Source organism: Gilliamella sp. ESL0405 (assembly GCF_019469205.1).
Taxonomy (GTDB): Bacteria; Pseudomonadota; Gammaproteobacteria; order Enterobacterales; family Orbaceae; genus Gilliamella.
In genome coordinates this window covers 1,038,085-1,095,755 of record NZ_CP048265.1, presented here as the reverse complement: position 1 = coordinate 1,095,755, position 57,671 = coordinate 1,038,085, and the positions used below count along the sequence as shown (strand labels likewise).

The following is a 57,671-nucleotide window of genomic DNA, read 5'->3' as shown; positions in this document are numbered from 1 at the left end:
GGCGACGAAAGTAAATGGCAATACCCACCTTTTGAACCGACCATAGATCAAAATGGCGTACTTTACGGGCGCGGCGCTTCGGATATGAAAAGCGGCGTTGCCGCCATGGTGTGTGCCGCTGAAGCGTTTGTTAAAAAGTACCCTAACCATAGTGGCTGTGTTGCTTTTTTACTGACTTCTGATGAAGAGGCCGATGCCACCGACGGAACCACTAAAGTTGTGGATTTATTAATGAAACGACACGAACGAGTGGATTATTGTATCGTTGGCGAGCCGTCAAGTGATAGTGTGCTGGGTGATCAAATCAAAAATGGTCGTCGAGGCTCATTAACAGCCAATTTAGTGGTACACGGTATTCAAGGCCACGTTGCCTATCCTCACCTTGCTGATAACCCGGTACACCGTTTTGCACCAGCTTTACATGAACTTGTTACCACAGTTTGGGATAACGGCAATCAATATTTTCCGCAAACTACCATGCAAGTAGCTAATATCAATGGTGGAACAGGTGCAGAAAATGTTGTTCCCGGTGAGTTGTCTGTACAATTTAATTTTCGTTATAGTAGTGAACTGACTGATGACATCATCAAATCTCGTGTTGAGCAAATTTTACAAAAACACCATTTGAACTATACCTTAACTTGGCGACTATCGGGTCACCCATTTTTAACACCACAAGGTGAATTAACTAACGCTGCGGCGAAAGCAATTAAACAATTTACTCAAATTGACACACAATTATCGACCAGTGGTGGCACATCGGACGGCCGTTTTATTGCCAAAATGGGATGTCAGGTTATCGAATTAGGCGTGCTTAATAAAACCATTCATAAAGTCAATGAAAATGCTAATTGTCAGGATATCATTACTTTAACTGCTATCTATCAAAACATACTTGAACAGTTATTATTGACCTAACAGCTATTTAATTTCAGCGTTTTTAAACTGATCATAAAGCGGTAGTTTATCACTCCGCTTGATATCAAGCACATGACCTTTGCAAAAGGAGATAACATGGAATGGCTAAAAGATTATTGGTGGATTATTTTAATCATCTTAATTGGTATCTTTATTAACACCATTAAAGCGTTAAACAAACTTAGCTATAAACACTATCTTGAAAAAAAGAAAGGGATAAAACCTATCCCTTATCAAGATGATGATGACGATGATTGGCCGTCAAACAATAAACCGCATAAAAATTAATACGTTTAGCGAAAATCTTCCTTATTGCTTGAAAACAGCGCCGGATGACGATAACGATCGACCCACATTGCTGTCGAACCACAAACAGCAATTGGCATAATAATTAAATTTAACAATGGCACCATGGTAAAAAGGCTGACTAAACTGCCAAAGATTAAATTATCTGCACGGTCTTGTCGAAGTAGTTGTCGCATTCGGTCAAAGGTGATCTTATGATTATCAAATGCATAATCAGCATATTGGATATTAACTTGCCATGCGGTAAATAAAAACCAGATCACCGGCGTTACCGATTGCCCAAAAACCGGAATAAAATAGCTAAGTAGAATTGGAATTGCCCACAGTAAATAATAACCTAATTTTTGCAGTTCACGACGAAAAATCCTAGGTAGATCTTTGATTAAACTTAACCACGAGGTATCGGGGGATGTAATACCGGTTAATTGCGCTTCAACTTGCTCAGCAAGCAAACCATTAAATGGCGCAGCAATCAGGTTGGCTACGGTACTGAAAAAGTAACAAAAGAGTATCACCAGCATTATAATCACAATAAAACCGATAATGTAGCCGAGCCAATGCAGCCAGCTAGGTACGAAAGATAATCCCCAATCCACAAAGCCGGTAATCGAGGTGAAAAACCAATAAAATAGCGCTGACATAATCACAATATTTGCAATCAGCGGTAAAAAAACATAGCGCTTAATACCGGGACTAAACGCCAAAGACCAACCTTGCATAAAATAATCAAACCCCGATTTTCTATGTAATTGAGGTTGATTAAAATGTCGATTGTCATTTTTATCTTCTAGTTTGTTTGAATTCACATTCAGTTCCTTTAATTTAAATTTAGTGCCGAAAATAGTTATATTAAAACGATCAGTGATAACACTGTGGTCATTTAATTCACGTTTAAATAGTTTAAGATAATGATTTAAGGCACTGTTTAACTTCTTGCTTAATCGCCTTCATTAAGTCATTTCGGCCGGTTAAGTGATACTGTTTTATCACTTGTTGCTCACTTTGAGGATTTTGCAGTAACGTTTTTAAAATGGTTAATTTTACTAAGGGTAATTGTTGCTCATGGTGCTGACATAATCGGCAAAGTGCAGCATAAGTTGCTTGAAAAGGACGATGATAGCAGCAAAATCCATAAAGTTCATCTATATCTTGTATTGATAAATGTTGGTTATCATCGATGTTTAACATTGTATCAAAAGGTAAATCGATAATATTTTTAAGCCAAAACGCATTGCGGGCAAGTTTTCGCTGTAATTTGTCAGTTAATGCCTGCCCTTGTTCGGTCAAAGGTCGCAATGCCATAACAGAGTAACTACCACTACTGGCTTGTTTATGGCTCGCAATATGGACTGGCGTAAAACCACAAGCTAGCCAAAACCGATAATTTTCTTCACTGTAGGCAAAGCTTACAGATAAAAAATCATGATGCTGATTGATTGCTTTTGCCATAATCGTTTCGATTAATTGCCTGGCAATATGTTGTCGACGATAATCACTGGCAACCACGATACGATTAATCCTTAAAGAGTGTAACTGACCGGCTTGTTTTTCACCGGCATGAGCAACTAAGGATTGCGCCACTAAATTACCTTTAGGTCGACGGCTACCTTGCCATACTTGTTCGATCAGCTCATCGGGCAAATTACCCTCATCAATGGTGACAGCGGCGGCAATGGTTTTATCAGCCATAGTAGCTTGAAATACGCTTAAGTTTTGCGCATCAAACAGGCGCCTTAAATCGATTAATGTGGTTTGATAATGCGCCATTTTTAACAAATAAAAGATCGACCTTAATAGGCTAATATTCGATCTATTTACCTTTGAGTAACTCACTGATTGTGAATAGCTAGGTGAAGAATCTGCTTGGCTCAAGCCACCGTTTAGTAATAGACGATCGGTAAATTGCTCAACCACATCCCCAGCTTGCCAGCGAATTGGCGTGTTAAGCGCAAAAATTTGATAGGATTTATCGTGTAAAAGTTTTAGTAAAAAACCCTGACCGGTACCTTCATAGCCTTCAACGGTGGTGGTTAATAATACCCGACGATTTTGCGCTAATGCTAAATTTAGTAATTTGTCGAGCATCGGTAATGGGATCATGGCAGCTTCGTCAATAATCAAGTAATCGGCTACCAGTTCGGTAGCGTTTTCAATTAAGTCATCGGGCGCATCAAACCGGATATCGGGCTTAGCAAATTCAAAAAAAGTGGCCAGCGCACCCTTGTTTGGAGCAGTTACTTGACAAGGTTGATGATGGCTAAATAGACCGGCTAAAGCGGATTTGCCACGCCCTCTTTTAGCAAGCAAAACATTAATGCGTTTATCACTCTCTAAAAGCTGTGTGAGTACTTTTTGCTGCTCAGACACGTCAATTGCGAGCGTATCTATTGGTGGAAAATCTTGACTGAGAAAGCCGGCAAACTCAGCTAACGTTTGTTGCAAATGCGCAACAAAGTTAGGCACACCAATAGGTAAGCAACTTTCATTCCACCGTAAACTGTCCTGATCTTGCCAATCATTAAAATTCTGCGGTAACAGTAATATTAATACACTGCCTTTCACCAGTGTACCAACCAACATAGCAAAAGCATCAAGATTAAATGCTTCGGTGGCATCAAAAATGGCATGCAAATATTGTTGACCGAGCAAAGCTTTGGTTTTAGTTGGCTCAACAATATTCGGGAGATAATCGGGCAAGCCGGACTGCGCAGTAACTGTTATCCAATCGCCTTGATGCTTATCGATTGTGTTACTTAATTGGTTAATTAGTTGCTTTGCCTCACCATGTAACACCCATAGCTTTCTGGTGCTATTAGGATTCATAGCTTAACTTTTTCCAATCAGCAAGGATAATATGCCGGCGGCAATCAAAGGACCAACAGGAATACCTTTAAAGAAGGCAACGCCAATTAGCGTACCAATAATTAAGCCATTGATTATAGTTGGCTGAGCACCAATTAACGAAATGCCACGGGTGCCAAGCCATGAAACCAATATACCCACTAAAATCGCCAGCAAAGATTGCCATGTGGTAAATGATTTAACAATGTCACTAATCTTTAATGATCCGTCGGCTAAAGGTACCATCATTGCCGCGGTTAAAATAACAATGCCAATGGTTAAACCATATTTATTCAGAAATGGGAAATAGCTGATAAGGGGTGTAAGTTTGAAAAGTAACAACAGTAAAACGGCAAACGTCACTGTGTTATTATGGGTTAAATAACACAGCGCTGCTAATCCCAATAGTAGAAAAAAAGAGATATCAAACTGAGCAAACATTACAATGGAACACCAATACGCTTAGCGACTTCTTCGTAAGCTTCAATGACGCCACCCAATCCTTGACGAAAACGGTCTTTATCCATTTTTTTCAAAGTCTCTTTTTCCCATAAACGACATCCGTCAGGTGAAAACTCATCGCCTAAGGTAATTTCGCCGTCAAATAAGCCAAACTCTAATTTGTAATCAACTAAAATTAATCCGGCTTTATCGAATAATTCAGTTAATATGGTATTGATTTTAAAGCTTAGCGCTTGCATTTCATCAAGCTGTTCATCACTGGCTAAGCCGAATGTTTTGCAGTGCGAGCGGTTAACCATTGGATCATGTAACGCATCGTTCTTCAAAAATAATTCAAATGTTGGCGGATTGAGTACTCTGCCCTCTTCAATACCTAAGCGCTTAACTAACGACCCTGCCGCACGATTGCGTACCACGCACTCAACGGGCAACATTTCAAGTTTTTTTACGATAACTTCATTATCTGATAGTAAAGCTTCAACTTGGGTTGGAATACCCGCTTCACGCAATTTCGTCATAATAAAGTAGTTAAATTTATTGTTTACCATACCTTTACGTTCTAATTGTTCAATTCGTAGTCCATCGAATGCAGATGTATCATTTCTAAACTCAAGAATTAAGAGTTCAGGATTGTCAGTGGTATAGACCGTTTTTGCTTTACCACGATAAAGCTCAACCAACTTTTTCATCTTTATAACCTTATATCAAATTGCCAATAAATAATTAAGGAGCTAATCGCTCCTTAAATTCAAAACTATAGTGTTGCTATGATTAGCACTCATTAGACAGATAACTTGAAATAGCAACATTGCCTGCTCCTTTAAGCTTTAACGAAAAACCCGTCCGATAAGACTCAACCGGGTTATTTATCAGAAATTAGTTTTTAAGATCTTCTTTCAATTCTTGGCTTAGTGATGATCTTTCTGTTTGCTCTGCACCTGAATTTTCATCATTATCTGTTTTGCGTGGTACCACACGTAAAGATTCAGGGGCAACTTCATCCATAATATCATTGAATAAGCCCACTACATAACGTTGAACTTCAATTGGTTGGGATAAGATATCTTCATTTCCACGTGTTAACGAAGTTAAACGTAACGTAATTGTTTCTGTTTGACCGAGCACTTCTCTGTTAAAAACAAAGGAAGCTTCAATGGATTGATCTTCATCAGCCCGAACAATAAACGCTTTGTCAGTCGTAATTGATTTATTATCACTGTGTTTAATTGGGATGTTTTTATTTGTTAAAACATTACCAATTCGCCCCCAAACATTATCACTCAATGGCGTATTAAAAGTGACTGCGCCATTACTGTAGTCAGCAAATGCATCGGCAATAGTAGGAATCGGTAAAACTGGCGGTCTAATATCTAGTTTTTTGCCCAATGCACCTTGCACCTCGTTATTATCAACGTAATAATCATTCGTTTCAGCAGGAACACTGACACCTTGCGGAATGATTAACGGTTTTAGTGCCGGTGATTGAAGATAATCTTCATTACCGTCGACTTCACGTTTGTAATTTTGATCACTACCACAGCCAACAAGAAATACAGAAACTATTGTTGTTAAAATAGCGATTTTTTTTATGGCATTACTTTTAGATAAAGTTTTATTAAACATAGATATCTGCTTATTAATTAAAGGTTATACATAAATTACAGTAAATTGGCTTCTTTTAACGCTTTTTCAACCACAGGAATTGAAGCTTCGCTCAGCGATACCAATGGTAAACGGATTGTTGCATTTTCCATTAAACCTAATTTTGCACAAGCCCATTTTACTGGCGTTGGGTTTGGTTCAATAAATAAATTACTATGCAAAGCTAATAGTGTATCATTCAACATTCGTGCTTCTTTAATTTTGTTTTGCGCAGCAAGTTCACAAACAGTTGCGACCTGTTTTGCTGCCACATTAGCGGTAACAGAAATGACACCATCGCCACCTAAAATCATAAAATCTAAAAAGGTTGAATCATCACCGCTGAGCAGTTTGAAATCATCGCCGACTAATTTTCTGGTTTTATAAACTCGAGATAAGTCACCTGTTGCATCTTTTAGTGCCACGATATTTTTAATTTTGGCTAATCGCCCTACCGTTTCAGGTTTGATATCGCTGCTGGTTCTGCCCGGTACATTATAAAGAATTTGGGGTAGCGCTGTGCTTTCGGCTATCGCTTTGAAATGTTGATACATGCCTTCTTGAGTAGGCTTATTGTAGTATGGCGCAACGGTCAAACATCCCACTACGCCAATATTTTCAACCCGGCGGGTTAATTCAATGGCTTCTTTAGTTGCATTAGCGCCAGTGCCGGCAATGATGTCAATGCGACCATCAGCGTACTCAATAGTGCGTTTGATGACATCAATATGTTCATGATGATCAAGCGTTGCTGATTCGCCAGTGGTACCAACTGAAACAATAGCACAAGTGCCGCTTGCAATATGATATTCTACCAATTTTTTTAAGCTTACATGGTCGACATTTCCTTTAGTATCCATTGGGGTGACAAGTGCGACCAGACTTCCTGTAAACATAAAGCGACCTCTCATATTATGTGTTTATAAAACAACTTAAAAGAATAAAAAAACTGCGAATAAGTATGCGATATTTCTTATTTAAATTCAACTTTTGTTATGCAGGATTATCAATATCGATAAAAATATTTTCTAAGTTATAGTTTCGCGCTAACCATTCACCTAGCGTTTTAATACCATATCGCTCAGTAGCATGATGTCCACAGGCATAAAAATTGATACCGTATTCACGTGCAATGTGAATAGTTCGTTCAGAGACTTCGCCAGTAAAAAAAGCATCAAATCCTTGCAAGGCAGCGGTTTCAATAAAATCTTGTCCGCCGCCGCTACACCAAGCTACACGTTGAATCACCTCAGGGGCATTATCACCACAAAACAGAACGGAGGATTGATTGTTGTGTAAGATTTTTTCAAGTAAATTTTTGAATTCTAATGCAGTCATCGCTTCAGATAAGCTACCTTTAAACAGCAGATCGGTTATATCTTCACGCTTATCCATTTCGATATTTAATCGCTGGGCTAATTGTGCATTATTTCCTAGGATTGGGTGACCGTCTAATGGTAAATGATAACCAAACAAGTTAATGTCATTCGAGAGTAGCGTTTTGAGTCGTTGATATTTTATGCCGGTAATGGTTTGCGGTTCACTTTTCCAAAAATAGCCATGATGAACTAATACCGCATCGGCTTGCAATTCAACCGCCTTATCTAACAAGCGTTGACAAGCTGTAACCCCAGTCACAATTTTTTTAATTTCACTTCGGCCTTGCACTTGTAATCCATTGGGGGCATAGTCACGATAGCGTAATACTTGCAGTTCAGTATCAATAATGTGTTGAAGTTCGAAATTATGCACAATACTCCTCGCTATTTTTATACTAAAACATAGGGTAAATCTGAAACTTTTTGACAAACAGCTAACCGTTAAAATTAGCTTTAAAATGTTGAGTCCTTTTAATTGACGCCAATTATAGACGCTTTCTGAAAATATCTCACGTGATATTATGTTGAAGTGATAATTAACCTAATTCTCATTTATCCACTACGATTGGCAGCCCATTATCATTTTGCTGATTCAAGATAAATCTTGATGTAAAATAATGCCTCGTTAACCCATTGACTTTAACCAATCACAACAAAAAGATTCTACCTGTTACTTTAAACAAATTAGGATAAAAGCACTTTTTACATTGATCAATTGCTGATTGACTTGTTTTCCAGTTAAATCTTGTGAAAAATTGACGCAGGGCGCAACAAACTAAAAAACTTGGTGTAATTTACTGATTAAAATTTAGTTAAAACACACTGCGAAACAGTTTATTCAAACCGATTATTATGCTAAATTTGCACTTTTTTGGAGTTGAAGGACATATAGTATGCCACTATTAGTTGTAATAAGTATCGTTATTGCATTATTTTTTGCCATTCATGCTGTTAAAAACGGTCAAGATCGTATATGGCTCTATATTCTATTTCTTTTCCCGATACTAGGCAGTGTCGTCTATTTTTTTGCAATCTATCTTTCCGATATTCGCGCTACCCACGTTGGTTACCAATTTGAATCCAAATTGCGCAAAGCACTTGATCCACAGCGTTCACTACGTGAAGCACAAAAAAATTATGATTTATCACCCACTGTCGATGCAAAATTAAGCTTAGCTAAAGCACTAGTTGATAGCAATCGTGCTAGCGAGGCATTACCTTTTTATGAAGAAGCATTAACCGGTATTTATCAAACTGCGCCGGACATCTTGTTGCAATACGCTAATGCACTTTACGAAGATAAACAATTTAATAAAGCAAAACAACAGCTTGATTATCTGAGAGAAAAGAATCCAAATTACAATTCTGAGGAAGGTCATTTACTTTACACTAAAATTTTGGTTGCGTTAGATGATAAACAGCAGGCAAATCAAGAATTTGATGCGCTTATTAGTTACTACCCAAGTTTAGAAGCGATTTCCTATTATTTACAAACATTAATCAATTGGAACGAAATTGATCAGGCTAGAGCAGTATTACAAACCATTGAACAACGTTTAAAACATATGCCTAAACACTCGAAACGAATTAATTCACAATGGATTAAAGAGATAGAACAATCAAAGCAAAAACTATCACGTTTAAACTAAAGTATATAATTGAAGTGATCACTGATTTATAGCGAAAATGCTAAGGTCACTCAGGTAAAACTAGGCGAATAACGTAAAAACTGGCATAATAACTCTCATTTCAGATAGATAAGACGAATATTGTGCCTAACACTAAACTCTGTGAACGTTTTCGTGGATTCTATCCGGTGGTTATTGATATAGAAACCTCCGGATTTGATCCAAAACTCAATGCTATTTTAGAGATCGCAGCCATTACGCTGAAAATGACGGATGACGGCTGGCTGGAGCCTGATCAAACATTGCAATTTAATGTTAATCCTTTTGCCGATGCGATTTTAGAGCCTACTGCATTAGCTTTTAATGGCATTGATCCTGACAACCCTTTACGTGGCGCAGTTGATGAGAAAGTTGCACTTGAAGCTATCTTTAAAATGGTGCGCAGCGGAATCAAAGCCAATGACTGTACCCGAGCGGTGATTGTGGCACATAATGCACATTTTGATCACAGTTTTTTGATGACTGCAGCTGAAAGAGCTGGCATTAAACGCAACCCTTTTCACCCGTTTGCCACCTTTGATACCGCATCACTTTGTGGTTTAGTATTTGGGCAAACAGTTCTGGCTAAAGCATGTGAAACGGCAAATATTCCGTTCGATCATAAACAAGCCCATTCAGCGCTTTATGATACAGAAAAAACAGCTATCTTATTTTGTGAAATGGTCAATCGGTTTAAACGACTAGGCGGCTGGCCACTGATGCCAAATGAACAGCTTCATAGTTAACACTAATAATAGTTAACACCAATAATAGTTAACACCAATAATAAAGGGAGTGAATACTCCCTTTTTAATGAATAATCAAATGATTATGCAGATTTATGTTTTTCCGCGGTTTGTTTAATTAGCGATTGTAATTCACCGGTTTGATACATCTCTAACATAATATCACAACCACCGACTAACTCACCTTCTACCCATAATTGAGGGAAAGTTGGCCAATTGGCAAATGCCGGCAATTGCGCACGAATATCCGGATTTTGCAAAATATCAACATAAGCAAATGGCACGCCACATTGCGATAAAACTTGCACAGCTTGCGCCGAAAAACCACAACTAGGCAATTTTGGCGATCCTTTCATATAAAGAATAATTGGATTGTCGGCAATTTGTTTTTTAATTTTATCCAGCGTTGTCATTTCAGTTGTCATAAAAATGGATTCCTTTTAATGATATTTCAAAAATTTGCTCTATTTTAACGTAGATTTTAAATCAGTCCTATTCTCATCAATTCCATTTGCTAGATGTATAACCTAAACTCTGGTCGATTGTTGAAAAACAAATCACAAAATATAAACATTTAAAACGAGATAACTTACTAAAAATCAATCAATAATAATTTTTTCAAAGATAATTTAGCAACGATATAGCCAACTAAAAGGCTTTGCCTATTTTTGTGATAAATAGTTTTAAACAACAAATAACCAGTAGTAATATTCAGCCATTTCAACTGTTTTTTCAAAATAATTTATAGGGTTAAATTGAGTGATGTTAATAATTAATCAGTTAATTTTGCTCAGTGGCCTTACTCTTTTACTCCTTTGAACAATATAGTATGCTACTCATAATCATTGCAACTGACATATACAATCGTGCAAACAATTCTCTTAACTTTACGTAAAGTTTTTTACAGCAGTAATCTCATTTTCAGTATTCGTATGTTAATTAGCTTAACAGGCTCAACGTTAGTGCCATGGTATTTAGGCTATGTGTCATTAGTCATACCTTTAACGCTGGGTGTTGTTGCTGCTGGATTATCAGAAATTGATACCCGACTATTAAGCCGCTGTATCAATATTGTTTTAACCCTAGTTTGCTTTGCCATTGCCACTTTTTCAGTCGAACTGTTATTCGATTTTCCGTTGTTATTTATTATTGGATTAGTTTGCTCTACCTTTATCTTTATTATGCTTGGCTCTTTAGGGCAAAGATATGGTGTTATTGCCTTTGGCTCGTTGCTCATCGCCGCTTATACCATGCTGGGGCATAATTTATTTAATGATAATTATACCTTACCCTGTTTTCTACTCTTAGGAGCACTTTGGTACAATGTCGTTGCACTAATTGAATCGATTATTCAACCAATCCGAACCACTCAGCAAACATTGACCGATTGTTTTATCAAGTTAGCACAATATTTGGATGCCAAAGCCGCAATGTTTGACCCTGATGAAACAGACAGATTTTCTAAACAGACGCTGGAATTAACAGAAAGTAATAATCAATTAATTGCGGTTTTTAATCAAGCCAAACGCTCACTATTTAATCGGTTAAAAAGCTATCGTGGTCAATCCTATATAAGAAAGATGCTTAGTTACTATTTCGTTGCGCAAGATATTCATGAAAGAGCTAGCTCTTCTCATGGTGATTATCAAGCATTGAGTAAGCAATTTAAGCATAGTGATATTTTATTTCGTTTTGCTCGAATCTTGAATTTACAAGCTAAAGCGTGCGCAAAATTAGCCTTATCGATTAAATTAAATCAAACTTATCAACACGACCCATTATTTGCCCGCTATTTTGCATATCTTGAGGAGGCAATTAATCAATATCAAGCTAATAATCATAGCCATAGCTTACTAATTAAATCATTGCAAAATCTACTACAAAATTTACAGTCTATTGATCTACTGTTAGCCAATATCGATACCGAACAACACCTTTCCAAAGAGCAGGAAAACAATCAACTCGTAGATGAAGAGTTAACCAGCTTTTATGATTTTTTTGCCAAAATTAAACATAACTTAACCATTAAATCGGCGCTGTTTCGGCATGCTATACGAATGAGTGTGGTACTTTTTGTTGGCTATATGGTGATCGCTTTTTCGCATCTGTCGCACGGTTATTGGATTATTTTAACCAGCCTTTTTGTCTGCCAACCTAACTATTCAACCACTAAATATCGATTGAAATTGCGGGTACTTGGAACAATTTTAGGGATTATAGTTGGTATTCCGTTAACTTATTTATTTCCAACTGTTGAAGCGCAACTGATATTAATAATTCTAACCGGTTGGTTATTTTTTCTCTTTAAAAATTCGCAATATGCTTATGCAACTGCTTTTATAACTCTATTGGTATTTTTTAGCTTTAGCTTAATTGGTGAAAGTAGTATCGAGGTTGCAGTTTCAAGAATTATCGCAACCCTAATTGGTTGTTTTATAGCTTGGTTTGCGGTCAGTTTTATTTGGCCAGACTGGAAATTTCGCAATTTATCGAAATTAGTTGATCGTGTTTGCCATGATGACAGTCATTATTTAGCCTTAATCGGCCACCAATATCTAACAGGTAAAAGTAATGATCCACAATATCGTGTGGCTCGCCGTGCTGCGCATGATAGCAATGCCGATCTGTCGTCATTGATTAGTTTGATGACCAAAGAGCCACATATGAATCCAGCGGTAATCGATAGCGGATTTCGGTTGTTGACACTCAACCATACACTGATCAGCTATCTTTCCACTTTAGGTGCACATCGCGATAAACAGGTTTCCGAACAAACCTTGGAATTGTTTGATGATCTGACGGTTTATATCATCAATATGCTCACTGTAAAGCAATTAGACACCGAATACCAACCGATTAAGCAATCGGTGGCTAATTATATTGAGTCTATTTCAAACAATGATGATCAAATCAATAATGATCTGCTGGTTATACAACAATTAGCATTAATTTTGGATATTTTGCCAGAAATTGTTTCCCTGATAGGGGAATTGGATATTAAATCAGTTTAATCAAAACTGATTTAATATCGTTAGTTACATTTGTTATTTTAATTTTTTTAGCAAACTTAGTGTGCCTTTCTATTACATTTTTATTGTAATTCTTTCAAATACCAATGTACTTTGGTTAAATTTTAACTGGATAATGTCTTGAAAGTCCCATTTAATGGCGATTATCACATTTAAAATCTATTCTTTCCTCGTAAGGGACAATAAAATCGAGGCCTTCACAACCAAATGAAAACCACTCAAAACCAAATACTACTGGTGGTAAATCTTTGAATAATTGTCCTGCCCATTGGAATTTTTCATTTTTATAATCATGGTAATTATTCAACCCAACTAATGACATACCTTCACCTTGGTACATGCGCCTTTTAAAAAGCGTGTTACCTAATTTATCAACAACTACAAGTTCTCTTTCAAAAATTTTATAAATATCCCTTTGTTTTGGCTCTTTTTCATCTACATAATCCTGAACATAAAAAGTCAAATTATTCGCATTGGCCATGTAACTTTTTAGATACTTTGGGACATTTCCATAATTTCTATTTGATAATTTATCTGGTCCTGTATCCGGATAATTTGCATTTGGAATTAACCGCCAATCAAGTGGTGTAAGTCGTTCTAGTGCAAAAGGATTATCTTTTGTTATAGAAACCAATAAATCATAATCTGAACGAAACCTTGGCAATAATTCTTGCGGTAATTCGAATCCAATTCGATAATCTCTCGTATCATAAGGAGGCGAACGATCGGATCTATAAGAATCTAATATCGCCGTTGCTTCCATAGATAAAATTGGATAGGAGTATAGTTGATTGTCTGTGTAATCATAAATCCAGAAATACGCATCTTCTCCAATCCCTGCCATTTTCATAAACAATTTACGTTCTTTGTCGGTTAATGTATATTTTTTTTGAGTTAGATTGGCAGGCAATATTTCTTTGTCAGCATCGAGCGGTAAAGTTTCTGATAACGATACGTGAAAAAATACCCTACCAGGGTCGATATCTTCGATTATCAGCATATGATATATATCGACATCTTTTATGACCTTTAAATTCGATCTGGAAGTTTCAGATTTATTCGACTTGGTGTTGGTGCTGCAATTGCTGAGTAATAACAATGCGATAAAACTCATCAGTAATAAATATAACTGCTTTTTCATTTTATTTCCTATGCACTTTTTTATAAGACAACGTTAGGCTACTGGTTGTCTGGTTCACTGTTTTAGCACACTTTGTGTACCTTCCTATTACCTTTATTGTTATTGTAATTCTTTCAAATACCAATGTACTTTGGTTAAATTACAACCAGACAATGTCTTGAACGTTCCATTTAATGGCGATTATCACCTTTGGTGTTATTCCGTCATTGTAAGGGAAATAAAATCGAAGTCTTCACAGCTAAATACGAACTATTCAAAGCAAAATACCACTAAAGGTAAATCTTTGAATAGTTGCTCTCTCCAATGGTATTTTTAATTTAATTTTCTTTACTCTGTGCTTTTAACCATGCAATTTCTTGCGCCCAAATATCCGGGTCGATAGTTTCGAGAATCAGCGGGATTTCATCAATTCTTGGATCTTGCATAATATATTTAAAAGCCGTTTCACCAATGTTTCCTTTTCCTAAACTATTATGGCGGTCAACATGGCTGGCAAGTTCACTTTTGGCATCGTTTAAATGCATGCCTCGTAAATATTTAAAACCAACAATTTTTTCAAATTCGGCGAAGGTTTCTTGACAAGCTTTTTCAGTACGTAAATCATAACCAGCTGCAAAGGCGTGACAGGTATCGATACAGACACCGACGCGACTTTTATCTTCTACCTGATCAATAATTTGAGCCAAATGTTCAAATTTATAACCTAAATTAGAGCCTTGACCTGCGGTATTTTCTATCACTGCAACGACATTGCTAGTTTTATCTAAAGTCATGTTAATGGATTGAGCAATACGGCTGAGGCATTCATCAACTGATATCTGCTTTAAGTGGCTACCCGGATGAAAATTAAGCAAGGTTAATCCGAGTTGCTCACAGCGCTGCATTTCATCTAAAAAGGCGGTGCGTGATTTTTCAAGTTGTTCACTATCCGGATGACCTAAATTAATAAGGTAACTATCATGTGGCAATATTTGTTTGCTGGTGAAACCATATTTTTCACAGCGCTTTTTAAAGCTATCAATCATGCTGGTTTCGAGCGGCTTAGCATGCCATTGACGTTGATTTTTGGTAAATAGCGCAAATGCAGTCGCGCCGATTTGATAAGCATTAATTGGGGCGTTATCGACCCCACCAGAAGCGCTGACATGCGCACCGACATATTTCATATTTGTGAATCCTGATAATGGTGTTAAAAAAAAGGGAACTTATAATTAGTTTGAACCACTATTACGTTGCAACTGATCACGCAAATTAGGCGGTACACCTTTTATGACTAATGAGTCGGTTTGCGGATCCCATTTAACACGTTCACCCAATAGGTCGGAATCAAAGCTTAATGTTAATCCCCCACCACTTCCTGAAAATTTTTTAAGTTGTCGCAATGCACTACGATCAACCGGAAACGTTTCTTCCAAATCGTAATCACTGTTTTTAACAAATTCCATAAAATTGTTATCGCCATTAGTTGGTAATTCATTAGCAAGATTTTTAAGCTCAATTTCTTCACCGGCTTGCAACTGAGCTTGGCAATAATTGTAAACATTTTCACGTGCGTGAACTTTGTCTTGTTTATCAAATTGCATTTCCTGACAATAATCATCAACCGCTTTCACCAGCGTTTTATTTTGTGCTTTAGCATCTAACCCTTCGCTGGCACCTAAATAATCCATAAAAAAGTCAGATACTTTACGCCCAACTCGCCCTTTTAAGAAGGTTAAATAACGTTTAGAGTCAGCTTCCGTTTCCCATTCTGTTATATCGATTCGAGCGATAATGTCAGCATGATCAATATCTAAGTATTGAGTTTCAGTAATATCTAATTGTTCATTAACCAACATGCTAAAGCAACTATTGAGCACAGCAATAATTAAATAATCGACAGCAAGATAACGATAATGACAAAAGACCACCGTTCCGCCTTCAGCAAATGGGTATTTGGCAAGTTCATTACGTAACTGCTTAGTCGATTCTTGGCTAAAATTTAAAAAATCTTGATTCCCTAAGCGGAGTTCTTTAAGAGATTGTTCAAATAAACTTTCGCTATTAAATAGACCATAAGCTTTGCTTTTGTTGTTGTAAATACGATTGATATCTTCGATGAGATTGACCACCGCTTGCTGATTGCTCAGCAATGAATCACGTAATTGTAATTCAATTTCAGTATCACTTTTTCTGATTAATTTATGTAAAATAACTTGTTCTATTTGCACACTCATTGAAAGGATTCCTATTTGGATCGAAGTATTAAATTATGCTATATTCTAACAAAGCTCTATAAAAGTTCTATCAACAATTTGTAACTCTGTTAGACTAACGCATCATTAGTATCTATTTTATACTCAAACGTATACAATTTCTGAAACTTCTTTACAACGTCTAATAGTGGGAAAAAATAATATGGCTCACTCTCAAGATATCTATCAAGATTTTAAGAATAAAAAAATCAGCTTACTCTTTTGGCAATATGCGTTACCGGCAATCATCGGTACTATTGTTAATACGCTTTATAATATTATTGACGGCATCTTTATTGGTCACTGGATTGGTCGAGAAGCGCTCAGCGCAGCAGGATTAATTTTACCGGTAATGAATTTAGCTGCAGGAATTGGTATGCTAGTAGGTATTGGTTCAGCAAGCCGGATTTCGATATTTTTAGGTCGTGGTGAAAACGATAATGCCGAGAAAGTTGCCGGTACCTCCTTTATGCTTACCGCAGTGTTGAGCGGTATAACGCTGTCACTGTTGCTCTATTTTGTTGATCCTGTTTTAAGGTTTGTTGGCTCAAGTCCGGTCAATCATACCTATGCAAAAGAATTTTTAGAGATCTTCTTACCCGGCAGCATATTTACCACACTGACTTTCAACTACAACAATATGATGCGAGCAAGTGGCTATCCATTTAAAGCCATGGTAACCATGTTTGTGAGTGTAATAGCCAATATTATCTTAGCCCCGATTTTTATTATTGGACTGGGTTGGGGAATGCGAGGAGCAGCACTGGCAACAACATTGTCAATGTTGATAAGCTTTATATTTGTTATGCAGCATTTTTTAAGTAAAAACAGTAATATAAAATTATACCGTCGCAATTTCACGCTTAATTTACAATATGTAAAAGCCATACTATCTATCGGTATGTCGCCTTTTGCTATGCAAGTTGCCGCATCAATTGTAGTGGTATTTATTAACTGGCAACTTAATCATTATGCATCTTCAGCACATCAATCCGGCGATGATGCCATTGCCGCTTATTCAAATGCCAACCGGCTTATTACATTAATCATCATGATCGTAATCGGCATTAATCAAGGTATGCAACCAATTATTGGTTACAACTATGGCTCTAAAAATTATATTCGAGTTAAGCAAACTTTTATCTATGCAGTTAAGGTCGCAACCGCAGTAACCACATTCGGTTTTCTATTAGGATTTTTTATCCCGGATATTTTAGTCCGGGCCTTCAGTTCCGAAAAAGATTTAGTCGATCTATCAGCACTTGCGTTACGTTATACTACTTTAGCCTTTGCATTTGTTGGCTTTCAAATGGTAACTACTAGCTTTTTCCAATGTATTGGTATGGCAAAAATATCGATTCTTTTAAGCCTTTCAAGGCAAATTTTAATCTTGCTCCCTGCCTTATATATTTTGCCACTATTTTTTGGTTTTGATGGCGTTTGGGCTGCATCACCAACCGCAGATCTGCTTTCAACCGGAACAGCTTATCTTGTACTGTTTTGGTATTTCAGATCAATTAAAAATCGACAATGTTTAAATGACTAATCATTGATTAAATTCAGAGATAGTGAAAACGGCGCAGATTTGCGCCGTTTTTTATAAGACTATAGCAATTAATCTCTATGCTAACAATATTGACATGTTCGCCCCGTGGATAGATTAAAACAAGATATCCTCTACTTTTATTACAAAAGTAAAAGATTGAAAAAAATATTAAAAATTTAATTTGTTTTCTTCACCATATCAGGCAGATCACAAGCCATTACGATCTTACCGTCCAAAGATACAGTTTCCTTCGCCATATCAAGCATACAACAAGCCATTGCGATCTTACCGTCTAAAGATACGGTTTTCTTCGCCATATCAAGCATACAACAAGCCATTGCGATCTTACCGTCCAAAGATACGGTTTTCTTCGCCATATCAGGCATACAACAAGCCATTGCGATCTTACCGTCTAAAGATACGGTTTTCTTCGCTATATCAAGCATACAACAAGCCATTGCGATCTTACCGTCCAAAGATACGGTTTTCTTCGCTATATCAAGCATACAACAAGCCATTGCGATCTTACCGTCCAAAGATACGGTTTTCTTCGCCATATCAAGCAGACAACAAGCCATTGCGATCTTACCGTCTAAAGATACGATTTTCTTCGCCATATCAAGCATACAACAAGTCATTGCGATCTTACCGTCCAAAGATACGGTTTTCTTCACCATATTAGGCAGACAACAAGCCATTGCGATCTTACCGTCTAAAGATACGGTTTTCTTTACCATATCAGGCAGACAACAAGCCATTGCGATCTTACCGTCTAAAGATACGGTTTTCTTTACCATATCAGGCAGACAACAACAGGGAGCGATGTCCCTGTTGTTCTATTTTTGCAAATTAATATAAATTTCGTTTTTGAGTTTGGAAAATTTCATCAGTCTTTGCATCAATATAGTTATTATTTACTAGAATTGAGTCAGAATCTGTTACCGCTTCATATTCTTTCTTATTTTTTTTCAGCTTGATTTTTAGAATACTCAATAGGTTTCTTTCATGACAGTTTGGACATTGGCAGTAAATGTAATTCAATCCTGTTATTTCTTCGGATGTTGGTTCGGACTGCTGAACTAATTCATTTAAATTTTTATAAAAAACAACCTGAGACAATACGTCGGCATAATGGCCTGACTGGCAAGTATTAATATTAGTCACTAACGAATCGTCACTTGCTGAATAAAAATTAAATTTAGAATACCATTTTTGACAGTCCTCACAAAAACAATCATCCATATTTAGTGTAACCGCAGCTGGCCATAAAAACACAATCAACTCAACTAAATAGACAATGCCAAGCAAGATACCTGATATTTCTAAACCAGATTTTGAACTACCTTTAGTAATAGTTATGACACGATTAGGAATAATATCACTGATAATAATGTCAAATACAGTTACAGGAGAAAGGAAAAAATCTAACCAATATTCATAATCCATATCGAAGATCAACAGTTCAAAAGTGACCGTCGCAGAATAGTAAGCAAATAAACAAATGATAAGCGCCATTAAAAAACTGACAAGCTCATTTCTTACTTTTGCCAACTTTGTTAAATTACTGGTAATCGTTGTTAATACCCAAGCCATCCCGACAGCCAAGCCGATATCGAGCAGAATTAGCGGGGAAAAACTTGAGATAATTGAATATAAAACACCCAGAAAAATGGCAATGAAAATACCAACTACAGTAAACAAAATGGTTGGAATTAATTGAAATTTTTTCGATAATTGGTATTGACTGTTTGAAAGGTTCATTATTCTATTCCTTACTTATTTCTAAAACATTTAAAAAGTTGAAGCAAAATACAAAAAACGACTACTTGTAAACATCTGTCAGCGTTAAAATTGTCAATTAATTATTATTTTCATTAGACAATGATAGATATTGATTATAAAAAGGTCTGTTATTCTAGACAGGCTAAGTTAAAAGTAAAGATAAATAAACAAAAAATTGTAAAGATCTGAATTGGTAAGGTATTTCAACTCAATTTAAAGATGATTGACGAAATTACAAAATAACATTTAGATAGGTCAGGACAAATAACACGCTAGACGCTCTCACTTTGAGGGATGAAGGTATTGGAGAAAAGAGTCAAATCGGCAGGGAAAACTAACGAAAAATAGCTACAGAGACATAAATACATGCAATAACTCTATGCAATAACTACTGGGCAAACAAAATACAATACCTGTTGTGCCCAAGTTAACATAAAAGCGAGAAGATCACATAAGTTTGATAATTGATGACTTGTATCTGCAATAATTAAACTTACTCAATATTTTGTACTTGCTCTCTAATTTGTTCTATCAACACTTTTAGTTCAATTGCACTAGCAGTCACTTGCGCATTAATTGATTTTGAGGCAATGGTATTGGACTCACGGTTAAATTCTTGCATCATAAAATCCAATCGACGCCCGACAGCTTCGTTTTTCTTCAAGATTGAATAGGTTTCTTTAACATGTGTCATTAGACGGTCTAGCTCTTCAGCTACATCAATTCGCTGAGCTAACAGGACTATCTCTTGTTCTAATCGAGAACTATCAAGGTCAATATTTACTTCTTCTAACTTACTTTTTAACCGATCTTTTTGCCATTGAAGTATTTGAGGCATGAAAAGACGAATTTTCTCGACTTCGGCGCTTATCCCTTCTAATCGTTGAGTGATGAGTTGACTTAACGCTTGTCCTTCACGTTCCCGAACAGCAATAAACTCATCTAATACCGTTTCTAATAACGCTAAAATTTCTTGTGAGATTGTATCTAAATTTTGCTCTTTAGCGGAGAGAACGCCAGGCCAACGTAAAACATCAATCGGATTGACTTCGCCGGATTGATGCTGTGCGGCAATCCAATCAGCGGCATTTAATATTTGCTCAGCTAGCTCTTTATTTAAGGATAATTGTTGATGTTGAGTAGCTGGGTCTAACTCGAATCGTAAACTACATTCGACTTTACCTCGTGTTAATCGGTTTCGTAAACGTTCACGAATCAGCGGTTCAAGTGAACGAAACTGTTCTGGTAATCGAATATAAGTCTCTAAATAGCGTTGATTGACCGAGCGCAGTTCCCAAGAAGCATTTCCCCATGATTGGTTTAACTCTTTTCTTGCATAAGCGGTCATACTTGAAATCATGATTGTGTCCTAATTTTAGCAAAATGTTGCTGGGCATTGTATCACAAATTCTGTATAATGTGCCCTTAGCTTAGGCTAAACATCAACGCTATCTGGTTGGTGTCCTCCTAAATGAATAATCAAGACATTTTTTTAAACTGCTGGAGAATTGCATGCGCCCGTCTGGTCGAACTGCGGAACAAGTCCGCCCTATCAAAATTACCCGTCATTATACTAAGCATGCAGAAGGATCTGTATTAGTTGAGTTTGGTGAAACAAAAGTACTTTGTAATGCAACAGTTGATGAAACTGTACCGCGCTTTTTAAAAGGTCAAAATCAAGGTTGGGTAACCGCCGAATATGGTATGTTACCACGAGCGACTAATTCAAGAACGCAACGTGAAGCCGCTAAAGGTAAACAAACTGGTCGAACAATGGAAATTCAACGTCTTATTGCCCGTTCATTGCGAGCGATGATCGACCTTAAAGTACTGGGTGAATACACAATCACTTTAGATTGCGACGTTATCCAAGCTGACGGTGGTACTCGAACTGCATCGATTACCGGCGCCTGTGTAGCACTCAATGATGCTATTAACACCATGTTAGCCAATGGTCAAATCAAACAAAACCCGATTAAATCTTTAGTTGCTGCTGTTTCTGTCGGCATTGTAGAAGGTGAAGCGATATGTGATTTGGAATATATTGAAGATTCTAATGCGCAAACTGATATGAATGTCGTTATGACAGACGATGGCCGCATAATTGAGATTCAAGGAACAGCAGAAGGTGAGCCATTTAGCCATGATGAGTTATTAAAATTATTAGACTTAGCCAAAAATGGCATAGCAACTATTATAAAAGCTCAAAAACAGGCCTTAAAAGATTAATTGGAGATAATCGATGAAATCATATAAAAGTGAATTTATTGAATTTGCTTTGGATCGGCAAGCATTAAAATTTGGCGAATTCACCTTAAAATCAGGTAGAAAAAGCCCCTATTTTTTTAATGCTGGATTATTCAATACCGGTAAAGATTTAGCGTTGTTAGGCCGTTTTTATGCTGCGGCATTGATGGATGCCAACTTAAAATACGATGTTATTTTTGGACCTGCCTACAAAGGCATACCAATTGTTTCATCAACGGTTGTTGCTTTATCAGAACACCATAATGTAGATGTTCCTTATTGCTTCAACCGCAAAGAAGCTAAAGACCATGGCGAAGGCGGTAACTTGGTTGGTAGTTCAATCTATAAGCAACGTGTTATGCTTGTTGACGATGTAATTACAGCCGGTACAGCGATTCGTGAATCAATGCGCATTTTAGAAGATAATCAATCGAAACTAGCGGGTGTCCTGATTTGTTTAGATCGTCAGGAAAAGGGACGAGGTGATTTATCTGCCATTCAAGAAATTAAACAAACCTATCATTGTGATGTCATTTCCATTATCACTCTAGATGATCTTATTCAATATCTCTACAAAGATCCAACAAGACAAGGTCAAGTAAATCAAGTCGAAGCTTACCGTACCGAGTATGGAATCAAATAAAATCAACCCCGTATAACTTAACTATTGTTAGTAACAAAAGCATCGTAAGATGCTTTTGCCAATTTATTGTTTTAACCCCCCAATTTATTGTCAATTTTATCACTCCGAAGTTTTTACATCTTTTTACAACTTTATACATTTTTAAGACATATTTGATTTTTTTTGAATTACAATCTCTTTCATACAATAAAACGTATACTTGTTAAAATCTTAAACAAGATACTGACCAGTAATACAACAAAAAAACATAAGGCGATAAGAAAACAATGATAAATATAATAAAAACAAAAAAAACAGGGATTTTGTTAGCGATGTTCCTGAACTTAGGGGCTGCTTCGGCAGTCCATTCCTTTCCAAATTCTAACAACTTAAATGTTACTGATGCCTATCTTGAGCTTGAAAAATCTAAATACGGAAATGGCTTAGTTCCAGTCGGAACAATTGATGTCAGACATGTAGAAATTATCAGATTGAAACCGGATGTTGTAAACTTTAGCGTAACAGTCAATAGCGAAGGGTTAACACTTACCGAAGCATCAGAAATTAATGATAAGAAAATAAAAGAATTTAAAGATTATTTAATTAAATTAGGGTTGTCAGATAAAAGTTTAACTTCTGTGGGGTATGACAACCAAGAGAAAGAGGAAATAGTATATAAAAAAGTTGCAGGGATAGAGCGGCAATATAAAGCACGCTATTCGATATTTATATCGATTGAAGATAATGATAGTTTTATGAAAGTAAAGGAAGTATTAGGTCAACATAATATTTATGAACTGGTAGGCGAGTCTCAAACTCCAAACTCTGATTCGTATAATTTTATCATCAATGCAATAGCCAATAGTGAAAAAGAAGCCGATAAAAAAGCAAGGGATATTTATTATGCCATTGTTGAAAAATTAAATAAGTTGAACTTAGATACTACTTCAATTGCCGCTACTGATGTTAGCGCCTATAGCCCCGACGGATTAAAAGAAAAACATCAAACGATCACTCACCGTTTAGCGATTAGCACAGATAAAATTGATGAAATAGGTAAAATTATCGGTAAAGCTCAAGAATTGGATATCATCGTTAACAATGATGCCCGTTACGACGTTTCAACAAAAGCTAAGCAAAAAGCAATTGAAGATGTTGAACCATTATTACTCCAGAAGTTGGAAGATAAAGCAACCTCATTTTTATCGAAAAAATATATTTTAGGTGCACCTACCCGAATTGATATCACAGACTTAGCTATCGTTGAAAAATTAAACAATAATTACTCCTTCGAGGATAGAGGTTCTATACGTATGGGTATTGGTATGGATAGATACCTAAAAAAAGGCGTCGATATTTCGATTCAATCGGAGCAGAAAATGCAGTTAATCATAACCGGTACTTTTGAAATGCTTAAGCAGAAAGTTAATGAGTAATATTATGTTTAGATCCAGATTGATTTATATCTTTGTTCCACATGTTTTACTTGACAATAATTAGTAATTTAATCTCCTTAATTAGTGGTTGTGATAGTTGTTTGTAATAGTTAGTTGTGATAGTTAGTTAAGATAGTTCGCTACTAATTAAGGAGAAATTTTTTATCCGCTCGATTTTCCCTTACGACTTTATCTTACTTAGAATGACTTTGTACATAAAATTTTGCATTATCGTAGTGATAAATAATTTTTGAAAAATCAAATGGCTCACCCGCTGAAGTATAAAAAATTTCTTCAACGCAAAGTGCAGGATCGCCAGCTTGTAAACCTAAGTATTGTGCGATTTCATCATTAAGCTTAATTGCCTTAAAATATTTATCAGAAAAACCAATATTAATTTTATAAATATCTTGAACATAGCTAAAAATTGAGTGTTCGGCAATTTCTTTATTAAGGTAGGGTACGAGCTTTTTGCGATAATATGATTGCTCAAAACCATACACTTTGCCATCAACATAACGCAAACGTTTTATATAATAAACTTGCTCAGTATCATCACACTGTAAGGTCTCTTTCACTTTAGCATTCGGCTGCATTAAATCGACATTAAAGACTTGTGATGTGCCAGGTAGATCATTTAAATCAACACTAAAACCATGACTCTCTAGAAAATTAAGAAACCCCTGCTTTTTAGGTTGTCGTACGAAGATGCCACTACCTTGTATTTGATAGATAACACCATGCCGCTCTAATCGATTAAGTGCCTTAATAATAGTTGTTCGACTGACTTGATATTGAGCAATTAACCCTTCAATATTGGGTAATTGAGTGTCTTTTGGCAATTTTTGCCGATAGATTTCTTGTTTAATCTTTTCGGCAACATCTTGATATTTTAGCATTTATTTCTCTTTATTGTTTTTATAAATAAATAGCTCTCATTGTAACTTGTTTTAAGTAATTAGTAAGCAGTTTAGGTTAAAAATCAGATCTAGATCACAAACAATATAATTGGTCATTAACAATTTTAAAATTAGGTTTAAGATAAGCTCATTAATTAGTCTAAGGAGCTTAATCGATGTCATCAAAAATAAGAGATTATAATAAACTTGCGGTCGATATTTTAAACGAGCTGGGTGGTGAAAATAATATTGTCACCGTTGCTCGTTGCACTACTCGTTTGCGTATAGTAACTGAGAAAACACCGCCTGAGGCAAAAGACAATATTGCCAATATGCCCGGTGTGATCACCGTAGTTGAAAAAGGAGGACAAATACAAATTGTTATTGGAACAAATGTAGAAAAAGTTTATAACGCCTTTATTCAACTTATCAACACCGATAATAAAGTCACCAATGAAAGCCAAGCCAGCGTACTTAATCGCATCATTGCTACCATGTCAGCGGTATTTGCACCATTTGTGTATGTTTTGGCCGCTGCCGGTATATTGCAAGGGATCCTGATTTTAATTAAATTAGCATACCCGGCGTTTGAGACAACCGGTACTTGTCAAGTTTTAAACTTTATATCATGGGCTCCTTTTGCCTTTTTACCAATCTTTATTGCCATAACCGCTTCTCAACATTTCCGCTGTAATATTTATATTGCCGTTGCTTGTTGTGCGGCGCTGCTATCACCAACATGGGCTGAATTAGCCACACTAATCAAATCCGGACAAGAAATTGATTTATTCGGTATTGCATTATCTGAAACCACTTATACTTCTACTGTCCTACCTCCACTTTTTTTAGTTTGGTTATTGTCTTATTTAGAAAGAGCTTTAGAGCCTCGCTTACATAGCATCATTAAACCACTATTAATGCCACTAATCTGTTTAGTTGTTATGGTACCTCTTACACTACTAGCAATTGGTCCAATTACCGCCGGTGCAGCGCACTATATTGCCAGCGGTTATAACTGGGTGGTTAATTTAGCGCCTTCGATTGCCGGTGGTCTTATTGGTGCTGTATGGCAAGTATTTGTTATTTTTGGTGTGCATTGGGGGATTACGCCAGTTATCATCGAAAACATTAATCAATATGGTCAAGACTCATTCCAAGCGTTCCAAACTATTGCCGTTATTGGTCAAGTGGGCGCGGCATTAGGTTTTTATCTAAAAACCAGAAGCAAAGACATGAAAGGCGTGTCACTTTCAGCATTTGTTACCGGTTTGTTTGGCATAACAGAACCAGCGATTTATGGGGTAAACTTACGCTTTAAACGTCCATTTATTTACGGTTGTTTATGTGGTGCGTTAGGTGGAATTGTTGCTGGCTTCTTCTCACCATATTACTATACTTACGCCGCTTTACCGGGACCGTTAACAATTGTGAATGCGATTAATCCGGAACATACCGGATCCTTCACTGGCGTCCTATTGGGATCAGCTATCGCCTTGTTTGGTCCTGTATTATTAATGCAATTTTTAGGCACCAATGAAACCGAAAAAGGTAGTGCCAATAACATTGAAAATGATAATCCTAAAGTAATATTAGATGAAGTTGAAATTCAAAGCCCTATGACTGGCAGTGCTTTACCACTTTCTGAAGTACCCGATCCAGCTTTTGCTCAAAAATTAATGGGTGAAGGTATTGCTATTGAGCCAACTGACAACAATGTTTACGCACCAGATAATGGTATTGTCACCGCTGTATTTGAAAGCTCTAAACATGCTATCGGGTTAACACTGGATAATGGTGTAGAATTGCTGATTCATGTTGGAATTGATACGGTTAATTTAACCAATAATGAATTTAGCTACCATGTAGCATTAAACCAAAGAGTCAATAAAGGGGATTTACTTATCAGCTTCGATCCTGACAAAATAAAACAAGCAGGCTATCCACTGATTACGCCGATTATTATCGTCAATACCGATCAATATCAACAGATCACATTAACGGAAAATAAACCGGTTACCCCTGAAGATATCGTATTTATAATTAAGCAATAAGAAGGAACAACAAATATGAAGCAAAAACCATTTTTATGGGGCGGTGCATTAGCCGCTCATCAATTCGAAGGTGGCTGGAACGAAGGCGGGAAAGGTCCTAGCGTTGTTGATGTTATGACCGCTGGTGCTCATGGTGTGCCAAGACAAATTACCCAAGATATTCAAGCAGACAAATTTTATCCAAATCATACTGCTATCGATTTTTATCATAATTATAAAGATGATATTAAGTTGTTTGCCGAATTAGGCTTAAAATGTTTACGTACTTCAATTGCTTGGACACGTATTTTCCCTAAAGGAGATGAGTTAACGCCGAATGAAGAAGGCCTTCGTTTTTACGATAATGTGTTTGATGAACTCATTGCTAACGGAATTGAACCGGTGATAACACTTTCTCATTTTGAGATGCCATTACACATTGCCCGCCATTATGGTGGTTTCCGTAATCGTAAAACGGTAGAATTTTTTGAACGATTTGCGATTGCTTGTTTTGAACGATACAAAAATAAAGTTAAATACTGGATGACATTCAATGAGATCAATAACCAAATGGATACCAGTAATCCGATCTTCTTTTGGACTAATTCCGGGGTACAAGTCAAACCGGGTGAAAATCCACAAGAAGTCCTTTATCAAGTCGCACACTATGAGCTATTAGCTAGTGCGAAAGCGGTAATCGCCGGTAAAAAAATTAATCCGGATTTCCAAATTGGTTGTATGATTTCTCATGTGCCTATTTACCCATATTCTTGTAATCCTGAGGATATGATGGCATCGGAAATCGCTATGCATCAACGCTTCTTCTTCCCTGATGTGCATGTACGTGGTTATTATCCGGCTTATGCGCTTAAAGAGTTTGAACGTGAGGGGTATAAACTTGATATCACAGCCGACGATTTGGCACTGTTAAAACAAGGTACCGTCGATTACATTGGTTTTAGTTACTATATGTCGACAGTAGTTAAAGCGGATGTGAAAAACGACAATCGCGATAACATCGTCAATGGCGCATTACCAAATGCGGTTGAAAATCCTTATATTAAAAGTAGTGATTGGGGTTGGCCGATTGACCCTGAGGGATTACGTTATACCTTAAATCGCTTATATGATCGCTATCAGCTACCGTTATTTATTGTCGAAAATGGTTTTGGTGCCATTGACGAATTAGAAAATGGTAACCAAATTCATGATAAACCAAGAATTGAATACTTAGGCGCACATATTAAGGCGATGTTAAAAGCGATTGATTATGATGGCGTTGATATTATGGGTTATACCGCATGGGGGATTATCGATGTTGTGTCGTTTACCACCGGTGAAATGAAAAAACGGTATGGCGTCATCTATGTTGACCGTGATAACGAAGGAAACGGTAGCATGAAACGTTATAAAAAAGATTCATTTGAATGGTATAAACACGTCATTAGCACTAATGGTCAATGCTTAAAGTAAGCTTTTAGGCTATCGCTCAATTTAAAATAAAGGGGAGCGGTTTGATTAAACACTCCCCTACTTTTATTGTTAACCATTAATTGTGCTTCTATTTAGACTTGATAATTTTGCTTAAGCAAAAATCAAAAATTAAAAATCAATTGTTTATCCAGTTGTGGATCGATAAGCGTGACATGAAAACCGATAAGGCGCACACCCCGATCTTGTCTGCGCTCATGCCAAACTTTATAAGCCTGTTCAATCAAATCCTGTTTATCGAGTTTCGACCACACATGCTCTTGAGTAGTCAGCTGAAAATCATCAAACTTGAATTTCACCCCTTGTCTGGCTATTGATAAATCAGAACGTACTTTGCTTAATCTTTTTTCAAGTTCATCAAACAAAGGATCAAACTGCATAAGGCACTCTTCCCAACTATGAATATCGTTAACCAACGTACGCTCAACCCCAACTGATTTTCGTTGCCGATCATTACACACTTCTCGTTCATCAATACCTTGACAGCGTTCATATAAGATTCGACCAAATTTACCAAATTGATTAAGCAGTTTGTTTAAATCATAATTGAGCACATCTTTACAGGTATAAAGTCCTAGCTCAGTCAATTTCTTTTCAGTCACTTTGCCGACACCAGGAATTTTTTTCAACGGTAATTGCTGAATAAAATTATTTACGGCATCGGGTGTAATCACATATTGCCCGTTAGGTTTATTCATGTCAGATGCAATTTTGGCTAAGAATTTCAGCGGAGCCACTCCCGCTGATGCGGTAAGTTCAAGCTCATTGTAAATCGTTTGACGAATATCTTGCGCAATTAAGGTCGCCGACCCTTGGCATAACTTACAATCGGTAACATCTAAATAGGCCTCATCGAGCGATAGTGTTTCAATAGCTTTGGTATAACGCTGGAAAATTTGATGAATTTGATTTGATACCTCTTTATAAACAGCGTGCCTGCCCGGTATCACCTTAAGATTAGGGCATAACTTAACCGCTTGTGCCATTGACATAGCACTATGAATACCAAATTGCCGAGCCTGATAATTTGCGGTGGCAACTACGCCACGTTTACGCGGATCACCCCCTACCGCAATTGGCATATTACGGTAACGGGGATTATCTCGCATTTCAACGGCGGCATAAAAACAATCCATGTCGACATGAATAATTTTTCGCATAATGGCTTTTTAACTAGATCGGTAATATAACTGTATAAATATACAATATCATACCTTAAAAACTTGTGCAAACCGCTAAAAAATTACTTAAGCAACTTATCGAAATCAATGAGTCCATTTTTATCATACGGATCGCCAATCCAGCGGATCGATTGATGAAAATTAGGGTTCACTATACTTTTTTCCGGCTGGTATGAATCATAACTCAAACCGGCTAAATCAGACCATGTGTGAATCAAATCTTGAGTACTAAATTTACGCCCTACATAGGCTTGATAATTATTAGGATGACTTGCTCGCCACTTAGGCGACTGCCAAAGCATAAATGGTACCGTATACATTGTTTGGGTTGGTGCTTTTTCATTGCGCCCTAACACATCATGTGGCGGTGATTGGTAAACATCTTCCCCATGATCAGAAAAATACAACATAAAACCGTTTTCTTGACTATTTTTAAACAAGTTAAAAAGTGTGGTTGTGACATAATCGTTATATCTGATCGCATTATCATAACTGTTATAATAGTCTAACTTATCATCATCAATCTTAAATGCTATTTTGTCTTTATCTTTAAAGTGATTCCACTGTTCATCTTTAGGATAACGCAAGGAATATTTCATATGGGTACCAAGCAAGTGTATAACAATAAATTTCTTCTGCGCCGGATCGTTTAACACTTCTCTAAAGGGTTCGAAAACGGATGAGTCATATTGTCTTGAACTTTGATTACGATCGTTATTCATATAAAACTGTTCATCGGCCTGCTTAGAAAACATAGTTAGCATTGTATTGCGTTTGGTCATAGTTTGCTGGTTAGTTATCCAAAAAGTTTTATAACCAGCCTGTTTCATTAAATGTATTAACGACGGTTTTTTCAAATAGAGATCCGGATGCTGTTCATCAGCAAAGGTTAAAGCTTGTTGCAATATCTCAATGGTATAAGGTCTTGATGATACCACGTCATTGAAAACCAAAAATTCCGGATTCTCTTTTTTAAATTGCTCTATTTGTGGTGTTGTCGGCCTGTCATAACCGTAAATGCCCATACGTTGACGAGACGTTGACTCACCAATGACCAGCACCAATGTTCTTGGTGTATCACCATTAGCATCTTTTAAATTTTCAAAAGCAGGCAGCGTTTGCAAATGATTCAAAATATTTTCCATATTAGTTAATTGCGAACGATAGGCTAAATAGCTATTTAAAAGTTGCCATGGCACGGTTGTTTCCATGCGAGACATTAAGTGCGCTGTCGCTTTTTCAAATGAAGTCTTTTTAACTGCCATACTAATAAATAACGGCATTAAAGCATAAGTGATAATTAACAGCGAGCAGATCCACTTGGTCGAATTTTTAACATAAATCGGTTTTACTTTTCGCCAAAGATAAATACCGATTAAAATATAAATCACTAATACTGCTAATAACTTAAAGCTAAAATATTGTTGAATAAATTCATGAGATTCATTGTAGTTTGATTCAGCCATAACAAAAAAGACACTTTGTGAAAACTCTTGACGATAAATCACAAAGTAACCAATGGAGATAAGCGACAAAGCGCCAATAATCAGTCCATAAACGGCGGCAATTTTCCGGGTATGATTTGGAAACAGCAGAACTGGTATCAGCCAAATTAAACTATAAATTATCGCATCACGTAACCCAATTAAATTCGAATGACCCGATAACACAATATAGAGTTGTAACGCACAGGAAAAGTAACAAAAAAATAGAATAACAAAAATAAGTGCAGACCAGCTAAATTTTTGGTTGTCTTTTAACTTTTGCATGAATATCTAACAATATTAAATAATAGGTGATAACACTTTATCTAGCCTAAATTAATAAAACCTTAAAGGCGCAATGGGCGCAATTTATGCAGCAGTCTTTGCTAAACAAATAAGTTAACAGGCGGGGATCAATAATGGAATTGACTGAAAAAAGCCAAACTTTCTAGTTAACGAGTCGATGCAGTAGGATTTTGATAACAACCACTAAACCATTTGTTCCTTTAATTAAAAATCTCAGTCAAACTGGCAATATTCATCTATTTAAAATTTGCTATTAGCACTATTGGCCAATGCCACCAATTTAGCCAATCTTTAAGCCTAATATTTTAGCTATATGCTGATTTTCAGAAAGTTTCAACTTTTCGGGATGATCATTAAAGATAATTTGCCCATTATCAACAACCAAACAGCGTGAAAAATAGCTTAGGGATTCATCCAGATAATGTGACACCATCATCAAAGTCAGACCATATTGATTACAGATCTGATCTATCAGCGCTAACATCTCAAATCGCAGCGCTTGATCTAACGCCGAAAAAGGCTCATCTAATAGTAAAATAGGACGATGTTGAATCAAACATCGGGCAAGCGCCACACGTTGTGACTGACCACCGGAAAGCTGTTCAGGAAAACGTCCGGCAAACCCTTTAAGCCCAATTTGCTCGAGTATATGACCTATCAACGACTGCTCATTAGCACTCAATTTTAAAGAGGGTTTGATGCCTAATGCAATATTCTGTTCAATGGTTAAATGGCTAAATAAATTATTATGCTGAAATAGCATAGATGTCGGACGTTCGCTCGGTGGCAAATGGGTAACATTTTGTTGATTAAGAATGATATCTCCACATTGAGGATAAACAAAGCCGGCAATAAGATTTAATAGCGTACTTTTACCTGCGCCACTAGGACCAACGACAATCACCCGCTCTTTAGCGGCGATGTTGAAGTCAAAATAGGTTTTGAAATCATCGTGCTGATAACTGATTTGGTTAAGTTCGATCATCATCTATCACAACCAATATACTTAAAGATAAGATTAATAGAAAAGCAGCAGTAACCATACTATCATGATAATAATAATATGATATTTGCTCGTATAAATAATAAGGTAATGTGATCACCGATTGCCCACCAAACAACGCAATCACACCAAAATCGCCCAACGATAAAATCATTGAAAATGCAAAACTCATCATAATCAATTTTTTTAATGCTTTAAATTCGATTAAATAAAAATGCTTTAAACCGGTAATATTGAGCGATTGGCTAAGCTGCCAGTAACGCAAAGTAACATCATACATGGGTGCGGCAAGATTTTTAAGCACAAAAGGTAATGCCATAAGCCCATTACAAAGCATAACCAACAGACAAATAAACAGCGTATTTTCGGCGTAACGAAATAGCAGTAAAAAAAGCCCCGATGCTAAAACCATACTGGGAATAACCAAAATTAACGAGCCGATCATCATTAAATAATTACTCAATTTTGTCTGCTGGAAAACAAGTAAACGGCTATTCGTCCAAAGTAGCGACAAGCCTAACAACATAGCAATCATCGCTGAGCCTAAAGCAATCAAAATGGAGTACATTAACGCTGATAGAAAAGATTGATTAATCGCAGATAAGCGAAAATAATAAATCCCTTCAACCAGTACCGTCAGCATCGGAAGGAAAATAAATAGCACACCTACCCAAATGATGATTCTACATAAAAAACCTAAATAACCCGGTATGGCGAGTTGATAATCGGCTTTAACAAATTTTATGCTAAGTTTCTTTTGTTGATTCAATTTTTGCATCAACAAAATAAAAGTTATACAGCACACAATCTGCAACGCTGAAAGCACAACCGCTTGCATAATGTCAAAATCACGGATAGATTGATAGATTGCCACTTCAATTGTGGTAAACTTTGGTCCCCCACCCAGCGCAAGCACAACGGCAAAACTGGAAAAACAAAGCATAAAAATTAATGCTGCCATAGGTAAGATTTGCCGGCGCAACAAAGGCCATTCAATCAGTTTAACAAAGGCAAAATGAGAAAAATTAAGCTGCGCTGCTAACTGTTTATGTTCGACCGGCACACTTATTAACGTTCGATAAAATAAACAGCAGGCATAGGGAAAATTCAAAAAAACATGCGCCAATAAAATACCCTGTAACCCATAAATCGACAGCGAATAAGGTAAATTAAGAGACTGAAAAAAAACCGATATTAGACCCTGCTTGCCATATACCGACAATAGTCCGGTAACAACCACTAGTGTTGGTAAAATAAAGGTGATCGGCATCAGCTTTAATAGCAGTGCTTTGCCTTTAAAATCAACCATTGATAAAGCTTTCGCCATTAATAATGCAAAGCCGATAGATAAAACAGTCGATAACAGTGATTGATAAAACGTTATTGCTAGAATATGTAATAAATAACTATCAAAATAGACAGTTAAATTATCAGACTCTATGGCAAAGCGAACTAGTGCAAAAAGCGCCGTTGCTAATACCATAAAAATAAAACTAGCGGCGCCAATACCTGCCATTAGCGGTTTTATTTTAAACATCAAATTAACCGTTTTATTTGATCACCGCTGATTGCCATTCACGAATCCACGCTTTTTGATGCTTGCTAACTTGTTCTGCATCAAATTCCAGCGGCTTGTCTATCGGTTTAATTTGATCAAAAGCCGGAGGTAAATCAGTTTTGATAATTGGATACATAACATTTTTTTCAGCAAATAAACGCTGCACTTGAGGTGTTAATAGATATTTTAAAAATTGGCGAGCCAATGGAACTTCTTGGCTATATTTGATAATACCGGCTACCTCAACTTGACGATAATGTCCTTCATCAAAAATGGCCGCTACATAGCGATAATCGTTATCATTTAAAATATGCGCAACCGGTGAAGTGTTATAACTCAACACAAAATCAGCTTCGCCTTTCAAAAACATATTGTAAGACTCGCTCCAACCTTTGGTTACTGTAACGGTATTTTTCGCTATTTTTTGCCACGCTATGGCGGCATCATCACCATAAACTTTCTTCATCCAAAAAAGCAATCCTAAACCGGGTGTACTGGTTCTGGGATCTTGATAAATAATTTTCCAATTTGGCTTGTTATCAACTAATTGATGTAAAGATTGAGGTGGATGTTTAATTTTCTCTTTATTATAAATAAAGGCAAAATAACCATAATCATAAGGCATAAAATCTTCATTCCACCAATCGGTATTTAAGTTATCCGGTTTCTCAATTTGATGAGGTATAATGATATCGGTAAGTTTAGCTTGTTCTATCAGATTGTTATCTAACCCCAAAATTACATCAGCATTGGTTTTATCACCTTCAAGCCGAATACGATTTAGAATCGATACACCGTCTCCCAATGTTATCACATCAAGTTGACAGTCACACTGCGCCTCAAAACCTTTTTTGATCGCTTCACCAGGACCCCACTGTGACATAAAAGAGTTATAACTATAGACGGTTAAAGTTGGCTGCTCAGCAAAGACAGCGCCGGCAAAGCACAATAAAGGAAAAACAATAGACAATAACAGATTGTGACGAAACATTTTGCCTCCAAAATAGTAAGTAAAAGACAAAAGGTTTGAGCAGATATTATAACTCAAATCCCTCCGCTGGCATGATCCAGTTCAGGTTCGACGGGTTATGTTAGCAAGTTAACATTCTCAGCCCAACTCGGCACCCCGTTGAGAACGATATTAGTTTAGAGGCTCAAGGTTTAATTGTAAATAGTTACCCTTCACTGTTGCCATTCAAATTTCTCTGCCATTTTGGAAGAGACTAATTTAAATTGCCCTTGATTAATCTGATATACCTGTTCTTTATAAAATTCCGGCTTAGGATCTATATATTCATAGTCCTCATCATAATAGTAAGTCACAAACTGTTTTAGGTTTATTGTTAAATCTTCATTGACAGAAAATTGATTAAAACTACTAACATCTTCATAGCGATATTGACTATCTAAAAGCAAAGCATCAATCAATTTACCTTGTTCATCGTAACTATTTAGTTGAATATTTAACATCTGGGTATCAGCTTCACCATAACCATTGTAAATTATCACTTTATAGAGATAATTATCCTGAACAAAGCCACCTACTACGTAATAGCGGATATCTTGTGTAAATCGATCATATCCAAAAGACTCATTTTTAATCGGAAAATTGATTTCTTGCTCATTCAAGAGTTGAGTGAGTTTTGAATACTTGTCCAAAAAGATAGCGTAACCATCATTATCTTTTTTATAGTATTTTATAAATTGTGAAGAAGTTATGGGGAGTTTTAGGTTTGGCACAGTGTCGGGGGCTTGAGCAAAGACTAAAGCAGAAAAAAATAAAAATATATTGACAATTACACTCCATTTAACAAATTTTTGGAACATTTATCACTCTCTTTATTTATGCAATTTATTTTGAACATAAAGTAATCTATGTCACGCTAATTTACAATAATTTTATCTTATACAAACACGCTGTATTTACTTGTCCTTAACTAATCCCACAGTGACAATTTATCAATTTACCAGTATTATATTGGGCATTTTATTACAATCAATTAGGTTTAGTGTGAATATTCAACAATTATTAATGCAACGCATTTCACAAGCAATGATTATGGCAGGCGCCGATAAAAACAGCGACGCGCTAATCAAACAATCTGCTAAAGTACAATTTGGTGATTATCAAGCTAATGGCATTATGTCTGCCGCTAAAAAGTTAGGCATGCCACCAAGAGAGCTTGCTGAAAAAGTATTGCAACATCTTGATATCAACGATATCGCTGATAAAGTTGAGATTGCCGGCCCTGGCTTTATTAATATCTTTTTAAAAAATAGCTGGATTGCGCAACAAAATGAAATTGCTTTAAGTAGTGATAAATTGAATATTACTTTACCGGCTAAACCACAAACGATAGTTGTTGACTATTCAGCACCGAATGTCGCCAAAGAGATGCATGTAGGACATTTACGTTCAACGATTATTGGTGATGCCACTGTCAGAGTATTAAGTTTTCTAGGTCATAATGTTATACGAGCCAACCATGTCGGTGATTGGGGCACGCAATTCGGTATGCTTATTGCTTACCTTGAAAAGATGCAAAATGAGCATGCCAATGATATGGATTTGTCAGATTTAGAATCATTTTATCGTGCCGCTAAAAAACACTATGACGAAGACCAAGCATTTGCTGAAAAAGCCCGTAATTACGTGGTTAAATTACAAGGTGGTGATGAGTATTGCCGAGAAATGTGGCGAAAACTTGTTGATATCACTATGACACAAAATATAGCAACCTATAAACGTCTTAATGTCACACTATCATTAGAAGATACCATGGGGGAAAGCATCTATAACAGCATGCTACCGGGTATTGTGGCTGATTTAAGACATAAAAAACTGGCGGTTGAAAGTGACGGGGCAATCGTTGTCTTTTTAGATGAATATAAAAACAAAGAAGGCGAGCCAATGGGTGTCATCATCCAAAAACGTGATGGCGGCTACCTGTATGCGACAACCGATATTGCTTGTGTCAAATACCGTTACGAAACATTGCATGCTGACCGTATACTCTATTATACCGATTCACGTCAACACCAACACCTTGAACAAGTTTGGGCAATTGTACACAAAGCCAAATATGTTCCGGAATCACTAAAACTTGAACATCATATGTTTGGTATGATGTTAGGTAAAGACGGAAAACCATTTAAAACTCGTTCGGGCGATACTGTTAAATTAAATGATCTGCTTGATGAAGCGACAGAACGTGCAACCGTTTTAATTCGCAGTAAAAATCCACAGTTGACCGAACAAGAGCTGGCGCAAGTGGTTGATGCTGTTGCTATCGGTGCGGTTAAATATGCCGATCTATCAAAAAACCGCACAACCGATTATGTATTTGATTGGGACAATATGCTGTCGTTTGAAGGCAACACCGCACCCTATTTACAATATGCTTACACTCGTGTACTATCAATCTTCAGAAAATCAAACATTAATGAAGATAGCTTAACCGGTACTATCAGTCTTGAAACGGATAAAGAGCGTGCATTAGCTACGCGCTTAATCCAATTCGATGAAACGATATCAACCGTTGCTAATGAAGGCACACCACATGTGCTGTGTGCTTATTTGTACGATATTGCTACACTATTTTCTAGTTTTTATGAACACTGCCCAATCTTATCTGCTGAAAATGAAAGTCTAAAAACCAGCCGTTTAAAACTGGCTTCATTAACAGCAAAAACCCTTAAAACGGGACTTGATATGTTAGGCATTAAAACCGTTGAAAAAATGTAATACTCCTTACCACCGATATAATATCGGTGGTAATTGATCCCTATTCCTTGAGTAACAATTAGACAGCAAGATAAAATGATTGGATTTATTGTTCGGCAACAAAATAAATTAATGGCAATTGTATTAATCTTGCTAACACTCGTTGCAATTCGCTTATTTCCTCATCCTCCTCTATCCGAATCTCTCTCTTTTTCTAAACGTTTTTACGATGATAACAATCAATTAATCAGAATGACTTTAGCCGACGATGACCGGTATCGGCTTTGGACACCGCTTGAAGAGATATCGCCAGATATTATTAACGGCTTATTACTGCATGAAGACCAATGGTTTTATTATCATACCGGCTTTAATCCATTTAGCTTAAGCCGAGCATTTTGGCAAACGTTCGTGAGCGGCGGGAATCGACAAGGCGCATCAACCATTACCATGCAACTGGCTCGCATGCACTGGCGATTAAATACCAAAACGATAGGCGGAAAACTCACCCAAATTGCCAGAGCTATCCAGCTAGAATTAATGTATTCCAAACATGATATTTTAGAAGCTTATCTCAACTATGCACCGTTTGGACGAAATATTGAAAGTATCGGGGCGGCATCATTAATCTATTTCAATAAACCGCCTTCAGAAGTCAATCTACCGGAAGCCTTAACATTAGTTGTATTACCGCAATCACCAACCTATCGAACTGATCGCAAAACCGGCATAGCTGGCCCGGCACTGATTAAAGCAAGAAACATGCTTTTTCAACGTTGGCAAGAAAAATACCCGGTTGATAGTAATATCGCTGCACTTTTCGATCAAAAATTGGTTTTACGCCAACCAGAAAAACTACCATTTGTCGCACCTCACTTTGTTAATCAAATCATGCAAGACCATGTCAGTAATGATCTGGAAGTCCACACCACATTAGATAGCCAATTACAAAAAATTATCACCACACAGGTTGAAGCATTTATTGAACGAAACAGCATAAAAGGCATCAATAATGCAGCTGTTATATTAGTTGATACCCAATCAATGGAAATTAAAGCGCTGATCGGGTCTGCTGACTATTTTAATCAAGCCATTGAAGGGCAAGTTAACGGAACGAATGCCAAACGGTCACCCGGTTCAACGCTAAAACCATTTATCTACGCACTTGGTATCGATCAAGGTTTATTGCATCCTCAAACAATCCTTAAAGATGTCGCAACCAATTTTGGTGCCTATACTCCGGAAAACTTCGACCGTAACTTTCGAGGCCCAATTTCTGCAACTGATGCTTTAATTCACAGCCGCAATATCCCCGCTGTGGCTATTGCGCAAAAATTAAAAAAACCCTCTTTTTATGAATTTTTAGTTAATACGCATATACAAAATTTAGCTGATGAAGCGCATTATGGCTTAGCTTTGGTGTTGGGTGGTGGCGAGATAACTGCTCAAGAGTTAGTGAGCTTATATGCAATGTTGGACAACGGTGGTAACTGGCAACCATTAAAATTTATTAAACACGATAATCAAGTGGAGCCAGAACGACAGTTAAGTGAAGAAGCCGCATTTATGACGCTTGATATGCTGAAAAAAAATACTCGCCCACAAGATATACTGAGCAAAATGCAAAAGAAAATGATTCCGGTTGCGTGGAAGACCGGCACCTCGTGGGGATTCCGTGATGCTTGGACTGCCGGCAATTTTGGTCATTATGCCATGGTAGTATGGTTAGGCAATTTTAATAATCAAGGTAACAATGCCTTTGTTGGAATTGATGCAGCAACCCCACTATTTTTTAATATTGTTGACAGCATCAATGCCTATTATCCTAATATACGCAAAGAAAAGCACCGTATACCGCCAAATTTGAAGCGTGTCGATATTTGTTTAACCAGTGGTAACTTAATGACCCAATGGTGTAAAGCAAAAGGTAAAACATGGTTTATTCCAGGCGTATCACCGATTAAACCCGATACCATTTTCAGACCAGTAAGGGTTGATAATCAAACTGGCAAAGCGGTCTGCCCGCCTTATGATATGGAAAATTCGCATATTGAAGTTTTTGAATTTTGGCCTTCAGATTTAGCCGCTATTTTTGCAAAAGCCGGATTACCGAAAAAAACGCCACCGACAACCCAACATTGCCAGACGGTGCAAAGTCTAAATGGCGAACCCCCTAAAATAACTTCACCGCTTAAAAATGTCGTTTATCAGTTTAGACAAAGTAAGCAAAAAAGTGAGCGAATCAGTTTCACAGCCAATAGTGACGGCGATGTTAAAACACTCTATTGGTTTGTTAATGATACCTTCATTGGGCAATCTGAGCCGCACACATCACTAAGCTGGATACCAACCCAAAGTGGATCGTTTAAAGTACTTGTACTTGACGACCTGGGAAGAAGTGATTCAAGAACAATTAAAGTAGAACTATTAAATTAAACCTATTTTGCCACGCTTCTTTGCTTTGTCTCATTTTTGCGACACAAAATCACTCGATATCATAATGAGTTATCTATTTTTATCGGTTTCATTACCGATAAGAGTTGATTAAAATTTGATTCCTCACCGTAAAAATCTAAAAAATAATACTTTAACTATATCATTTATTTAAATATTTTTATAATTATAACACTTGCTATTACCCGTGATTTGGTTAGAATTCTTGCAATTTATTGCATAGGTAAAGCGTAACAAACCATGACAAATCACAATTTAGTTATCCTTAACAATAAACTTTTAAGCACCTTTTATATCCTCCTTTTTGGGGGATTTTTTTTGTCTTTTTTTCATCTTATCAGTAACACTTGTTTAAGTCATTTCATCGTAGAGGCACATTATGACAGATAATAAAAAAATGTTATTAACCAGTCGAGATCAAAGTTTAAAAGCATTTTTAATGAACAAAATTAAGCAAAATGGTGGTTGGGTTAATGCTCATATGCATGCTGACCGAGCTTTTACGATTAACGTTGATAGCTTTGATGTGTATCAAAAACAATCATTAATTGAAAAATGGGATACCTTAGATAAAGTTAAAGCCGCCATGAGTGAAGATGATTACTACCGTCATTTTAGCATGGCAGTTGAACGAATGATTGAACAAGGTGTAAGTGCCATGGGATCGTTTGTTGACATCGATCCTATCGCTCAAGAAAGAGCAATTAAAGGCGCATTACGAGCCCGTGAAACCTATAAAAATGACATCACCATAAAGTTAGTGAACCAAACACTCAAAGGCGTGATTGATAAAGAAGCTCGCTATTGGTTTGATAAAGGCGCTGATTTAGTCGATATTATTGGTGGATTACCTCGCCGAGATGAACGTGACCATGGTGAAGGTATGGGACTTGTTCATCTTGATGTGCTCATGCAAACAGGTAAATCACTGGGCAAAATGGTACATGTTCATGTTGACCAATTTAACTCATCCGATGAGATTGAAACAGAGCAACTGACCGATAAAACGCTTGAACACGGTATGCATGGAAGAGTTGTTGCCATTCACAGTATCTCAATCACTGCGCATAGCTTAGCCTATCGGCAAAAACTCTATAAAAAAATGAAAGAAGCAAAAATGATGGTTATTGCTTGCCCGTTTGCCTGGATTGATAGCCCACGCCGTGAAGAACAAGGACCAACTCGCAACTCATTAACGCCGGTTGACGAGCTGGCAGCGGCAGGCATTCCGGTTGCTATTGGCACAGATAACGTTAGTGATTATATGCTTCCTTTTTCAACCGGAAATATGTGGGAAGAACTCAAACTATTGGTGACTGGCTGCCGTTATACTGATTTAGATAACGTAGTGAATGTGGCAACCAAAAATGGGCGAATGGTATTAGGGCTTTAATCGTTTTTAAAATACTCAATAACAAGCGCTCTGCTTGATATGATCGTCGAGCCTTGTCGAGCTTGCAAAACTTTTAGAGCTAGCTTATAGAGCATGTAGTAGATTTAGGGTGTGTAGTGCATGTAGAGCGTGTAGAGCATATAGAGCTTGTATAAAGCTTATAGAGTTTGTAAAGCATGTAGAGCTTGTAGAGCTTGTAAAAAGCATTAAGGCGTTATTCACTGTTTAATAAAAATAGTGGCAATTGTCTTAATGCTTTAACACAAAAATGTGCTATCCCCAATAACACAGCGTTTATTGGGAATAGAAGATAGATTTATTTACGTGTAGGCTTTTTGCTGGTTGCTTGACGTGGTGATTTAGCTAAACGGTCAACTCTTGCTCGTTTTGGTCTGACGATTCGCTTATCTGATGAAGCGTTAGTTTTGGTAAAACTTTTCACTTCGGCCGGCAAACCGACCAGATCACGCAAATAGTTAACCGAATCAATACCGAGTTCTATCCAAGTGCCTCGTGAAAGTCCTTTAGGTAATGTAATATTACCATAGCGAATACGAAGCAAACGGCTAACTTGTACCTCAATGGCTTCCCACATTCTACGAACTTCTCGATTACGACCTTCGGTTATAACAACATTAAACCACTGATTTAAACCGTCGCCACCTTGTGCTTTAATCGATTTAAATGCCGCCGGACCGTCTTCCAGTTGTACACCTTTACGCAATTGATTGAGCTGTTGATCGGTCACATTACCAAAAACTCTTACCGCATATTCACGCTCGATCTCATGCCTTGGATGCATAAGTCGGTTGGCAAGTTCGCCGTCGGTGGTAAACAGTAATAAACCAGAGGTATTAATATCAAGCCTGCCAATATTAACCCAACGTGCATTTTTTAAACGAGGCAAATGTTCAAATACCGTTGCCCGACCTTGTGGATCATTTCGGGAACAGATTTCCCCTTCAGGCTTATAGTAGGCTAAAACCCGACAGACCTCTTTTTCTTTACTTCTCAGTTGAATTAAGTGACCATTGATTCGAATCTTAGGGTTAGTATTGACATCAACACGGTCACCTAAAGTGGCTATTTTACCGTCAACACTGATTTTACCTGCACTAATCATGGCTTCAATCTCACGACGAGAGCCATTGCCTAAATTGGCTAACACTTTTTGTAATTTTTCAGAATTCAATTTTTTCATTTTGCCTCGCTACCTTCACAGGTATCTTTATTTAATGATGATTTATTTTACCTTAGGTAAAAAACTAATATCGACATAATAACGTTTTGGATTTGCTTCATCAATATAGACAGTTATTGTCTCTTTATCAATGAAAGGACTAGGATCAAACCAAATATTTTCGCTTTCAAAAAGATAGACATGATTTGATGTTATACTGTCTTGCCATTGACAGTAAATGATATACGGCGAGCGACCTCGAACAGATAATGCGGTATTTTGTTCAACCGAATTTATCTTCGCTTCAATTTGTCGACCACTTGTCAGCATCTGACGTTTTAATTTATTTTTCTTAAATTGATAATAAAAATAACTAATACTAATTAAAAATAGTAGGATGCCAATGATTCCAAAAATCATTTCGCCAAGCCACATTGAGAAAAAAGTATTAATTTTTGCATGATTCGAATTTAACGGATCATATAAAATTTCAATCTCATCGCCTTTCTCATAGGCGGGAGGATTACTACCAACATTTGATTTCACCTTTCTAACTTGTTCTTGATTATCAACAAATTGAAAGATAGGAAAATAAGAAACTGATCGGTTGCCGTCAGAATCTTTTGAATACGACTCTTCAAAGTCAACAATGGTGCCTGTAGCACTGACTGAAGAATTAATAAAATCTATCTGTTTTATCGATTGACGCGCTACCAATATTAATATTCCAATACTGAGTATAAAAATAAATGCCATGACTTTTTTCATTTTGTTTTCCTATATTAATTTATAATTTTATTTATATAAAAGGTGCGGTATCACCGCTACCTTGTCGAACTATATCAGGATAATCATGAGTAAGATCAATCACTGTGGTGGGTTGTTCGCTAATATAACCACCATGAACAATGGCATCAAGTTGATGACCAATTTTATCTTCAATCTCGTCCGGATCGGATTGTGCTTCTTCATCATTAGGTAAAATTAAGGTGGTAGTCATTAAGGGCTGACCTAATAATTCGAGAAGCGCTAAATCTATTTTATTATCAGGAATGCGTAAGCCAATGGTTTTACGCTTTTCGTTCATTAAGCGGCGTGGCACTTCTTTACTTGCCGGTAAAATAAACACATATTTACCCGGTGTATTATTCTTCAATAACCGAAATGTTGTATTATCGACAAAGGCATAAGAAGAAAGCTCAGAGAGATCACGACACATTAAGGTAAAGTTGTGATGCTTATCAAGGTTGCGAATCTGACAAATACGATCAACGCCATATTTATTATCGAGTAAACAACCAAGCGAATATCCCGAATCGGTAGGAAAGGCAATCACACCGCCGTCGTTTAATATTTTGACAACTTGATCTAACAGACGTGTTTGTGGATTATCAGGGTGAATATAAAAAGTTTGGCTCATAATGTTCTTCTATGTTGATAAATTTAACATCGGATTTTAGTGCTCAAGATTAAAGCGACATTATCGCTTTAACACGTAACTAAAATCGGCTTCATTTCTACTTGATACTAAATTTCCCAATTATGCCATATCGGGGTAATACTATCGGGTAATGGCGTTGTTTTCCCCAAATCAAGATAATTAACCAAATCATGAAAATCGGAGCCTTGTGACGCCAGTAATTCAAACTCATTGGCTAATTTAGCTAAACGTTGTAAATCATCTTGCGTTTGTCGGCTTTGCGAAACTTCAAGCGCATCACCGCCACAATCTTTAAAATCTTGAATTAATAATTTTAATTTGGTTAACGTTAAATCGTAACGAGTCGGGTGCGCTAACACGGCTTGCCCACCTGCGGTATGAATCGCTTCGACGGCATGAGCAATACTACACCACTGCGCAGGCACATAGGCATAACCACCTTTACCCAAATAGCGTTTGAATGCACGTTTAATATCTTTAACGTGACCATTTGCCACTAAAAAGCGGGCAAAATGTGCTCGTGATACAATATCCCCTTTAGCAAATTGTTGCGCTTGTTGGTAAGCGTTTTCAATACTAACTTTAGCCAACTTCTCGCTAATTGCATGCGCTCGGCTAATCCGCCCTTGCTCTTGTGATGATAGTAACGCTAATAACTGTGGATTATCGATATCAACATTTAGACCCACAATATGGATTTCGTTATGTTTCCATGCGGTTGATATTTCAACACCACAAACTAATTTGACCGGTAAATGTTCATTTTCAATCGTCACTCTTGCCTCGGGCAAGCCTTTGACCGTATCATGATCGGTAATGGCTAAAAGATCGATCTTGTTTTCAGCCGCTCTTTTGACAAGCTCACTCGGTGTTAAAATACCGTCTGATGCGGTAGTATGAGAATGTAAATCGACGATCACACTTTTTTCTCGAAAATAATTTTTAAACGTGTAATATACCACACAATTTGCGTGACCACTAAAAGGTAAATTATGAAAGATCAAATTCTTCTTGCTCAACAAAATACTCTGGAAATTATTGAAAACCTATTACAAGACGGTAGCGATCCTCATGCGCTTTATATTATTGAACACCATATCTCATCACAACATTTTGATAAACTTGAAAAAGTTGCAGTTGAAGCATACAAACTAGGCTATGAAGCAACCGACCCGGATGAAGATATTGATGATGCAGGCAATGCGATTATTGGCTTTGATATTGTTGCCGAATGCCCACTAGATGCTAAATTAATTAATGCGCAGATTGAACAAATTGTTACTTTGGCAAATCAATTTGGCGTACATTATGACGGGTGGGGAACTTATTTTGAAGACGGCAGTGATGAGATATTTGATGACATATTTGAAGAAGAAACACTGCACTAATTCCTATCGGCAGTTATCAGCCCCTTTGATTAAATCAAAACAACTCAACTAATTTTATTTAATCCAAACAAATTCTTATCCGTTTGATTAACGGATAAGAATTGAGTATTTAATGGATTATTTCACTTGTTCTACCCGACTTGTTCTTTTTTGATTTGGCGAAACACTGCGAACAACAATTGTCTCTCCCTTATTAATTGCCACCGGCGTAGTGTAACGGTGCCAGGTTTTGCCGTCATCGTTAGAGTATTGAATATGCAAACCCGGGAAAACAATGTTAGCAGTTAGCTGGCCATTTTCAATTTTTGCACCGGGTAGTGGTAAGCGATAATCAATTGCAGCAAGATCGAGTTTAGATAACGCTTTTTGCCCAACTACATTAGCAAAACGAGTCCAGTCATCAAGTAACTTTTGTTGGTCTACATAGTGCGTTTTTCCTTGTTCATATTCACGATCTTTTTGATAATCCGTTTCCCAATCGGCTTTATGCCAAGCTCGTTCCGCTACTGCTAACAGTCTAGGGTACATCATGTATTCCATTTGCGCATCCGTGCGAACAATTTCACTCCATAACTGTGCTGACAAGCCATAACTGCCTGTCCAATTCAAAGTACCTTTGGCGCTAAATACGTTACCGTCACGATCGGTTGAGGTTTCGGCGTTTTGCGGTAAATTATTTGGCGCAAAGCTAAACATTTTGCGTTCATCATTAAAACGGGTACCCCAATAATAGCCACTCTCTTGCGGATTGACTTCATACGGGAAATCAAGATAAACATAATCCGGATTTGAGATAATCATCTGATAGCCTTTGTTTGTCCATTCACTGGCTGAATCATATCCCCCCCAATAGAGCGCATCCCAAAAGTTGACTGTTACTTTATCGACAGCAAACGCTTTAGCATTATCGGCATGTTTTACGCCGTCTTGCCATGCCTGCATGTGATTGATGCCATGGTCTTTAATAATCTTACTGGCTTGAATTGCAAAATAGCTAGGTAGATACTCAATATCTTTAATCACCCCTTGTTTAACCAGTGTTTGACAAGCTTGCGATTTTGCCCAAGGATGATCTTCAACGCTTTGATCAACTAACCCTTTACCCTCAACTTTGGTCGCAGCATGGAGGTCTTGATAGCCATTACCTAAGCGAATGTTTTTCGCCTCATCGCCACCAAAATGCCAAACGGTGAGTGGTTGCCCGGCTTCGTTATGCATTTTTGCAATTTCAGTAATCACTTTATCGACAAAACGTTTAGATGAATCTAAGCAAGGATTTAGATAACTTTTTCGATCGTAAAATTGTACTGTTGTCGTATTTGAATCATCGGTAGGATCAACTAAACGAAACTCATTAGCTTCTGCTTGTTTACCTTCTGCCATTAGGCGTTGATAACGTGCTTCCATAGACATAATTGCCGCTCTGGCATGTGCCGGCATATCAATTTCGGGGATGACATCAATAAAGCGATCTTTAGCATATTTGACAATTTCAATATAATCACTGCGACTAAAGTATCCACTACCTAAATTATCACTATCAGGCCCCGATCCTAATTGTGGTAATAAACATTTTGTTTCACTCAGATCGTGACAACGCTTACTACCAACATCGGTCAATTCCGGAAGTCCCGGGATCTCAATTCGCCAACCTTCATCGTCACTAAGGTGAAAATGGAATTTATTTAATTTATAACTCGCCATTTGATCGAGTAACCTTAGCACCGCTTGCTTTGTTTTAAAGTTACGTCCGGTGTCTAACATAATGCCCCGATAATCAAAACGTGGAGAATCTTCGATTTTTACCATAGCAATGGTTGGCTTTTCGGTGACCGGAATCAACGATAAGATCGATTCTACGGCGTAAAAAATTCCTCGCTCATCAAAGGCAGTAATGGTCGCTTGCTTATCGTCAATATTGAGTTGATAAGCACCCGATACCCCATTTTTAAATTTGCTCGCATCAATATTTGCAACAATCTTATAACCTTTATCGGTTAATGCGATGCCTAAGTTATCAAACTGCTGATTTAAAACTGATAAGCTGGCGTCATTAAGTCCTTTTAATTGAAGATGAATGCCATTTTTATCCAGCGTGATATCTTTTTCAGCAAGGGTAAGATGCAAAGGCGTTGGAATAATTTGCCCACGCAATGCTTTTTCATCAAGCTGTTTAATATCGGCATTACGCTCAAACCGAGTGACTGGCGTCATTAAAATATTGTGATCATCAGGCGTGCGCTTCCACTGCTCACCAATCGGTGACACAAAATCCGCCAAGTTTTCAGTGTTAGTATTACCGATAACTTTTGGCGTGGCATCGGTTGATGTCACATACCAACGAGGGATGACATCTGACTGGCTTAATTGCCAATACTCGCCAATGATAGGAATATCAATGCTACTTTTAGCCGGAAAACCAGTAAATTTTTCGGTTGGTTCGATTTTGTGAAGATCGCCGGTTAGATGCGTAATTTTAAACTGCTCATTATCAACCGCAAGAATCATACGAATGCTACTGAAATAGATTGCCCAGTCTTTATCTTTAATTTCCGAACCGGTATTGGTTAAAGAGATGTTGGCTTTAAAACACGATGCCCAATCGGCACCTAAAGCCGCACAATCCACACCATGTTGCCCAACAAAATTATCAACAACTTTAAAATTAACATCAAGTTGTGAGCTAATTGCATCGACAATTTGTTCCGATGCCAATGCCGATTGTGAAGCACCTAAGCTTAATAACGATGTTATCGACATTGCTAATATGGCTGTTTTAAACTTTTTCATAATATTTACCTATTTTTGTTTAGCATTGAAAATGGTGAATGGAACAGTAACAATGAATTTAATATCTCGCTCATCCTGGAAGATATTGCCATAGCCACCTCCCCAGCTAGGTATACTATTTGAGTGATTATTATACTTAGTGTAATGCAATTGCATTGACACATCTTTTGCTAAGCCATTTTGTACGGTGTAACCTAAATCGAAGTTATAAGCCGACTCAATTAAGCGTCGTTTTTGGTTTTTTTCGGTCGAATTGGGTTTAGCATCCCAACCATAGGCATAAGATGCCCCGGTTTTCCAACCGGCTAAATAAGATGACAGATCACCTAAATCGTAAGTCACTTCAGCAAATAGGGCTTTTTCCCCATTCGCATTGAAGTCAGATCGTGAATTCCACCACACATCTAAACGACCGTTTGAAGAAGCATAATCCGGCGTCATACGTTGTAAAAAGAAGCCTTGTTTACCTTCAGCCTTAACCGCTACCCCTTCAAGGCGTAAACCAACAGGTCCGACTTGATAACCTAATGTTGCCGCTTGTAACCATGCTAAGCCGTCGTAAACATTATCACCTTTATGAGACTGGTCTTTTGCTCCATAAAATTGATAGCTCATGGTTAACGGATTATCCAGCACATCGGTTTTATAAGACACTTTACCAAAATATTGATTCATATAATTTTTGGCTTGACCAAAGGCGGTTTCTAACACTAAATCATTTTTAAAGTCGTATTTCAAACCGGCAGAATGTAGATAATCAATCTTCTTGCCTTTGCCCCATTGTTTAAATTCATAAAGACGTTTATACCATGGTGCTTTATATCTATCTGACCACATATAAGACATCGATAAGGCGCCGGCTTGATCAAAATCGAGAGTAGTACCTAATTCAAAACCGCGGTAAGTACCGGGTAATAAACTCCAGTGAGGGGCTAATAATGTTTGACCGGACGGCTGAATAAAACCGGCTTTTAGCCAAAAGTGTTCATCTTGTTTAAAATTGACTTGCGCTTTATAAAAGCTCACCCCACTGACATCTTTTTTCCAATCCTCATCCCAGCGAGTACGTGCACCACTAAAACCAATTTCATTTGGATGACCATTACCACCATTGCTTACTTCCCAAGCGCCATATCCGCCCAGCTCAATGGCAAACATATCGGCAATATATCCTGAGCGAAAATCTAAATTAGCATTAAAGGTAGATTGACGAATATTGCTTTCATATTTATGTTTAATAACATCTTTTCGTTCTCGATCTCGATTCCAGAAAAAGATATTACCCGAAAGCGAAGAATCATCAATAAATGAACTGTTGTCAGCAGCTTGCGCAGGCACAACACTGGTTAAGAGAGAAATGGATAAAATCAGCTTGGTTATACGATTTAATGAACGGCGTGTTAACAAAGGTTTAGGTAAATTCATATCGGCTTCCTTAAGATGACTTTATTTCATGTATAATTGAGCAAATTGTAACGATTTATCTCAATTAGTAAAAAATCATTTTATTTAAAAAAATTAATTAAATAGTCCTATTTCATCGCACCTTTTAACAATTATGTATCACCAAGTTCTTATCAAAATTTTAAATAATTGCCTATAAAATGCTATTTAATAATGCATAAACATATTTTAGTTAGCAAATTAAATGTTCTTAAATCGTGATCTTCATCACCAAAATAGCCATTTTTTTTGCTATTTACTCGATTAATATCTTAACTTTTTTCGGAATAAAAAATAAGAAATCCGTGTTTTTATTTAAAGAATAGCTCTTTTTTTGATATTTTCAGGTTTTAAATCGCGTGGAGGATAAAATCGACTAACAGTTAGCAAAAGTAGAAGAGGTACTGACTGAAATTGAGCAAAAAGGCACAAAAAAAAGAGAAACGGATAAGGTTTCTCTTAAAATATTGAAGATTATAGAAAGTTAAACGTAAAATATAAACTTTTTAATTGATACCAACAAAGGCAATAAAGACGATTAATTTTCAGTATCAATCTCATCAAAACTTTTGACCAGCTCATCAATTGCTTTCATCTGAATTAAGAAAGATTCAAGCTTATCCAACGGTAGTGCCGACGGACCGTCACATTTTGCATGAGCAGGATCAGGGTGCGACTCTAAAAACAATCCGGCAATACCAACGGCCATACCAGCACGTGCCAGTTCGGTGACTTGTCCTCGGCGTCCACCGGATGCGGCGCCCATTGGGTCACGGCATTGTAAAGCATGGGTTACATCAAAGATAACCGGTGAACCGTGACTGACTTTTTTCATCACGTTAAAACCTAGCATATCCACAACCAGATTATCATAACCGAAGCAACTACCACGATCGCAAAGAATAACTTGATCGTTGCCGGCTTCTTCAAATTTTTCAACAATATTACCCATTTGTCCCGGGCTAACAAATTGCGGTTTTTTAACATTAATCACTGCGCCGGTTTTCGCCATGGCAACCACGAGATCGGTTTGGCGGGCTAAAAAAGCGGGTAGCTGAATAACATCAACTACATCGGCAACGGGCTGGCACTGCTGCTCGGTATGCACATCAGTAATAATTCTCACCCCAAACTGCTGTTTGAGTTCCTGAAAAATTTTCATTCCCTCTTCTAAACCCGGTCCACGATAGGAGTGGACAGATGAGCGATTGGCTTTATCAAAAGAAGCTTTGAAAATATACGGGATATCGAGTTTTTCAGTCACAGTGACATAGTGCTCACAAACTTTCATGGCTAAATCACGTGATTCTAAAACATTCATGCCACCAAATAGCACAAAGGGTAAATCATTGGCAACGGTAATATCACCGACTTTGACTTTTTTTTGCTTCATCATAAAAATATTTCCTGTTTAAGGTTTAAACCAGCGACCGAGCGTGACTCTGTCATTGCCACTATAGTCGGTGAAGGTTTCGACTAATTGAAATCCGTGTTGTTTAAAGATTGTTTGCACTGCAAGGCCTTGTTTCCAGCCATGCTCTATCAGCAACCAGCCATATTGATTTAAATGTTTAGTTGCCCCATGAACAATCACTTTAATATCCGCCAGCCCGTCATCTTCTGAAACTAATGCACTTCTAGGCTCATAGCGCACGTCCCCTTGTGATAAATGAATATCGGTCGGTTCGATATACGGCGGGTTACTGATAATCATCGAAAATTTGCGATTCTTTATCGGTTTATACCAATCACCGTGTAAAAAATAGACGTTGTTAACACCTATCTGACTGGCATTTTTTTGCGCTAAAAGCAGTGCATCTTTATTCTTTTCAATCGCAGTAAACAGGCAGTCCGGGCGTTCAGTTGCCATCGCAATAGCAATGGCTCCGGTGCCAGTGCCAAGATCTAACACTTCGCAAGGCACTTTAGGCAAATAGTCTAAACTAAGCTCAACTAATTTTTCGGTATCTGGTCGGGGTATTAAGGTCGAATTTGACACATTAAATTTTAAAGACCAGAACTCTTTTTCACCGGTAATATAAGCGATTGGCTCACCAACTTGACGCCGTTTTAAGTAACCGTCTAAAGCGATAAGCTCCTCATCTGACAGCAAGGTTTCACTAAAGGCCATTAAAAATGTTCGGGTTTTGTGAGTCACAAAACTCAATAAAATCTCGGCATCCCGCTTTGGGCTGTCACTATCGGTTAACGATTGAGAAGCAGATTTAAGCCATTGTAAATAGGTCATTCATCCTGTTCCGATAAAGCAGCCAATTGATCAGCTTGATACTCTTGAACAATTGGATCGATTAACATTTCTAACTTACCTTCCATGACTTCATCTAAACGATAAATTGTTAGGTTTATACGATGATCGGTCACCCGACCTTGCGGATAGTTGTAAGTTCGAATGCGATCTGAGCGATCACCCGACCCTAATAAGTTACGTCGAGTTGAGGCTTCTTCTTGCTGGCGTTTACGAGTTTCAGCATCTTGAATACGCGCCGCTAACACTGACATCGCTTTGGCTTTGTTCTTATGCTGTGAGCGCTCATCTTGACACTCCACCACAATACCGGTTGGAATATGGGTAATACGTATCGCTGAATCGGTGGTATTAACATGCTGACCACCGGCACCGGATGAACGGTAGGTATCGATTTTTAAATCAGCCGGATTGATTTCTGGCATTTCAGCTTCCGGAATCTCCGGCAAAACCGCAACGGTACAAGCGGAGGTGTGAATACGCCCTTGTGATTCAGTTTCCGGCACACGTTGCACACGATGCCCGCCGGATTCAAATTTTAAATTACCATAAACACCGTCACCGCTGACAAGCATAATCACTTCTTTATAGCCACCATGTTCGCCTTCGCTAGCGCTCATAATTTCAACTCGCCAGTTACGTGATTCTGCATAACGGGTATACATACGGGCTAAATCGCCGGCAAAAATGGCCGCCTCATCGCCGCCGGTACCTGCTCTGACTTCAACAAAACAGTTGTAATCGTCATTCGGATCTTTTGGTAATAGCAGAACTTGCAACTCTTTTTCTTGTTGCTCAACTTGACCCAATGCTTCATCCAGCTCTTCTTGTGCCATTTCACTCATTTCAGGATCAGATAGCATCATTTTAGCCGTTTCAATATTTTCTTGTGTCTGTTTCCAGCTAGCAAAGCACTTCACCACGCCGGATAATTGAGCATACTCTTTTGAAAGGGTGCGAAAACGGTTTTGATCTGCAATAACAGCGGCATCTGACAATAACGCTTGAACTTCTTCATAACGCTCTTGTAGAGTCTCCAACTTACTGATAATGGATGATTTCATAAATATATCTATTTTTGGTGATGATTAATTAAATTTGCCCGGCATTATATACTTAATCGCCTATAAAATACAGTTTCTACTTCCTTGCAAATTATTCTCGCCCTTTCGCATTAACGGCTTAAAAGACCAGCAAAGTATATCGAGGATAGATCATTTCACTAAAAATGTTACACGTGTCACAGAAATGAATCTTTACAGTTTGCAAAAACCGCTACGACCTATAACATCAAAAAATGTAAACGATATCATTTCTTATTTAATTGTATCATTACCACTAATAATACGTATTTTATCAAGTAAAAATGTTATCGCATACATCACTTATGACAGATTGAATATTTTCGCTATTAGGGAGTGGGTTTTATGAAAAAAATAGTCATGATTAGCTTAATTGGTATAAGTTCAATGGCAAATGCCGCAATCGAGTGGGATACCCCACAAGGGCAACTAAAATTATATGGCGATGTTGAGATTAATGTTGATGCCGCCAGCAGTAAACAACAGCTAAGCTCGTTAAAAGAGACCGCCGATAAAAAGAATAAACCGTCTGATAAAGATCACTGGGATATCAATGGACGTATCTTAATCGGCTTAGACGGTTACCGTGAAATTAACGATAAAAACTTTGCCGGCTTTGTTGTTCAGCCACTTGCCGATCTGGGTGGCGATATGAATCTGGATGATGCGGCTTTCTATTTTGGGCAAAAAAATGAGTGGAATATCAAAATCGGTCGCTTTGAAGCTTATGATATGTTCCCGCTTGGGCAAGATACCTTTTTGGAGTATTCGGGTAATACCGCCAATGACTTATATGAAGACGGCTTTGGTTACATATACATGATGAAAGAGGGACGAGGACGCAGTAAAAATGGCGGCAGTATTGCGTTAAATAAACCGTTTCTCGATAACTTCAATTTTCAATTAAACACCTTAGTTAACAATGGCGAGAAGATGTTTAACAAATCAACGTATCATGGTTATCAGATCGATAAAAAGAAAAACGTTGTCTACTTGCGGCCGGTTTTATCGTGGAAAAATGACCATTTTTCAACGGCAATAGCCGCCGAAACCAATGTCGTTAAAAATGCTTATGGTTATCACGACAGTGACGGCAAGTTTCACGATCAGTCGAAACGAACAGGATATGGCGCAACCATTTCATGGAACAGTGAAGGTGATTGGGATGCCGCTAATAAAGGGCTTAAAATCAATACCAGCTTTGCTTTTATGAACGCCCAGGATGAAAAAGATATGACAATCGGTACCGATATCGTTTGGGAAAAACTGGGGCTTGGCTACTATTTTGCCAATAACGATATCAAAAAATTCAATCCGGAAAACCATATCAAAGACGGTCATATCAACAATAAAGGCAAATATAAGATCCACACCGTCAATGCCTCTTATTTGATTGATAATGTGTTAGACATGGACAACTTCAACCTGTATTTAGGGACTTACTGGTCAATATTAGACAGAAGTAAATCGCATGGTGACAACACCGATGACCGCTACGGGGCACGAGTCAGATTTAAATATTTCTTCTAACTAAGCTAAATCAAGCTTAAATAAAATAAGCCGATTTATGCAGACACAATGCAATAAATTGGCTTATTTTAATAACAGTTGCATAGTTTTCTGGCAAGCGTATAGTTAAAGCAGTCTGGTTAAATTAGACAATATTGACATCACTAGGCAACTTAAAGCGGGATGAAAATATGGATAGAACAATATGGAAACTGGAAAATACAATTAAATATTACGATTGGGGTAGTAAGGATGCGATAACCAAACTATTTGGCATCAAAAATCCTACCGATAAACCCATGGCCGAAGTCTGGATGGGAGATCACCCGTTGGGAAGCTCGATAGCTATCGACAAAGCGCATCAGCCTATCAAGCTCGATAAACTCATCGAAAACTCACCACTTGAGACACTGGGTGAAACAACGTTTAAAACCTTTGCCGGTCTGCCCTTCTTATTTAAAATTCTCTCGGCAAGCAAAGCACTATCGATTCAAGTGCATCCAACACAAGCCAGTGCCAAATTAGGGTTTGAAAAAGAGAACCAATTCGGTATCGCCCTCAATTCACCTAATCGCAACTACAAAGATGCCAATCATAAACCGGAGTTAATTTATGCCTTAACCCCGTTTAAAGCGATGCGTTCATTTCGACCGATTGCGCAAATAGTGGCGCTGTTTGAGCAACTCGCTCTGCCGTCTTTAAGTGAGCAAGTGGCTCAATTGAAAAACAGCCCCTGCCCCGAGCAGTTAAAATGTTTTTTCCAATTTTTGCTTACCCTTGCTGGCGATAACAAGCAAACCGTGATAAGCGAGTTACTGTCAAGCATAACACTATTGACTAAAGAGCCTTTTATCACCATAAAACAACTGGCGAAAGATTTTCCGGGTGATATCGGAATTATCATGCCATTATTGCTCAATATTATTGAACTCAAACCGGGACAAGCGATGTTTTTAGCAGCACAAACACCGCATGCTTACCTCAGTGGCACCGGGCTGGAGTTAATGGCGAATTCAGATAATGTTTTGAGGGCGGGATTAACTCATAAACATATTGATATTACCGAATTAATCAATAATACCAGTTTTGTCAGCGCTCAAGCCGATCAATTATTGATACAACCGGTAATCAATCAAAATAAGATTGATTACCCCGTTCCGGTTAAAGATTTTAAGTTTGAAATTATCCAAAGTGACAATCAAACACGAAAAGATCAAGTCAGCTCGCCACAAATCCTATTGTGTTTACACGGCGTAGTCAGCTTATCAACGGCATCTGACACTATCACGCTAGCAAAAGGTGAAAGTGCATTTATTGCCTATCAAGCTCAACAATATACTTATCAAGGAGAAGGCATCTTAGCCAAAGCGTTTAATTAATCTTATTAGTTATAAACCAATTAAATTGCTTATATGATGTGAAAGTTAAGCCCAAAGTAGTTTTTTGTGGTAAAAAACTAGCTTAACTTTCTAAAGGCTATTGTAGATTTAATTTACATAAATTAAGCTTTCGATTAATATGTCGTTATATAATTTATCCGACGCTATCATTATGAATCCTATTAATAAAACGCCACGTCATCTGATTATTCAACAAGATTTATTAAAAAAAATTCAGTCAGGTCAATATCCTCAAGGGCAATTAATTCCCAAAGAGTGTGAGCTAACCGATATTTATCAAGTCAGCCGCCCGACTGTCCGGCAAGCAATTCAACACTTAGTTAATGAAGGCTATTTAGAACGACGAAAACGACGAGGCACAATCGTTAAGCAACAGAAGATAAATCAAGAATTTACTCATATTATTGAAAGTTATGATTCTGAAATGAATCGCAAAGGCTTACAACCCAAAACACAAGTGCTAACCTTCAAAATAGATAAAGCCACTTGCGAAATCGCAACCAATTTGCAAATTGATGAAAACGATGAGGTTTATAAACTCGTCCGCCTGCGTTATGCCGAAAATAAACCAATTGTGCTCGTTACCACCTATTTACCGGTTGCACGGTTACCCAATTTTCTTGATCACGATTTCACCCAAGAAAAGCTTTATAGCGCATTGGAAAAGATGAACTACCCGATATTGCAAATTCGCCGTAAATTAGAGGTTATTAAAGCCGATGAAACCACCAGTGACTTGTTAGATATTGAAGAAGGCGATCCGATTTTTTATTTTCACTCAACCGCCTTCAGCCAAGAACGACTAGCAATTGAATATTCAATTTCCAAATATCGGGGCGATATTAACTCTTTTATTTTTGAATTAAATCATTAAACCACAACCAAAAAGCCGTACTGCTTTATTCGCTATCACACATTAGTCGAGTGAGTATATCAATGAAAACCAAATATCCTTGACCGATTGGTGATCAAGGATATTTTGCAATGGCTTACTTCATGCACTGTACATCAATCGTTTGTTGATGACTGTCAAGCAATGTTTGTTTGACAGCTTCAATAATGGCGATGCCGGAACTGGTCCCAATTCGCTCCGCCCCAGCCTCCAGCATTTTAATAAACGTATTGGCATCCCGAATTCCACCGGCAGCTTTTACTTTGACTGTATCCCCGGCATGCTGTTTCATCAGTTTCACATCTTCAACCGTTGCACCGGTTGGGGCAAAACCGGTTGAGGTTTTAATAAAATCCGGTTTTACTTTAACCGCAATCTGGCACAGGGCAATTTTTTCGGCATCGGTTAAGTAGCAATTTTCAAAAATCACTTTTGAAATAACTTGATGTTTGCGACAAATCGCTACAATTTGCGACATTTCATCTTCAATATAAGCTAAATTACCGATTTTCAATTGAGTAAGATTAATCACATAGTCAATTTCGGTAGCTCCATTATCAATGGCATTTTGGGTTTCAAAACATTTTGCTTCAATTGTCGTTTGCCCCAAAGGAAAAGCAATTGCCGCCCCGATACCGACATCACTGCCCTGCAACAAACTGGCACAAAGCTTTGACTGTACTTGATTAATTGCCACCATTTTAAAATGATAGTTTTTTGCTTCAAGGCAAAGTTTTTCCATCATTGTTGGTGTGGCATC

Annotated in this window: 49 protein-coding genes and 1 riboswitch (2 of these 50 only partly in view); of the genes, 18 read left to right on the top strand and 31 right to left on the bottom strand. The window is 37.4% G+C overall.

All coding sequences use genetic code 11. The features are described from left to right. A protein-coding gene (gene dapE / locus GYM74_RS04870; RefSeq protein WP_220219367.1) for a succinyl-diaminopimelate desuccinylase crosses the window boundary here: on the top strand, window positions 1–918 show its 3' portion. Its footprint begins 222 nt before the window's first position; 918 of the gene's 1,140 nt are visible here — the last part of the coding sequence; its start codon lies beyond the left edge, outside the window; it ends in the stop codon at window positions 916–918. A 96-nt stretch (window positions 919–1,014) separates the two neighbouring features. Next, complete coding sequence (locus tag GYM74_RS04865) at window positions 1,015–1,206, top strand: YpfN family protein (RefSeq protein WP_220219366.1); 192 nt, start codon at window positions 1,015–1,017, stop codon at window positions 1,204–1,206. A gap of 5 nt (window positions 1,207–1,211) precedes the next feature. On the opposite strand, the gene cysZ is transcribed toward GYM74_RS04865, so the two are convergent. The 7 genes from cysZ to GYM74_RS04830 all read right to left on the bottom strand — a co-directional run bounded on the left by cysZ (window position 1,212) and on the right by GYM74_RS04830 (window position 7,920). Next, a complete protein-coding gene (gene cysZ / locus GYM74_RS04860) occupies window positions 1,212–2,030 on the bottom strand; it encodes a sulfate transporter CysZ (protein ID WP_220219365.1) in 819 nt (272 codons plus the stop codon). A gap of 94 nt (window positions 2,031–2,124) precedes the next feature. Next, window positions 2,125–4,047 carry a tRNA(Met) cytidine acetyltransferase TmcA gene (locus GYM74_RS04855; RefSeq protein ID WP_220219364.1) on the bottom strand — a complete coding sequence of 641 codons (1,923 nt, stop codon included), beginning with the start codon at window positions 4,045–4,047 and terminating at the stop codon, window positions 2,125–2,127. 3 nt (window positions 4,048–4,050) lie between these two features. Beyond that, complete coding sequence (locus GYM74_RS04850; protein ID WP_220219363.1) at window positions 4,051–4,506, bottom strand: DUF441 domain-containing protein; 456 nt, start codon at window positions 4,504–4,506, stop codon at window positions 4,051–4,053. Further along, entirely contained in the window at window positions 4,506–5,216 is a 711-nt protein-coding gene (gene purC / locus GYM74_RS04845; RefSeq protein WP_220219362.1) for a phosphoribosylaminoimidazolesuccinocarboxamide synthase, read from the bottom strand. The genes GYM74_RS04850 and purC overlap by 1 nt, the downstream gene beginning before the upstream one ends. A 187-nt stretch (window positions 5,217–5,403) precedes the next feature. Further along, window positions 5,404–6,150, bottom strand: a complete 747-nt coding sequence (gene bamC, locus GYM74_RS04840) for an outer membrane protein assembly factor BamC (protein ID WP_220219361.1) — start codon at window positions 6,148–6,150, stop codon at window positions 5,404–5,406. Window positions 6,151–6,185: 35 nt separating this feature from the next. Next, window positions 6,186–7,064 carry a 4-hydroxy-tetrahydrodipicolinate synthase gene (dapA, locus tag GYM74_RS04835; protein ID WP_220219360.1) on the bottom strand — a complete coding sequence of 293 codons (879 nt, stop codon included), beginning with the start codon at window positions 7,062–7,064 and terminating at the stop codon, window positions 6,186–6,188. Window positions 7,065–7,161: 97 nt separating this feature from the next. After that, window positions 7,162–7,920, bottom strand: a complete 759-nt coding sequence (locus tag GYM74_RS04830; protein WP_220219359.1) for a Nif3-like dinuclear metal center hexameric protein — start codon at window positions 7,918–7,920, stop codon at window positions 7,162–7,164. Between the two features lie 520 nt (window positions 7,921–8,440). Between GYM74_RS04830 and GYM74_RS04825 the strand changes: the two genes are divergently transcribed. Together GYM74_RS04825 and rnt are read left to right on the top strand one after the other, a co-directional pair. Further along, window positions 8,441–9,196, top strand: a complete 756-nt coding sequence (locus GYM74_RS04825) for a tetratricopeptide repeat protein (RefSeq protein ID WP_220219358.1) — start codon at window positions 8,441–8,443, stop codon at window positions 9,194–9,196. Window positions 9,197–9,318: 122 nt separating this feature from the next. Further along, entirely contained in the window at window positions 9,319–9,960 is a 642-nt protein-coding gene (gene rnt / locus GYM74_RS04820) for a ribonuclease T (RefSeq protein ID WP_220219357.1), read from the top strand. 83 nt (window positions 9,961–10,043) lie between these two features. Here the strand turns inward: rnt and GYM74_RS04815 are convergent, their stop codons facing one another. Continuing rightward, window positions 10,044–10,373 carry a Grx4 family monothiol glutaredoxin gene (locus tag GYM74_RS04815; RefSeq protein WP_220219626.1) on the bottom strand — a complete coding sequence of 110 codons (330 nt, stop codon included), beginning with the start codon at window positions 10,371–10,373 and terminating at the stop codon, window positions 10,044–10,046. A 453-nt stretch (window positions 10,374–10,826) separates the two neighbouring features. On the opposite strand from GYM74_RS04815, the gene yccS reads away from it, so the two are divergent. Then, window positions 10,827–12,971 (top strand): YccS family putative transporter, encoded by a 2,145-nt coding sequence (gene yccS, locus GYM74_RS04810; protein WP_220219356.1) that lies wholly within the window; start codon window positions 10,827–10,829, stop codon window positions 12,969–12,971. 151 nt (window positions 12,972–13,122) lie between these two features. Here yccS and GYM74_RS04805 read toward each other — a convergent pair whose 3' ends face one another. From GYM74_RS04805 to yejK, 3 genes are all read right to left on the bottom strand, one after another. Beyond that, on the bottom strand, window positions 13,123–14,130 hold the full coding sequence (locus tag GYM74_RS04805) for a hypothetical protein (protein ID WP_220219355.1): 1,008 nt from the start codon (window positions 14,128–14,130) through the stop codon (window positions 13,123–13,125). 317 nt (window positions 14,131–14,447) lie between these two features. After that, window positions 14,448–15,296 carry a deoxyribonuclease IV gene (gene nfo / locus GYM74_RS04800; RefSeq protein ID WP_220219354.1) on the bottom strand — a complete coding sequence of 283 codons (849 nt, stop codon included), beginning with the start codon at window positions 15,294–15,296 and terminating at the stop codon, window positions 14,448–14,450. Window positions 15,297–15,341: 45 nt separating this feature from the next. Further along, the gene (gene yejK, locus GYM74_RS04795; RefSeq protein ID WP_220219353.1) at window positions 15,342–16,346 is read right to left on the bottom strand and encodes a nucleoid-associated protein YejK; all 1,005 of its coding nucleotides are present in this window, start codon (window positions 16,344–16,346) and stop codon (window positions 15,342–15,344) included. Between the two features lie 181 nt (window positions 16,347–16,527). Between yejK and GYM74_RS04790 the strand changes: the two genes are divergently transcribed. Beyond that, window positions 16,528–17,910 (top strand): MATE family efflux transporter, encoded by a 1,383-nt coding sequence (locus GYM74_RS04790; RefSeq protein ID WP_220219352.1) that lies wholly within the window; start codon window positions 16,528–16,530, stop codon window positions 17,908–17,910. A 176-nt stretch (window positions 17,911–18,086) separates the two neighbouring features. Here GYM74_RS04790 and GYM74_RS04785 read toward each other — a convergent pair whose 3' ends face one another. The 3 genes from GYM74_RS04785 to GYM74_RS04775 form a co-directional block, all read right to left on the bottom strand. Continuing rightward, window positions 18,087–18,707, bottom strand: coding sequence for a hypothetical protein (locus GYM74_RS04785; RefSeq protein WP_220219351.1), 621 nt, complete (start codon window positions 18,705–18,707; stop codon window positions 18,087–18,089). A gap of 52 nt (window positions 18,708–18,759) precedes the next feature. After that, window positions 18,760–19,671: a hypothetical protein gene (locus GYM74_RS04780; RefSeq protein ID WP_220219350.1), complete on the bottom strand. Its 912-nt coding sequence runs from the start codon at window positions 19,669–19,671 to the stop codon at window positions 18,760–18,762. Between the two features lie 514 nt (window positions 19,672–20,185). Then, window positions 20,186–21,052: a YicC/YloC family endoribonuclease gene (locus GYM74_RS04775; protein ID WP_220219349.1), complete on the bottom strand. Its 867-nt coding sequence runs from the start codon at window positions 21,050–21,052 to the stop codon at window positions 20,186–20,188. Between the two features lie 152 nt (window positions 21,053–21,204). Here GYM74_RS04775 and rph point away from each other — a divergent pair, with 152 nt between their 5' ends. From rph to GYM74_RS04760, 3 genes are all read left to right on the top strand, one after another. Then, a complete protein-coding gene (rph, locus tag GYM74_RS04770) occupies window positions 21,205–21,921 on the top strand; it encodes a ribonuclease PH (RefSeq protein ID WP_220219348.1) in 717 nt (238 codons plus the stop codon). 13 nt (window positions 21,922–21,934) lie between these two features. Next, window positions 21,935–22,582, top strand: a complete 648-nt coding sequence (pyrE, locus tag GYM74_RS04765) for an orotate phosphoribosyltransferase (protein ID WP_220219347.1) — start codon at window positions 21,935–21,937, stop codon at window positions 22,580–22,582. 266 nt (window positions 22,583–22,848) lie between these two features. Beyond that, window positions 22,849–23,997 (top strand): SIMPL domain-containing protein, encoded by a 1,149-nt coding sequence (locus tag GYM74_RS04760; protein WP_220219346.1) that lies wholly within the window; start codon window positions 22,849–22,851, stop codon window positions 23,995–23,997. A gap of 194 nt (window positions 23,998–24,191) precedes the next feature. Here the strand turns inward: GYM74_RS04760 and GYM74_RS04755 are convergent, their stop codons facing one another. Then, window positions 24,192–24,896 (bottom strand): GntR family transcriptional regulator, encoded by a 705-nt coding sequence (locus tag GYM74_RS04755; protein WP_220219345.1) that lies wholly within the window; start codon window positions 24,894–24,896, stop codon window positions 24,192–24,194. 176 nt (window positions 24,897–25,072) lie between these two features. Here GYM74_RS04755 and GYM74_RS04750 point away from each other — a divergent pair, with 176 nt between their 5' ends. Further along, window positions 25,073–26,947, top strand: coding sequence for a glucose PTS transporter subunit IIA (locus GYM74_RS04750; protein WP_220219344.1), 1,875 nt, complete (start codon window positions 25,073–25,075; stop codon window positions 26,945–26,947). Between the two features lie 15 nt (window positions 26,948–26,962). Beyond that, window positions 26,963–28,399 (top strand): 6-phospho-beta-glucosidase, encoded by a 1,437-nt coding sequence (locus tag GYM74_RS04745; protein WP_220219343.1) that lies wholly within the window; start codon window positions 26,963–26,965, stop codon window positions 28,397–28,399. Window positions 28,400–28,521: 122 nt separating this feature from the next. Here GYM74_RS04745 and dinB read toward each other — a convergent pair whose 3' ends face one another. From dinB to GYM74_RS04715, 6 genes are all read right to left on the bottom strand, one after another. Next, a complete protein-coding gene (gene dinB, locus GYM74_RS04740; RefSeq protein ID WP_220219342.1) occupies window positions 28,522–29,577 on the bottom strand; it encodes a DNA polymerase IV in 1,056 nt (351 codons plus the stop codon). Between the two features lie 83 nt (window positions 29,578–29,660). After that, window positions 29,661–31,367, bottom strand: a complete 1,707-nt coding sequence (gene cptA / locus GYM74_RS04735; protein WP_220219341.1) for a phosphoethanolamine transferase CptA — start codon at window positions 31,365–31,367, stop codon at window positions 29,661–29,663. A 301-nt stretch (window positions 31,368–31,668) separates the two neighbouring features. Next, the gene (thiQ, locus tag GYM74_RS04730) at window positions 31,669–32,373 is read right to left on the bottom strand and encodes a thiamine ABC transporter ATP-binding protein ThiQ (RefSeq protein ID WP_366518748.1); all 705 of its coding nucleotides are present in this window, start codon (window positions 32,371–32,373) and stop codon (window positions 31,669–31,671) included. Further along, complete coding sequence (thiP, locus tag GYM74_RS04725) at window positions 32,360–33,928, bottom strand: thiamine/thiamine pyrophosphate ABC transporter permease (protein WP_220219339.1); 1,569 nt, start codon at window positions 33,926–33,928, stop codon at window positions 32,360–32,362. The genes thiQ and thiP overlap by 14 nt, the downstream gene beginning before the upstream one ends. Before the next feature lie 13 nt (window positions 33,929–33,941). Then, window positions 33,942–34,940 (bottom strand): thiamine ABC transporter substrate binding subunit, encoded by a 999-nt coding sequence (thiB, locus tag GYM74_RS04720; RefSeq protein ID WP_220219338.1) that lies wholly within the window; start codon window positions 34,938–34,940, stop codon window positions 33,942–33,944. 40 nt (window positions 34,941–34,980) lie between these two features. Then, window positions 34,981–35,088: riboswitch (TPP riboswitch) on the bottom strand. A gap of 43 nt (window positions 35,089–35,131) precedes the next feature. Continuing rightward, a complete protein-coding gene (locus GYM74_RS04715) occupies window positions 35,132–35,776 on the bottom strand; it encodes a hypothetical protein (RefSeq protein WP_220219337.1) in 645 nt (214 codons plus the stop codon). A 184-nt stretch (window positions 35,777–35,960) separates the two neighbouring features. Here GYM74_RS04715 and argS point away from each other — a divergent pair, with 184 nt between their 5' ends. The 3 genes from argS to GYM74_RS04700 all read left to right on the top strand — a co-directional run bounded on the left by argS (window position 35,961) and on the right by GYM74_RS04700 (window position 41,520). Then, on the top strand, window positions 35,961–37,694 hold the full coding sequence (argS, locus tag GYM74_RS04710; protein WP_220219336.1) for an arginine--tRNA ligase: 1,734 nt from the start codon (window positions 35,961–35,963) through the stop codon (window positions 37,692–37,694). A gap of 75 nt (window positions 37,695–37,769) precedes the next feature. Then, on the top strand, window positions 37,770–40,109 hold the full coding sequence (gene pbpC / locus GYM74_RS04705) for a penicillin-binding protein 1C (RefSeq protein WP_220219335.1): 2,340 nt from the start codon (window positions 37,770–37,772) through the stop codon (window positions 40,107–40,109). A 397-nt stretch (window positions 40,110–40,506) separates the two neighbouring features. Continuing rightward, window positions 40,507–41,520 carry an amidohydrolase family protein gene (locus GYM74_RS04700; RefSeq protein ID WP_220219334.1) on the top strand — a complete coding sequence of 338 codons (1,014 nt, stop codon included), beginning with the start codon at window positions 40,507–40,509 and terminating at the stop codon, window positions 41,518–41,520. A gap of 316 nt (window positions 41,521–41,836) precedes the next feature. Here GYM74_RS04700 and rluB read toward each other — a convergent pair whose 3' ends face one another. The 4 genes from rluB to GYM74_RS04680 form a co-directional block, all read right to left on the bottom strand. Beyond that, complete coding sequence (gene rluB / locus GYM74_RS04695; RefSeq protein WP_220219333.1) at window positions 41,837–42,721, bottom strand: 23S rRNA pseudouridine(2605) synthase RluB; 885 nt, start codon at window positions 42,719–42,721, stop codon at window positions 41,837–41,839. A gap of 42 nt (window positions 42,722–42,763) precedes the next feature. Further along, window positions 42,764–43,468, bottom strand: coding sequence for a DUF3592 domain-containing protein (locus GYM74_RS04690; protein ID WP_220219332.1), 705 nt, complete (start codon window positions 43,466–43,468; stop codon window positions 42,764–42,766). A 31-nt stretch (window positions 43,469–43,499) separates the two neighbouring features. After that, window positions 43,500–44,120, bottom strand: coding sequence for an L-threonylcarbamoyladenylate synthase (locus GYM74_RS04685; RefSeq protein ID WP_220219331.1), 621 nt, complete (start codon window positions 44,118–44,120; stop codon window positions 43,500–43,502). Window positions 44,121–44,227: 107 nt separating this feature from the next. Then, complete coding sequence (locus GYM74_RS04680; RefSeq protein WP_220219330.1) at window positions 44,228–45,061, bottom strand: PHP domain-containing protein; 834 nt, start codon at window positions 45,059–45,061, stop codon at window positions 44,228–44,230. Window positions 45,062–45,133: 72 nt separating this feature from the next. Between GYM74_RS04680 and rraB the strand changes: the two genes are divergently transcribed. Continuing rightward, window positions 45,134–45,529 (top strand): ribonuclease E inhibitor RraB, encoded by a 396-nt coding sequence (gene rraB, locus GYM74_RS04675; RefSeq protein ID WP_220219329.1) that lies wholly within the window; start codon window positions 45,134–45,136, stop codon window positions 45,527–45,529. Window positions 45,530–45,646: 117 nt separating this feature from the next. Here rraB and GYM74_RS04670 read toward each other — a convergent pair whose 3' ends face one another. From GYM74_RS04670 to prfA, 5 genes are all read right to left on the bottom strand, one after another. Beyond that, window positions 45,647–48,319 (bottom strand): beta-N-acetylhexosaminidase, encoded by a 2,673-nt coding sequence (locus GYM74_RS04670; RefSeq protein ID WP_220219328.1) that lies wholly within the window; start codon window positions 48,317–48,319, stop codon window positions 45,647–45,649. A gap of 9 nt (window positions 48,320–48,328) precedes the next feature. Then, a complete protein-coding gene (locus GYM74_RS04665; RefSeq protein ID WP_220219327.1) occupies window positions 48,329–49,744 on the bottom strand; it encodes an OprD family outer membrane porin in 1,416 nt (471 codons plus the stop codon). A 556-nt stretch (window positions 49,745–50,300) separates the two neighbouring features. Further along, window positions 50,301–51,155, bottom strand: a complete 855-nt coding sequence (gene kdsA, locus GYM74_RS04660; protein WP_305054793.1) for a 3-deoxy-8-phosphooctulonate synthase — start codon at window positions 51,153–51,155, stop codon at window positions 50,301–50,303. An 18-nt stretch (window positions 51,156–51,173) separates the two neighbouring features. After that, window positions 51,174–52,010 carry a peptide chain release factor N(5)-glutamine methyltransferase gene (gene prmC / locus GYM74_RS04655; protein ID WP_220219325.1) on the bottom strand — a complete coding sequence of 279 codons (837 nt, stop codon included), beginning with the start codon at window positions 52,008–52,010 and terminating at the stop codon, window positions 51,174–51,176. Further along, the gene (prfA, locus tag GYM74_RS04650) at window positions 52,007–53,092 is read right to left on the bottom strand and encodes a peptide chain release factor 1 (protein ID WP_220219324.1); all 1,086 of its coding nucleotides are present in this window, start codon (window positions 53,090–53,092) and stop codon (window positions 52,007–52,009) included. The genes prmC and prfA overlap by 4 nt, the downstream gene beginning before the upstream one ends. A gap of 363 nt (window positions 53,093–53,455) precedes the next feature. On the opposite strand from prfA, the gene GYM74_RS04645 reads away from it, so the two are divergent. The 3 genes from GYM74_RS04645 to GYM74_RS04635 all read left to right on the top strand — a co-directional run bounded on the left by GYM74_RS04645 (window position 53,456) and on the right by GYM74_RS04635 (window position 56,893). Further along, window positions 53,456–54,640, top strand: coding sequence for a carbohydrate porin (locus GYM74_RS04645; RefSeq protein ID WP_220219323.1), 1,185 nt, complete (start codon window positions 53,456–53,458; stop codon window positions 54,638–54,640). 170 nt (window positions 54,641–54,810) lie between these two features. Next, entirely contained in the window at window positions 54,811–55,998 is a 1,188-nt protein-coding gene (manA, locus tag GYM74_RS04640) for a mannose-6-phosphate isomerase, class I (protein ID WP_220219322.1), read from the top strand. Window positions 55,999–56,137: 139 nt separating this feature from the next. After that, window positions 56,138–56,893 carry a GntR family transcriptional regulator gene (locus GYM74_RS04635; protein WP_220219321.1) on the top strand — a complete coding sequence of 252 codons (756 nt, stop codon included), beginning with the start codon at window positions 56,138–56,140 and terminating at the stop codon, window positions 56,891–56,893. A 115-nt stretch (window positions 56,894–57,008) separates the two neighbouring features. Here GYM74_RS04635 and deoC read toward each other — a convergent pair whose 3' ends face one another. After that, on the bottom strand, window positions 57,009–57,671 hold the 3' portion of the coding sequence (gene deoC, locus GYM74_RS04630; protein ID WP_220219320.1) for a deoxyribose-phosphate aldolase. It continues 60 nt past the right edge of the window; 663 of the gene's 723 nt are visible here — the last part of the coding sequence; its start codon lies beyond the right edge, outside the window; its stop codon occupies window positions 57,009–57,011.

Coding starts and splice junctions, on each gene's coding strand:
- pyrE (WP_220219347.1), top strand. CDS start 21,935: ATGAAATCATATAAAAGTGAATTTATTGAATTTGCTTTGGATCGGCAA.
- prfA (WP_220219324.1), bottom strand. CDS start 53,092: ATGAAATCATCCATTATCAGTAAGTTGGAGACTCTACAAGAGCGTTAT.
- yejK (WP_220219353.1), bottom strand. CDS start 16,346: ATGAGTGTGCAAATAGAACAAGTTATTTTACATAAATTAATCAGAAAA.
- pbpC (WP_220219335.1), top strand. CDS start 37,770: ATGATTGGATTTATTGTTCGGCAACAAAATAAATTAATGGCAATTGTA.
- GYM74_RS04865 (WP_220219366.1), top strand. CDS start 1,015: ATGGAATGGCTAAAAGATTATTGGTGGATTATTTTAATCATCTTAATT.
- GYM74_RS04775 (WP_220219349.1), bottom strand. CDS start 21,052: ATGATTTCAAGTATGACCGCTTATGCAAGAAAAGAGTTAAACCAATCA.
- GYM74_RS04685 (WP_220219331.1), bottom strand. CDS start 44,120: ATGAGCCAAACTTTTTATATTCACCCTGATAATCCACAAACACGTCTG.
- purC (WP_220219362.1), bottom strand. CDS start 5,216: ATGAAAAAGTTGGTTGAGCTTTATCGTGGTAAAGCAAAAACGGTCTAT.
- rluB (WP_220219333.1), bottom strand. CDS start 42,721: ATGAAAAAATTGAATTCTGAAAAATTACAAAAAGTGTTAGCCAATTTA.
- prmC (WP_220219325.1), bottom strand. CDS start 52,010: ATGACCTATTTACAATGGCTTAAATCTGCTTCTCAATCGTTAACCGAT.
- GYM74_RS04670 (WP_220219328.1), bottom strand. CDS start 48,319: ATGAAAAAGTTTAAAACAGCCATATTAGCAATGTCGATAACATCGTTA.
- thiB (WP_220219338.1), bottom strand. CDS start 34,940: ATGTTTCGTCACAATCTGTTATTGTCTATTGTTTTTCCTTTATTGTGC.
- kdsA (WP_305054793.1), bottom strand. CDS start 51,155: ATGAAGCAAAAAAAAGTCAAAGTCGGTGATATTACCGTTGCCAATGAT.
- thiP (WP_220219339.1), bottom strand. CDS start 33,928: ATGTTTAAAATAAAACCGCTAATGGCAGGTATTGGCGCCGCTAGTTTT.
- GYM74_RS04790 (WP_220219352.1), top strand. CDS start 16,528: ATGGCTCACTCTCAAGATATCTATCAAGATTTTAAGAATAAAAAAATC.
- rph (WP_220219348.1), top strand. CDS start 21,205: ATGCGCCCGTCTGGTCGAACTGCGGAACAAGTCCGCCCTATCAAAATT.
- thiQ (WP_366518748.1), bottom strand. CDS start 32,373: ATGATCGAACTTAACCAAATCAGTTATCAGCACGATGATTTCAAAACC.
- bamC (WP_220219361.1), bottom strand. CDS start 6,150: ATGTTTAATAAAACTTTATCTAAAAGTAATGCCATAAAAAAAATCGCT.
- GYM74_RS04780 (WP_220219350.1), bottom strand. CDS start 19,671: ATGAACCTTTCAAACAGTCAATACCAATTATCGAAAAAATTTCAATTA.
- GYM74_RS04855 (WP_220219364.1), bottom strand. CDS start 4,047: ATGAATCCTAATAGCACCAGAAAGCTATGGGTGTTACATGGTGAGGCA.
- dinB (WP_220219342.1), bottom strand. CDS start 29,577: ATGCGAAAAATTATTCATGTCGACATGGATTGTTTTTATGCCGCCGTT.
- GYM74_RS04825 (WP_220219358.1), top strand. CDS start 8,441: ATGCCACTATTAGTTGTAATAAGTATCGTTATTGCATTATTTTTTGCC.
- GYM74_RS04750 (WP_220219344.1), top strand. CDS start 25,073: ATGTCATCAAAAATAAGAGATTATAATAAACTTGCGGTCGATATTTTA.
- GYM74_RS04645 (WP_220219323.1), top strand. CDS start 53,456: ATGAAAAAAATAGTCATGATTAGCTTAATTGGTATAAGTTCAATGGCA.
- GYM74_RS04715 (WP_220219337.1), bottom strand. CDS start 35,776: ATGTTCCAAAAATTTGTTAAATGGAGTGTAATTGTCAATATATTTTTA.
- GYM74_RS04785 (WP_220219351.1), bottom strand. CDS start 18,707: ATGGTAAAGAAAACCGTATCTTTAGACGGTAAGATCGCAATGGCTTGT.
- GYM74_RS04815 (WP_220219626.1), bottom strand. CDS start 10,373: ATGACAACGCTGGATAAAATTAAAAAACAAATTGCCGACAATCCAATT.
- GYM74_RS04760 (WP_220219346.1), top strand. CDS start 22,849: ATGATAAATATAATAAAAACAAAAAAAACAGGGATTTTGTTAGCGATG.
- rraB (WP_220219329.1), top strand. CDS start 45,134: ATGAAAGATCAAATTCTTCTTGCTCAACAAAATACTCTGGAAATTATT.
- manA (WP_220219322.1), top strand. CDS start 54,811: ATGGATAGAACAATATGGAAACTGGAAAATACAATTAAATATTACGAT.
- GYM74_RS04805 (WP_220219355.1), bottom strand. CDS start 14,130: ATGAAAAAGCAGTTATATTTATTACTGATGAGTTTTATCGCATTGTTA.
- dapA (WP_220219360.1), bottom strand. CDS start 7,064: ATGTTTACAGGAAGTCTGGTCGCACTTGTCACCCCAATGGATACTAAA.
- GYM74_RS04665 (WP_220219327.1), bottom strand. CDS start 49,744: ATGAATTTACCTAAACCTTTGTTAACACGCCGTTCATTAAATCGTATA.
- GYM74_RS04690 (WP_220219332.1), bottom strand. CDS start 43,468: ATGAAAAAAGTCATGGCATTTATTTTTATACTCAGTATTGGAATATTA.
- nfo (WP_220219354.1), bottom strand. CDS start 15,296: ATGAAATATGTCGGTGCGCATGTCAGCGCTTCTGGTGGGGTCGATAAC.
- cptA (WP_220219341.1), bottom strand. CDS start 31,367: ATGCAAAAGTTAAAAGACAACCAAAAATTTAGCTGGTCTGCACTTATT.
- GYM74_RS04755 (WP_220219345.1), bottom strand. CDS start 24,896: ATGCTAAAATATCAAGATGTTGCCGAAAAGATTAAACAAGAAATCTAT.
- GYM74_RS04635 (WP_220219321.1), top strand. CDS start 56,138: ATGTCGTTATATAATTTATCCGACGCTATCATTATGAATCCTATTAAT.
- GYM74_RS04850 (WP_220219363.1), bottom strand. CDS start 4,506: ATGTTTGCTCAGTTTGATATCTCTTTTTTTCTACTATTGGGATTAGCA.
- GYM74_RS04700 (WP_220219334.1), top strand. CDS start 40,507: ATGACAGATAATAAAAAAATGTTATTAACCAGTCGAGATCAAAGTTTA.
- GYM74_RS04745 (WP_220219343.1), top strand. CDS start 26,963: ATGAAGCAAAAACCATTTTTATGGGGCGGTGCATTAGCCGCTCATCAA.